Source organism: Collinsella sp. AM43-1 (genome assembly GCF_003467925.1).
Lineage (GTDB): Bacteria > Actinomycetota > Coriobacteriia > Coriobacteriales > Coriobacteriaceae > Collinsella.
This window is the reverse complement of sequence record NZ_QSFR01000008.1, coordinates 1,804-59,474: the sequence shown is the minus strand read 5'-3', so window position 1 is coordinate 59,474 and position 57,671 is coordinate 1,804. Positions and strand designations below refer to the sequence as shown.

45 protein-coding genes (1 of these 45 running past the window's edge) are annotated in these 57,671 nt (G+C 57.8%); 30 read left to right on the top strand and 15 right to left on the bottom strand.

Going from position 1 to position 57,671, the window contains the following annotated elements:
* A protein-coding gene (locus tag DW925_RS05165) for a galactokinase family protein (protein WP_117790533.1) crosses the window boundary here: on the bottom strand, positions 1 to 1,187 show its 5' portion. 19 nt of this gene lie to the left of the window's left edge; only the first 1,187 of its 1,206 coding nucleotides appear in the window; it begins with the start codon at positions 1,185 to 1,187; the stop codon falls past the left edge of the window.
* Positions 1,188 to 1,570: 383 nt separating this feature from the next.
* On the opposite strand from DW925_RS05165, the gene DW925_RS05160 reads away from it, so the two are divergent.
* Positions 1,571 to 2,557 (top strand): LacI family DNA-binding transcriptional regulator, encoded by a 987-nt coding sequence (locus DW925_RS05160; protein WP_117790532.1) that lies wholly within the window; start codon positions 1,571 to 1,573, stop codon positions 2,555 to 2,557.
* Positions 2,558 to 2,686: 129 nt separating this feature from the next.
* On the top strand, positions 2,687 to 3,847 hold the full coding sequence (locus tag DW925_RS05155) for an FprA family A-type flavoprotein (protein ID WP_233540236.1): 1,161 nt from the start codon (positions 2,687 to 2,689) through the stop codon (positions 3,845 to 3,847).
* A gap of 66 nt (positions 3,848 to 3,913) precedes the next feature.
* Here DW925_RS05155 and DW925_RS05150 read toward each other — a convergent pair whose 3' ends face one another.
* Complete coding sequence (locus tag DW925_RS05150) at positions 3,914 to 4,717, bottom strand: DeoR/GlpR family DNA-binding transcription regulator (protein WP_117790530.1); 804 nt, start codon at positions 4,715 to 4,717, stop codon at positions 3,914 to 3,916.
* 335 nt (positions 4,718 to 5,052) lie between these two features.
* Here DW925_RS05150 and DW925_RS05145 point away from each other — a divergent pair, with 335 nt between their 5' ends.
* Complete coding sequence (locus DW925_RS05145; protein ID WP_022095149.1) at positions 5,053 to 5,910, top strand: class II fructose-bisphosphate aldolase; 858 nt, start codon at positions 5,053 to 5,055, stop codon at positions 5,908 to 5,910.
* Positions 5,911 to 6,232: 322 nt separating this feature from the next.
* Here DW925_RS05145 and DW925_RS05140 read toward each other — a convergent pair whose 3' ends face one another.
* From DW925_RS05140 to vsr, 3 genes are all read right to left on the bottom strand, one after another.
* Positions 6,233 to 6,856 (bottom strand): HAD family hydrolase, encoded by a 624-nt coding sequence (locus tag DW925_RS05140; RefSeq protein WP_089572377.1) that lies wholly within the window; start codon positions 6,854 to 6,856, stop codon positions 6,233 to 6,235.
* Between the two features lie 56 nt (positions 6,857 to 6,912).
* A complete protein-coding gene (locus DW925_RS05135) occupies positions 6,913 to 7,842 on the bottom strand; it encodes an AraC family transcriptional regulator (protein WP_158549316.1) in 930 nt (309 codons plus the stop codon).
* 497 nt (positions 7,843 to 8,339) lie between these two features.
* Positions 8,340 to 9,326 carry a DNA mismatch endonuclease Vsr gene (vsr, locus tag DW925_RS10250; RefSeq protein WP_233540235.1) on the bottom strand — a complete coding sequence of 329 codons (987 nt, stop codon included), beginning with the start codon at positions 9,324 to 9,326 and terminating at the stop codon, positions 8,340 to 8,342.
* A gap of 144 nt (positions 9,327 to 9,470) precedes the next feature.
* On the opposite strand from vsr, the gene DW925_RS05120 reads away from it, so the two are divergent.
* The 4 genes from DW925_RS05120 (at position 9,471) to DW925_RS05105 (ending at position 16,681) form a co-directional block, all read left to right on the top strand.
* Positions 9,471 to 10,256: an ABC transporter ATP-binding protein gene (locus tag DW925_RS05120; RefSeq protein WP_089572375.1), complete on the top strand. Its 786-nt coding sequence runs from the start codon at positions 9,471 to 9,473 to the stop codon at positions 10,254 to 10,256.
* Positions 10,246 to 12,447, top strand: coding sequence for an ABC transporter permease (locus DW925_RS05115; protein ID WP_117790529.1), 2,202 nt, complete (start codon positions 10,246 to 10,248; stop codon positions 12,445 to 12,447). Before DW925_RS05120 ends, DW925_RS05115 begins: the two co-directional genes overlap by 11 nt.
* Positions 12,448 to 12,909: 462 nt before the next feature.
* Positions 12,910 to 14,643 carry a LuxR C-terminal-related transcriptional regulator gene (locus DW925_RS05110; RefSeq protein WP_199577042.1) on the top strand — a complete coding sequence of 578 codons (1,734 nt, stop codon included), beginning with the start codon at positions 12,910 to 12,912 and terminating at the stop codon, positions 14,641 to 14,643.
* Between the two features lie 124 nt (positions 14,644 to 14,767).
* Positions 14,768 to 16,681, top strand: a complete 1,914-nt coding sequence (locus tag DW925_RS05105) for an ATP-binding cassette domain-containing protein (RefSeq protein WP_147327732.1) — start codon at positions 14,768 to 14,770, stop codon at positions 16,679 to 16,681.
* Between the two features lie 677 nt (positions 16,682 to 17,358).
* Here the strand turns inward: DW925_RS05105 and DW925_RS05095 are convergent.
* Positions 17,359 to 18,324 carry a response regulator transcription factor gene (locus DW925_RS05095; protein ID WP_117790527.1) on the bottom strand — a complete coding sequence of 322 codons (966 nt, stop codon included), beginning with the start codon at positions 18,322 to 18,324 and terminating at the stop codon, positions 17,359 to 17,361.
* Between the two features lie 330 nt (positions 18,325 to 18,654).
* Here DW925_RS05095 and ptcA point away from each other — a divergent pair, with 330 nt between their 5' ends.
* The 5 genes from ptcA to DW925_RS05065 all read left to right on the top strand — a co-directional run bounded on the left by ptcA (position 18,655) and on the right by DW925_RS05065 (position 24,823).
* Entirely contained in the window at positions 18,655 to 19,728 is a 1,074-nt protein-coding gene (gene ptcA / locus DW925_RS05090; RefSeq protein ID WP_117790526.1) for a putrescine carbamoyltransferase, read from the top strand.
* A gap of 132 nt (positions 19,729 to 19,860) precedes the next feature.
* Positions 19,861 to 21,300 carry an APC family permease gene (locus DW925_RS05085; RefSeq protein ID WP_117790525.1) on the top strand — a complete coding sequence of 480 codons (1,440 nt, stop codon included), beginning with the start codon at positions 19,861 to 19,863 and terminating at the stop codon, positions 21,298 to 21,300.
* A gap of 367 nt (positions 21,301 to 21,667) precedes the next feature.
* Complete coding sequence (locus DW925_RS05075) at positions 21,668 to 22,873, top strand: agmatine deiminase family protein (RefSeq protein ID WP_089572369.1); 1,206 nt, start codon at positions 21,668 to 21,670, stop codon at positions 22,871 to 22,873.
* 368 nt (positions 22,874 to 23,241) lie between these two features.
* Positions 23,242 to 23,424: a hypothetical protein gene (locus tag DW925_RS05070; RefSeq protein WP_117637033.1), complete on the top strand. Its 183-nt coding sequence runs from the start codon at positions 23,242 to 23,244 to the stop codon at positions 23,422 to 23,424.
* Complete coding sequence (locus DW925_RS05065) at positions 23,414 to 24,823, top strand: APC family permease (RefSeq protein WP_117654946.1); 1,410 nt, start codon at positions 23,414 to 23,416, stop codon at positions 24,821 to 24,823. The genes DW925_RS05070 and DW925_RS05065 overlap by 11 nt, the downstream gene beginning before the upstream one ends.
* 36 nt (positions 24,824 to 24,859) lie before the next feature.
* Here DW925_RS05065 and DW925_RS05060 read toward each other — a convergent pair whose 3' ends face one another.
* Entirely contained in the window at positions 24,860 to 25,051 is a 192-nt protein-coding gene (locus DW925_RS05060) for a hypothetical protein (RefSeq protein WP_117640166.1), read from the bottom strand.
* Positions 25,052 to 25,179: 128 nt separating this feature from the next.
* Here DW925_RS05060 and DW925_RS05055 point away from each other — a divergent pair, with 128 nt between their 5' ends.
* The 3 genes from DW925_RS05055 to DW925_RS05045 all read left to right on the top strand — a co-directional run bounded on the left by DW925_RS05055 (position 25,180) and on the right by DW925_RS05045 (position 29,580).
* Positions 25,180 to 26,172 (top strand): helix-turn-helix transcriptional regulator, encoded by a 993-nt coding sequence (locus tag DW925_RS05055; protein ID WP_117654947.1) that lies wholly within the window; start codon positions 25,180 to 25,182, stop codon positions 26,170 to 26,172.
* 315 nt (positions 26,173 to 26,487) lie between these two features.
* Positions 26,488 to 28,116, top strand: a complete 1,629-nt coding sequence (locus DW925_RS05050) for an amidohydrolase (RefSeq protein ID WP_158565745.1) — start codon at positions 26,488 to 26,490, stop codon at positions 28,114 to 28,116.
* Between the two features lie 87 nt (positions 28,117 to 28,203).
* Complete coding sequence (locus tag DW925_RS05045) at positions 28,204 to 29,580, top strand: MATE family efflux transporter (protein WP_117790522.1); 1,377 nt, start codon at positions 28,204 to 28,206, stop codon at positions 29,578 to 29,580.
* Positions 29,581 to 29,956: 376 nt separating this feature from the next.
* Here the strand turns inward: DW925_RS05045 and DW925_RS10340 are convergent, their stop codons facing one another.
* Complete coding sequence (locus tag DW925_RS10340; protein ID WP_304999748.1) at positions 29,957 to 30,751, bottom strand: LuxR family transcriptional regulator; 795 nt, start codon at positions 30,749 to 30,751, stop codon at positions 29,957 to 29,959.
* Between the two features lie 181 nt (positions 30,752 to 30,932).
* Between DW925_RS10340 and aguA the strand changes: the two genes are divergently transcribed.
* Together aguA and DW925_RS05030 are read left to right on the top strand one after the other, a co-directional pair.
* Positions 30,933 to 32,054, top strand: coding sequence for an agmatine deiminase (gene aguA / locus DW925_RS05035; RefSeq protein ID WP_117790520.1), 1,122 nt, complete (start codon positions 30,933 to 30,935; stop codon positions 32,052 to 32,054).
* Positions 32,055 to 32,243: 189 nt separating this feature from the next.
* Positions 32,244 to 33,794, top strand: a complete 1,551-nt coding sequence (locus tag DW925_RS05030) for an RNA-binding domain-containing protein (RefSeq protein WP_158565744.1) — start codon at positions 32,244 to 32,246, stop codon at positions 33,792 to 33,794.
* Between the two features lie 82 nt (positions 33,795 to 33,876).
* Here the strand turns inward: DW925_RS05030 and DW925_RS05025 are convergent, their stop codons facing one another.
* The 5 genes from DW925_RS05025 to DW925_RS05005 form a co-directional block, all read right to left on the bottom strand.
* Complete coding sequence (locus DW925_RS05025; protein ID WP_117766521.1) at positions 33,877 to 34,521, bottom strand: GNAT family N-acetyltransferase; 645 nt, start codon at positions 34,519 to 34,521, stop codon at positions 33,877 to 33,879.
* 481 nt (positions 34,522 to 35,002) lie between these two features.
* Positions 35,003 to 36,034, bottom strand: a complete 1,032-nt coding sequence (locus tag DW925_RS05020) for a 3-deoxy-7-phosphoheptulonate synthase (protein WP_117790519.1) — start codon at positions 36,032 to 36,034, stop codon at positions 35,003 to 35,005.
* Between the two features lie 567 nt (positions 36,035 to 36,601).
* A complete protein-coding gene (locus tag DW925_RS05015) occupies positions 36,602 to 38,458 on the bottom strand; it encodes an ABC transporter ATP-binding protein (protein ID WP_117790518.1) in 1,857 nt (618 codons plus the stop codon).
* A complete protein-coding gene (locus tag DW925_RS05010; RefSeq protein WP_117629916.1) occupies positions 38,458 to 40,824 on the bottom strand; it encodes an ABC transporter ATP-binding protein in 2,367 nt (788 codons plus the stop codon). The genes DW925_RS05015 and DW925_RS05010 overlap by 1 nt, the downstream gene beginning before the upstream one ends.
* Positions 40,821 to 41,270: a MarR family winged helix-turn-helix transcriptional regulator gene (locus tag DW925_RS05005; RefSeq protein ID WP_117790517.1), complete on the bottom strand. Its 450-nt coding sequence runs from the start codon at positions 41,268 to 41,270 to the stop codon at positions 40,821 to 40,823. Before DW925_RS05005 ends, DW925_RS05010 begins: the two co-directional genes overlap by 4 nt.
* A gap of 288 nt (positions 41,271 to 41,558) precedes the next feature.
* On the opposite strand from DW925_RS05005, the gene DW925_RS05000 reads away from it, so the two are divergent.
* From DW925_RS05000 to DW925_RS04955, 11 genes are all read left to right on the top strand, one after another.
* Positions 41,559 to 42,308 (top strand): SDR family NAD(P)-dependent oxidoreductase, encoded by a 750-nt coding sequence (locus DW925_RS05000; protein WP_089572357.1) that lies wholly within the window; start codon positions 41,559 to 41,561, stop codon positions 42,306 to 42,308.
* 108 nt (positions 42,309 to 42,416) lie between these two features.
* On the top strand, positions 42,417 to 43,433 hold the full coding sequence (locus tag DW925_RS04995; protein WP_117790516.1) for a 2-keto-3-deoxygluconate permease: 1,017 nt from the start codon (positions 42,417 to 42,419) through the stop codon (positions 43,431 to 43,433).
* 466 nt (positions 43,434 to 43,899) lie between these two features.
* Positions 43,900 to 45,951 carry a formate C-acetyltransferase gene (gene pflB, locus DW925_RS04990; RefSeq protein WP_117637024.1) on the top strand — a complete coding sequence of 684 codons (2,052 nt, stop codon included), beginning with the start codon at positions 43,900 to 43,902 and terminating at the stop codon, positions 45,949 to 45,951.
* 85 nt (positions 45,952 to 46,036) lie between these two features.
* Positions 46,037 to 46,288, top strand: coding sequence for an autonomous glycyl radical cofactor GrcA3 (gene grcA3, locus DW925_RS04985; RefSeq protein ID WP_055252439.1), 252 nt, complete (start codon positions 46,037 to 46,039; stop codon positions 46,286 to 46,288).
* Between the two features lie 438 nt (positions 46,289 to 46,726).
* Entirely contained in the window at positions 46,727 to 47,581 is an 855-nt protein-coding gene (locus tag DW925_RS04980; RefSeq protein WP_117637022.1) for a DegV family protein, read from the top strand.
* 174 nt (positions 47,582 to 47,755) lie between these two features.
* Positions 47,756 to 48,574 (top strand): pyruvate formate-lyase-activating protein, encoded by an 819-nt coding sequence (pflA, locus tag DW925_RS04975; RefSeq protein WP_117790515.1) that lies wholly within the window; start codon positions 47,756 to 47,758, stop codon positions 48,572 to 48,574.
* Positions 48,575 to 48,817: 243 nt separating this feature from the next.
* Positions 48,818 to 48,952 (top strand): hypothetical protein, encoded by a 135-nt coding sequence (locus DW925_RS10320; RefSeq protein WP_255413541.1) that lies wholly within the window; start codon positions 48,818 to 48,820, stop codon positions 48,950 to 48,952.
* A gap of 78 nt (positions 48,953 to 49,030) precedes the next feature.
* The gene (gene mtnN / locus DW925_RS04970) at positions 49,031 to 49,771 is read left to right on the top strand and encodes a 5'-methylthioadenosine/S-adenosylhomocysteine nucleosidase (RefSeq protein WP_117790514.1); all 741 of its coding nucleotides are present in this window, start codon (positions 49,031 to 49,033) and stop codon (positions 49,769 to 49,771) included.
* 38 nt (positions 49,772 to 49,809) lie between these two features.
* Entirely contained in the window at positions 49,810 to 50,400 is a 591-nt protein-coding gene (yihA, locus tag DW925_RS04965; RefSeq protein ID WP_006234871.1) for a ribosome biogenesis GTP-binding protein YihA/YsxC, read from the top strand.
* 94 nt (positions 50,401 to 50,494) lie between these two features.
* Positions 50,495 to 51,178: a DUF3990 domain-containing protein gene (locus DW925_RS04960; protein WP_117790513.1), complete on the top strand. Its 684-nt coding sequence runs from the start codon at positions 50,495 to 50,497 to the stop codon at positions 51,176 to 51,178.
* Between the two features lie 31 nt (positions 51,179 to 51,209).
* Complete coding sequence (locus tag DW925_RS04955) at positions 51,210 to 51,842, top strand: helix-turn-helix transcriptional regulator (RefSeq protein ID WP_117790512.1); 633 nt, start codon at positions 51,210 to 51,212, stop codon at positions 51,840 to 51,842.
* Between the two features lie 288 nt (positions 51,843 to 52,130).
* Here the strand turns inward: DW925_RS04955 and thrB are convergent, their stop codons facing one another.
* Together thrB and thrC are read right to left on the bottom strand one after the other, a co-directional pair.
* Positions 52,131 to 53,012, bottom strand: coding sequence for a homoserine kinase (gene thrB / locus DW925_RS04950; protein WP_006234874.1), 882 nt, complete (start codon positions 53,010 to 53,012; stop codon positions 52,131 to 52,133).
* Positions 53,013 to 53,215: 203 nt separating this feature from the next.
* On the bottom strand, positions 53,216 to 54,733 hold the full coding sequence (thrC, locus tag DW925_RS04945) for a threonine synthase (protein ID WP_117790511.1): 1,518 nt from the start codon (positions 54,731 to 54,733) through the stop codon (positions 53,216 to 53,218).
* A gap of 104 nt (positions 54,734 to 54,837) precedes the next feature.
* On the opposite strand from thrC, the gene DW925_RS04940 reads away from it, so the two are divergent.
* A complete protein-coding gene (locus DW925_RS04940) occupies positions 54,838 to 56,226 on the top strand; it encodes an aspartate kinase (protein WP_117790510.1) in 1,389 nt (462 codons plus the stop codon).
* A 172-nt stretch (positions 56,227 to 56,398) separates the two neighbouring features.
* Positions 56,399 to 57,424, top strand: a complete 1,026-nt coding sequence (locus DW925_RS04935; RefSeq protein WP_117790509.1) for an aspartate-semialdehyde dehydrogenase — start codon at positions 56,399 to 56,401, stop codon at positions 57,422 to 57,424.
* The last annotated feature ends 247 nt before the right edge of the window (positions 57,425 to 57,671 follow it).

Genomic DNA, 57,671 nt, shown 5'->3' with positions numbered 1-57,671 from the left:
GCCCCCTTGTCAGAGATGGCGTAGTGACGGGCAGAGCCCTCGCCCAGCCAGCCGTTCATCTTGGCAATGAAGGTGTCGACCAGATCGAGCGGCACGAAGGCCTGGATGGTGCCACCAAAGCCGCCACCGTGGATACGGACGGCGCCGCGGCCGTCGAGCACGTGCTCGGCCAGCGCCAGGGCATACATGGAAGGCTGCTCGGAACCCAGCTTGGCAACAACATTCTGCAGGTACATGGCAGAGCTGGCGCCGGACTCGCGCGTCAGGACCAGGAACTGGTCAATGTCGCCAGCGTTCAGGGCTGCCCAGCGCTTGTCGACCAGGCCGTTCTCGTACCAGTAGTGAACGGCACGCAGGCAAGCGCGGTCGCCCAGCTTGGCGCGCAGCTCGGGGAGCTTGGCGTCAAAGTCCGCCACGTTTACCTCGCACAGGCGTGCCTTGCCAAACTCGGCGGCGACGTCCTGCATCTCGCGCGGAACAGCGGCGTAGTCGTCGGTGGCTGCCACATGGTCGGCGCCGACCTTGACGAGCACGAGCGCATAGCCGTGATCCTCAAAGTTGAGCTCGAGCTTCTGGGTCTTAGGCTGAGCCTGGTCCTCAAAGTCCATGTAGGCGAGGCCGCCCAGGCACACGGCAGCTTGGTCCATCAGACCGCAGGGCTTGCCGTAGTAGTTGTTCTCGGTGCGCTGGCTCATCTGGGCGAGTGCGACGGGTTCAATGGCGGGCGCGCCCCAGAGCGTCTCCATGGCGCGGCCGTAAGCCGCCTCGACAGCGGCGGAGCTAGAAAGGCCGCCACCCGAGGGGACGGAGCAGGTAAAGGCAAAGTCGAAGCCCTGGGGCTCAACGCCGAGACCTGCGACCTCGTGGGCCATACCGCGCACGAGGCTTGCGGACGTGCCCTTCTCGGACTCCTGAACGTCTAGCGTGTCGAGCGCGATCTCAAACGTGGGGTAGCCCTCGTCGGCAACGCGGACCTTGTTGGAATCGGTTGCCACGGCGATGCCGTCAACAGCGACATCGAGCGAGCCGGCGATAACGTGGCCACCCTCGTGGTCGGTGTGGTTGCCGCTGATCTCGGAGCGGCCGGGCGCGTGCACATAGAGCACCTGGCGGTCGCCGATGGGGCCAAACTCCTCCTCAAACAGCTTGGTGAGCGTGGCGAGCGTCTTTTCGTCGGGGGTGGTCATGGGAGTCCTTTCCTTGGCGCGCACGGGTGAGTTTTGCGTCGTTATGAGTACGTTAACAACTTGAAGCGGCATGAACCAAGTGTCCACGATACCGCACGTTACGGGCTATGTTAACGTACTCATAACACATCGCTTGTCACTTTTTGAGAATCTGGTAATCGGTAGAAATACAGCCGTGAACGGTACTGTCGTATGGACTTATAAAGCAGAAAAGATGCAGATAGAAAAAGTAGAGTACGTTAACATGCGTCCGACGATAGCGGGCCTCGGTGCAGGGCGTGTTTCTGCCCAGGCCGGCATTCACGCTATTCAGATCTCGCAAGGGTGAAGGTGATCCTGTGGCAAGGCGCCCGTCCAACGATACAGGTACGCGTCCGGTCTCCATGGCCGACGTCGCCCGCGCTGCTGGCGTTTCGCAGCAGACGGTTTCGCGCGTCGCCAACGGTTTGCCTAACGTCAACGAGCAGACGCGCCAGCGCGTGCAAGCCGCTATGCAAGAGCTCGGCTTCCGTCCGAGCTATGCCGGCCGTTCGTTGCGTGACGGCCGTTACCATTCGGTCGGCCTGTGCGTCAACGATGTCACCAAGTTTGGCAACCTCTCAATGATCGACGGCATCGCCAGCGCTGCTCGCGAGCATAATTGCGCCATCACACTGGTCGAGATGTCCAAGACCGAGGAATTCTCTCTTGCCGAGGCAACACGTCGTATGGCCGCGCTGCCCGTGGACGGCATCATTATCGGCATGAGCCGTATGGCTCCCGATTTTGAGACGTTCGATCCGTTGCCGGGTATTGGCACGGTCATCGTTACCATGTATGCGCACCCGCGGGTGACTACGGTTGACTCCGATCATTACGGCTGCTCGCTGTTGCTCATGGATCATCTGTTTGAGCTGGGACACGAGCAGATTCGTTATATCGGCGGCCCGTCCTTTTCGGTCGACGAGCAGTTCCGTCGCGCCGGTTGGCAGGATGCGCTCGAGCGTAAGCACATCGAGCCGGTAGAGCCGCTTGAGGGCGACTGGTCTGCCAACAGCGGTTACGAGGCCGGTAGGTACCTGGCCGAGCACGATCGCACCATGACGGCGATCTATGCGGCAAACGATCAGATGGCAAATGGCGCCATTGCAGCGCTGCGCGATAGCGGCTTGCGCGTGCCCGAGGACGTGAGCGTGGTGGGCGTCGACGATTCGCTCGATGATTTTGTCGCACACAACGAGCTCACGACCGTTCGATTTGATTTGCATCAGCGTGGACGCGAGGTGTTCGAGCACGCGGTTCCCAAGGCGGGGGCAACGGACAAAACCGTCGCCATTCGCATCCCCGGTCAGCTCATCGTTCGACATAGCACGGCAGAGCCTCGCGCATAGTTTTTGCAGGTCAAAAGCGGTATATTCCGCATCAATAACAATCGATAAGGATGCTGACAGATAGCCGTGGCTATAAAGGCGAGTGCTATGATAGACGGGTTATTTTGTCTATCTAGGAGGCTTTGCCTGATGGAGATCACCAAGGATATCCGCTACGTTGGCGTCGACGATCACGACATTGACCTGTTCGAGGGCCAGTACGATGTGTCCGAGAACGGTATGGCATACAACAGCTACGTTATCTTGGGCGACAAGATCGCTGTCGCCGATTCGGTCGACGGTGGTTTTGTCGACGAGTGGCTCGGCAACCTCGAGGCCGTGCTCGATGGCCGTACGCCCGACTATCTGGTTGTCCATCACATGGAGCCTGATCACTCCGCCGGTATCGCCGCCTTTATGGAGCGCTATCCCCAGGCACAGATTGTGGCAAGCATGGGCGCCTTCCGCATGATGGTCAACTACTTTGGCACCGACTACCCCGAGCGCAAGATGGTTGTCAAAGAGGGCGACGTGCTCGACCTGGGCGGCCACAGCCTGACCTTCGTTGGCGCCCCCAACGTTCACTGGCCCGAGGTGCTGTTCTCCTACGAGGCCACCGACAAGGTGCTCTTTAGTGCCGACGGCTTTGGCAAGTTTGGCGCCAACGACATCGAGGATCCGGAAGGGTGGGCCTGCGAGGCGCGCCGTTACTACTTTGGCATCGTGGGCAAGTTCGGCAAGTTTGTACAGGCCGTGCTCAAGAAGGCCGCCGATTTGGACATCCAGGTCATCTGCCCGCTCCATGGTCCCGTTCTTACCGAGAACCTGGGCTATTACCTCGACACCTACAACACCTGGTCGAGCTATCAGCCCGAGGACGAGGGCATCACGATTGCCTACGCGAGCGTCTACGGCCACCTGAAGGCCGCCGTCGAGGAGCTCGCCGCAGCGCTCGAGGCTCGCGGCCAGAAGGTCTCCGTTTTTGACTTGGCTCGCGACGACATGGCCGAGGCCGTTGAGGACGCGTTCCGCTACGACCGCCTGGTGCTCGCCTCCATCACCTATCAGGGCGAGATCTTCCCGTTCATGAGCACCTTCATCCACACGCTCGCCGAGCATGCCTATCAGAACCGTACCGTGGCGCTTGTCGAGGCCGGTTCCTGGGCGCCTGCAGCTGCCAAGGTTATGACCAAGGAGCTCGAGGGTATGAAGGACATCACCCTGGCGCAGAACAAGGTGACCGTCCTGGGTTCGCTCAACGACGCCTCGCGCGCTCAGATCGAGGCCCTCGCCGACGAGCTTTCCAAGTAGCGACACGTTCACTTTTAACGCTCAAACCACCACAAAGGGGACAGGCACCTTTGTGGTGGTTTTCTTTTAGCTGGTGGCGATGATGAGGGCTGGACGTGCGTTGTCGACGATCTCGGCGATTGAGGTGGCGACGGCGTGATCGGGGTCACGGTCCATCACGATGGCGTTGACGTCGGTCAGCTCGGCAAAGCGGTACATGCCGCGTCCGTTGACCTTACTGGCGTCCATGAGGGCGACACTTTGACGAGCAGCACCGACCATAGCCGCTTTGGTCTCGGCCATCTGCGGAAAGTCGGTCGTAAAGCCGCAGCCGGGAACAAAAGCGCCAGGGCACATGACGGCAAGGTCGGCATGGACCATTTGGAGCGCCTGCATGATAAGTGGGCCGTACAGATAGCGATGGCCTTTGCGCAGCGCCCCGCCCAGCATGACGACATCGACCGAGGGCATGCTCTCGTCGATGTAATCGGCAATGGTAATGTCGGCCGTGATGACGGTGATGCCGTCGCGCTGGTCGAGGAGCCGAACGAACTCGAGTGCCGTGGTGCCGGAGTCGACAAGCACCGTGTCGCCGTCGTTAACAAGCCTGATAGCGCTTTGGGCAATGGCTTGCTTGGCGGCAACGTTGACGTTGATGCGGCGATCCTGCGTGGAGACGGTTAGGCGTTTGTGGAGCGACACGGCGCCGCCGTGCGTGCGGCGCAACTTGCCGGACTCGGCTAGCGCGTCCAGGTCGGCGCGGGCGGTGACGGAGGATACGCCAAAGGTCTGGGCGATTTCTGCCACCTGCACAGAGGCGTTATGTTCAAGCATCTCCATGATGGCGGCGCGTCGCTCATCGGCGAAAGCTCGGGTTGTTGCGTGGGCCATAGCTGCTCCATCCTCAACCTAAATTTGCAGGAATTGTGTTGAGTCTATTTTCGTTCATTTTCTTTTTGAGCAAGTAAACGCCTTTCGATTACTTATCTTCTCTATAAAAGAAAGATGATTCGCTTGAAAACGGTAATGTCGGATAGGGGAATTTAGCCTGAATCCCTTCCGTTTGCTTTTCAAAAACGAGCGTCTTGACCTGTGTGCCGGTGATATCTCATACGTGCGACACCGTCGATTTTCATACAATGGGCGCAGCAAAACGCAAGGTAAAACGCCTTGCGGACACGTACGCCCGATGTCCAGATGCGGGCGAGGGAGAGGAGCAAACGCTCATGGCACTTGTTACCACCGAAAAGATGCTCAAGGACGCTCAGGCCGGCCACTACGCCGTCGGTGCGTTCAACGTCGAGAACCTCGAGTTTGTTATGGCCGTTCTGGCTGCTGCCGAGGAGACCAAGTCCCCCGTCATCATGCAGACCACCCCGGGCACCATCAAGACCGCTGGTCTGGACTACTTCTACGGCATGGTCAAGGCTGCCGCCGAGCGCGCCTCTGTGCCCGTCGCCCTGCACCTCGATCACGGCGATGGCTATGACCGCTGCATGCAGGCTTTCCGCACGGGCTACACCTCCGTCATGATCGACGGTTCGCACGAGTCCTTCGAGGACAACATTGCCCTGACCAAGTCCGTCGCCGACGCTGGACGCGCCATGGGCGTGCCCGTCGAGGCCGAGCTCGGCAAGGTCGGCGGTAAGGAGGACGACGGTCCCGCGGTTGAGGGCGAGAGCCCCTACACCGATCCTGCCGAGGCCAAGGAGTTTGTTGAGCGCACCGGCTGCACCTCGCTGGCCATTGGCGTTGGCACCAGCCACGGCGTGTACACGAGCGATCCTCACATCGAGCAGTCCGTGGTCAAGGCCATTCGCGACGCCGTCGACGTGCCGCTGGTCCTGCACGGCACCTCCGGTGTGCCCGATGAGCAGGTTGCCGAGGCTGTGAAGAACGGCATCTGCAAGGTCAACTACGCCACCGAGCTGCGTCAGGCCTACACCAAGGGCTTCATGGCCTACATGGCCGAGAACCCTGCCTGCTTCGACCCCAAGAAGCCGGCCAAGGAGGGCATGCGTGAGATCACCGAGCTGGTTAAGATCCGCATGACCAACCTCAACTCCGTGGGCAAGGCAGAGTAACAGCAAGGGTACTCCGACTCAAAATAGATCCCCGGGAGGGATGAGGGCTTAGTTCACCAATCGTCCTCGGGCATGCAAAAAGCCTCGCTGCGCACTTCGTGCGGCGAGGCTTTTTGCCCCCTGCGGAAAGATTGGGGAACTAAGCCCTCATCCCTCCCAAGTTGACCTACTCGAGGTCGTCGCCCTTGTGGCGTTAGGTCTGAAAATAATAAGAAGCCTTCGCGCTGCGGAATGATTTTGGAAACTAAGTACGGGGACCCGCCCAAGCCGTCCTGCTCAATCGCCCTTGTGGCGTTGGGACTGAAAGGGTGGGACGCGTGGGTTATTTGGTTGTTAGGGTTAGTAGGTCGTTGGGGGTTTTGAGGTTGTAGGTGGCGTTTGGGATATCTTGGTGTGATCCCCATGCTGCTCGGGCAAAACTGACCCCTGCTGAAGTTGCGCATTGTTCGTCGTAGACGGTGTCGCCAACGTAGACGACGTTGCCAGGATTCGCGCCCGCACGTCGGAGATATTCGAGCATGGGTGCGGGTGCGGGTTTATGTTCGGTTGTGTCTTCGACAAGGATGATGTGCTCAAAATACTTATCGAAACCAAGGGGTGCAATTTCTTTTGCGTATTCGTCGCGCGCACGTGAGGAGACGATGCCAAGTTTGCAGCCGCTATCGGCGAGTGTTGCGATGACTTCAAGCAAACCTGGAAACACACTGATGGTGCTTTTAAAGCTGGCGGCAACTTGGCACCAGCGATCCAACGTTGCCTGCGAGTAGATCCCAAGTTTCTCAAGGGCATCCTTGCCGGGTATGCCGAGGGCAAAGTCAAGCTCGTGTCGGGGAAGCGTTTTGCTGGTCTCTTCTTGGACAATCTGGACAAGCGATGACAGAACGCTTTCTTCTGTATCTGCCAATGTCCCATCAACGTCAAATACGATATGGTCAAAGTGCTTCATATGATTGCTCCTCTCTGTTGTTTGCCTGCAAGTTTGATGCAGTGACAGAAGAAGGGTTAGCGGGATTTCTGCCTGGTGCTATCGAGATTCTGCCTCGCTGCTCGATAGCTCGAAGGAGTGCACCCCATTTGTTCTTTAAATACCTGGCCAAGATGGCTTGCTGTTATAAATCCGCATTGGCGCGCGACTGTCTGTACCGTTCGCGTGGTGTGTGCCAAAAGTTCGCAAGCACGGTTTATGCGGTATGCGCGTAGATATGCCGCCGGGGTCGTTCCTGCACAAGTTTCGATAATGCGGTAACACTCTCTTTCGCTTACGCCGGCTGCAGATGCCATCTGGGGCACATCTATAGCGGCTGCATAGTTTGCGCGGATAAAGTCCAGGATTGCCTTGAACTGTACGTCGCGGCTGGTCATCCAAGAGGCGCCGTCGGAAGAAAAGAGCGGTTCGGCCTTGGCGTTAATCTGAATCCAGAGCTCTGACAAACTATTTCGAAGCGCCATCTCGTTCTGCGGCCGTTGAAGGTCGTGGCTAAAGGAGCTCTTCAGCAAATCGATAAAGGGCATATCGTCGGGATTGGTGGGCGACCATTTGAGCACATCGACGCCTCGACATTGAAGCAATGGGTTGATGTAGCGCTTTTGGAGACGTCCCGCGGGATCGCCGAGCATCGACGGCTGAAAGATATGCAGCATTTGAATGGCTGGCGCCGAATTGGGTGATTGCAGCGTGCTGTGCAAAACGCCGCCGTTGATAAAGCCGGCGGACCCTTCCTCAAAGCGTACGTGCTCATGAGCCGCGTGCGTTCGATAGTCAATCGCTCCCTGCTCCATGTAGAAAAGCTCAACTTCGGAATGCCAGTGCCAGGGGACGGAATTGCCCGGATAGCGAGCGAATTCTGCGCGTTCGGCAATATAGGGCCAGTCTTCGGCGGTCTCGGGAAACGCTTCCTCGCGTCCTCCGCGGTGCAATTCTATGTGATCCATGTTTCGCATGGCATCAGTATAAAGCGCAATGGGCTTAGATTGCTCTTGCCTGTTCGGGGAACGCCTTGTCTAGGGATGCTTGGAGCTTTTCGAAGGATGCTCGTAAGTTGAGGCTCTGATCGGCTGAGCGCTTGGTTTTTGTGGTGGGGGAGTCGAGGAGGCCGTTTCTCTGTGTCGGGGGGAAGGAGAAAAGGTTTGCATGTTTTAGGGATGGCTGCTGTGCTGCGTCATTGGAAGAATGCATGCTTTTGCGGCCTCCTCGATATCCACCAAAAGGATGCGCTCGGGGTTTGCTGCTAGGTCCCGTGCGCTGGCTACATTATGCCGCGGCTGCCGCAAAGAAGCGCTAAAGAAAGGCTTAACCTGGTTTAGTGTTACGATGAAACTGCAGGTCAGAGGTATCGAGTAACACTCTTGAAAGGTTTTGAGCTTAAGGGCTTTCTAAGGTTTGTGACGTGGATGTGGCGCGGACGTGCGGAGCGTGTGAATGCTCGCTGTTAGCGCTGCGGCTCTGTGGCGCGCACCTGCTCGATGACCTTTTCCATCGTGGCGTCGATGCGGTCTTTTTTGAGTTCGCATTCCCAGATGGTTATGGGCGTCCAGCCCATTTGAGTGAGCGCTGCCACAGCAGCACGGTCGCGCTCGACGTTGCGACGGAACTTTGCCTCCCAAAACTCAACGTTGCGCTTGGGCTGGCTTGGGTTGCACTTGGGGCAGCGGTGCCAAAAGCAACCGTTGACGAAGATGGCGATCTTGCGGCCGGGGAAGGCGATGTCGGGCTTGCCGGGTACCTTCCATTCCAAACGATAGCCCGTAAGGCCCGCGGCCCGTAGGCGCTGACGTACGAGCAGCTCGGGCTTGGTGTTGGCGCGCTTGTTGCCCTTCATGGACTTTTTGATGGCGGCGCGACGGCGGACCAGTTCGCGCTCGTCAGCGGAGAGGTCCGAGGTATCGATGCCGTCGAGCAGACCGGGCTTGGGACGCTTTTTGCTGCGGCGTTTAGGTGCGCGCTTGGGTTTGGTGGCGGGTTTGTCGGTTGTGTTGGGCGCGGCGTCATCGGCGGAGCTTGCCTCAAGCCGATCTTCCTTTAACTCAATCAGAGCATCAATGAGCCCCTTGTCGGCGGGCATCCATTCCACCGTGGCAAGCGAGGTGCGTGGAATCCAGCGGATATCAAGCTGACGGTCGTGCTTCTGGGGCTCGCCGGACTCTTTAGCCAGCGAGCAGTAATAGCACTCCATTGAGAGATGAAAATCGGGGTAGTCATACTCAACGGTGTAAAAATCACGCAGGTTGGTAACGTTTACCTGCAGCTCTTCCATAAGCTCGCGGCGCACGGCGTCTTCGGGTGTCTCGCCGCGCATGAGCTTGCCGCCTGGGAACTCCCATAGTCCCTGCATGTCGCCGTAGCCGCGCTGCACGGCAAGCAGCTCGTCAGATCCATCCTTGCGAATGATCCCAGCGGCAACATGAACAGTCTTCAACAGGAGCCCTCTCTCAACATCAACACATGGCAGACTACGCTTACCTTACGCAACGGTAAGGCAAGCGTAAGCCATATCGATGGTAGCCGACTCGGCTCCTTGCGACTATAGATGCCGTAGACTAATCGCAAGAAAGGACTCGGTATGCAAACCACGCAAACGGCGACCCCGGTACTGGAGGTCGCGCATCTCGAAAAGGTATATGGAGCACTGGGCAACGTGACCCGCGCGCTCAACGATGTCAGCTTTACCGTCAATCGCGGTGAATTCGTTGGCATCATGGGCGCTTCGGGCTCGGGCAAGTCGACGTTGCTCAACTGCGTGTCGACCATCGATAGCGCCACAAGTGGCACAATCCGCATCAACGGGCAGGACGTGACGCGCATGAAGCAGGCTAAGCTTTCGCAGTTCCGCCGCGAGGAGCTCGGCTTTATCTTCCAGGACTCCAACCTGCTCGATACGCTCACGGCGCGCGAGAACATCGCCCTGCCGCTCACCATCGCCCGCACAAACTCGGCAGAGATCTCGACCCGCGTGCAGGATGTGGCAGCGCGCCTGTCCATCAGTCAGGTGCTCGACAAGTATCCCTACCAGATGTCCGGCGGTCAGCAGCAGCGCGTTGCCGCGGCTCGCGCGCTCGTCACCGACCCCACCATGATCATGGCCGACGAGCCCACCGGCGCCCTCGATTCCAAGAGCGCCCGCCTGCTGCTCGAGAGCTTGGAGGCCCTGAATCGCCGCCTGCGCGCGACCGTGCTCATGGTTACGCACGACAGTTTTGCCGCCAGCTACACGAGCCGTGTGCTGTTTATTCGTGACGGCAAGATCTTCACCGAGCTGCGCCGCGGCGACACCGACCGCCGAGAGTTCTTCGACCGCATTATGGAGGTCGTTGCCATGATGGGCGGTGAGGGCTCCGATGCTCTGTAAACTCGCTTGGGGCAACGTCCGCCGCGCCGGCCGCGACTACCTCGTCTACCTTTTGACGCTCACCCTGGGCGTCACGGTCTTCTATGCCTTTAACACCATCTCGATGCAGGTCGACATTGCCGGCATCGATGAAGAGGGCTTGGCGCAGGTTATGGGCAGCATGCTCGGCTACCTGACGTACTTTTTGGCCGGTGTCATGGCCTTTTTGATGGTGTATGCCAATAACTTCATCATGAAACGCCGCAAAAAGGAGTTTGGCCTGTACCAGGTGCTCGGCATGGGGCGCGGGCGCGTCGCCACGATCATGGCGCTCGAGACGGTGATCGTCTCGGTCGGCGCTTTTGTCGCCGGCATTGTGCTGGGTGTGGGACTCTCCCAGCTCATGACATTCTTTACGGCCTCGCTCTTTAAGACACAGATCGCCAATTTTCATTTCTTCTTCTCGGTGCATGCGTTCAACCTGACCCTTGCCTGCATGCTCGTGATGTTCGTACTCACGTTACTGCTGAACCTGCGCGCCGTGCGTCGTACCAAACTCATCGAGCTTATGGGTGCCGAGCGCCGCAACGAGAGCATCAAGACACGTAATCCCTGGATTGCGATTGCCATCTTTACCGCGGGCGTGCTACTTGTGGGCGTGGCCTATTACCGTCTGCTGCGCGACGGGTTCCCGCTCACCGCGTCGGGCGATAAGCTGCAGGGGGCCATGAATCAGTTCGGCATCACTACCGCTATGGTCACGGTGGGCACCTTTGCCCTGTTCTGGGGGCTTTCGGGCATGCTTATCAAGCTGCTGCAGAGCCTGCGCGGCGTGTACTGGCGCGGTCTCAATATGTTTACCGTGCGCCAGCTTGCGGCCAAGGTCAACACGGTGTGCTTTTCGATGGGCGTCATCGCGATGATTCTGTTTTTGGCCATTACCTCGGTGACCTGCGGTATGTCGATTGCCAACGTGATGAACGAAAACCTGGAGCGCTATAACCCTGTTGACGTGTCTCAGACGTATGTCTATTACACGCCCGAAACGCTCGACTACTACAAGGAGTATGTCAATCCGTCTGAGGCCGATCGCATGGTGCTGGCCGATGCAACGGTCGATTTGTACGCTGCATGGCATGGCGAGCGCAAGTCGGCGGACAACAACGATGAGACAGGCAAGAAGGTCAATATCGCCGATGTTGCCGGTGAGCATGTGCAGATCGATTCGTATCTGAGTTACCCGCTTGGCGGCTCGGGCCCCTCGGTGGTGGCGGGTGAGATGTGCAAGGCCATGGAAGAAAAGCTTCCCAAGGCGCTCGAGGGAAGCAACGCCGATGCGATGGGTTTGTATGTGACGCCGGCGAGCCAGTACAACAAACTGCGCCAGATGATGGGCGAGGAGCCGGTGCACATCGGTCACGACCAGTATCTGCTCACGTGCGATATGGGCGGTGAGCTGGGCGACCTGTACACCAAATATATGGCCGGCGGCCATACCCTCACCTTGGGCGGGCATGAGCTCAAGCCCGCAACCGATAAGTCGGATGAGGACACGGCGGCCATCGCCAACTCGGCGATGGGCAGCAATCCCGGCACTGTGGTCGTAGCCGATGAGCTGCTGTCCCAGCTTAATCTGCAGCCGTATGCCAGCAACCTGCTCGTTAATTACAAACAGGGTATGGATACGACCGAGGCAGACGAGAGCATTAAATACACCATGCTCGACAATCTGCTCGTTGACGGCAAGGAGCCGGGGGGATGGGGAGTCTTCATCACGCGTTCCGAGATGTATACGCAGGCGGCGCAGATGAACGGCATGATTAGCTATCTAGCCATCTACATTGGCTTTGTGCTGGTCGTTGCATGTGCGGCGATTCTGTCGATCCAGCAGCTCTCCAATGTGGCCGACGGCAGCCGCAGCTATCGTGTGCTGGCACAGATCGGCTGTGACGACCGTCAGATCCGGCATTCGGTGATGGCGCAGCAAGCGGTGTTCTTCCTGTTCCCGCTGGCAGTGGGCCTGGCGCACTCCTTTGTGGCACTTAAGGTGATCATCGAGATGGTGAGCATATTCGGAGATATGAGCATCGGCGGCACCGTGGGCCTCACCTGTGCAATCTTCCTGGCAGCCTACGGTGGCTACTTCCTGGTAACGTACCTCATGAGCGCCGGCATGGTACAAGCTGCCATCGCCACCCGCTACAGTGAGTAACAGACGGGCAAAACCGTCGCAAAATCAGAGCGAATAACCGCCGCGAAGGGAGTCCAGCTCCCTTCGCCGCGGTATTTTGCGTATCTAGAGCATCTCAGATGCAAGTGAGTAGGCTTTTTTGGATCTGCCGAGCACATCGCGGCAAGTGCTCAATAAAATCGCAGGTCAGGGCTGTGGCGTTTTGAGGTGTGCTCGGCATCCCGCCAAAAGCCTACTCACTTGGTTTTTACCGCTAGAAGACCGCCGCGAGGGAAAGCAGCTCCCTCGCGGCGGTTGGCGTTTGCCCAGATAAAACCTGCCAAAACAAACCTGTCCCTTTTTAGCAGGTTATCGCTTCCAAAAGTGGAGGATCAGCGTGGTGCCTTTTGGTGGAGGGGGGATATTGATTAATTCGGGTAACATTTTTTTAACGCCGGGAACGATGTTAAAATACCCAAAATGCTATCTAGGAGCTTTGATTTTATGGCAACCGAGGCAGCTACCCTGCAAAACGTGACGCGCTCGTTCCTCTGGCATTCAATTATGTTGTTTATAGGGGCGGCTGGTCTGTATTGTGTGGCGCCAAGTATTTATACGGGCCTTTCTGGCACCGTTCTTATCGGTCTGCATCTGTTTTCGGGCTTCTGTGTGGGCCTCATCTCTCGCCCTGTGAGACCGGGTATTTCCAAAAGGCTTTTTGGACTTATGCTCGTAGACATTGCACTTCTTGTGATGTACACGATATCTCTTAATGTCTTTCATCAATTTCATGTTGTGGTTTCGGCGCTCGCGTTCATTTTGTTGTTACTAGCCCCCTTGCTTGTCGCTTGCTGTTCTTGGGTGCTTGGCGGTGAATTCGCAAACATACGTGCGGGATTAAAGGGGAAACATGTGGCCGATGGCTCTGCTCTCCACGGGTATCCTGAGCTCGCACTTTACAGCCCCGTTGTGCTCTTGATTGCTTTGCTTGTTGGCCTTCAGTTTCTTCTCGTCCCGTTGATGGACTCCATCGGTTCTTTCCTTTCCGTTAACGCCGAGATGGGGGTTGCTGCCTCGCTCGTCGAACCTCTTGCGTTTGGTAATGCCGCCGTTATTCTCGATACGGATTGTTTGTTTTCGCGCAATATAAACATCGGGGCTGTGCTCCTGAGCTTTGGTGGGCATCAAGAGATCGTATTGCTTCTGGTTACCGTTTTGGGCAGTATCCTTGCCAGGGCCATAACGCGATTTTTCCCCGACTTAACGAGCGCTTTTTCTGCGGCCGCCAAATTAGGAGGAAAACACTCTGCAGTTGCCGATATCCTTACGGCTTCGGGTTTTTCTCAAAGGGAGTCCGCGGTTTTCTCTATGAGGATAGAGGGAAAAACGTACGAGGAGATTGCTTCTGCCTTGGACATTTCCCCGTCTACTGCCCGTACCTATTTGTCGCGGGCCTTGACTAAAACCGGATATAAAAACATTTCAGAGGCGACGGCTGGACTTCTCTTGTCAAAGGATGCGTGGCATCTTGACGCAACAAAAGGCCATGATCACCGTTCAGAATCGCTGGGGTCCTCATCGTTCAATCAGAACTGCAGGATAGTCTTCGTCTGCTTCCTGTTTATGTATGCGTCTGGAATGGGCATCGAGGAAATCCTCGTATGCTTCGGCTTTGAGCATGATGCGATAATCCTATCGATAGCTATAGTGCTTGTGGCCCTGTGTTGCCGTGCGGCTATACGGTGGATGTCTGAAATGCACTTGTGCCTTTCGCCTGAACTCACCCTTTCTTCGGTGTCTGTGGGTGCTGGAGCAGCGTTCTGGGTTCACGATGTGGTAAGTCGACTGTACATTTTCTTTGAGTCCGTTGGGAGCGGTGAGGCCGTTGGCGGCCTTATGCTTGCCTTACGCGTGACTGCGTTCCTTGTCGTACTTATCCTTATGGCTAATTCGCTGCTATTCTTGCGTTCGAAAGATACGGTTCGGGTGGGTGATCGACGCGATACCGTGCGTGAGGCCTTCTTGAGGCTTGGTTTCACGCCGCTTTATGCCGATATCATGACATGCGTTTTTGATGGCAATAGAACCACCGAGATTTGCGCACATCTTAACGTTGCTCGGGGAACCGTCAAAGAGGCCAAGAGCAAGAGCTATGCCTTGCTTGGAGTTCACTCGGAGCGTGAACTTAGAGATAGGGTTTTTAGTCTTATGGCAGATGTTATAGAAAATAGCAGGTAGAAGCCTGTAGACAAATAAGATTGTAAATCCATCCTACACGTCTACAGACAGTTCTGACGATGAAGGCGATACTTCCGGACAACGGGTCCGACGACTCGTGTATTGCGAACCGGAGGTGCTTGCTGTGAAGACCTGTGATTGCCTCACATATGTACGGCTTAATTTAGAAGTTCTTGCGCGCAACCGGGGAATTATGTTGCTGACGGCGCTGCTCGCGCTCGTATTCTGCATCCCGGTATTTCTATCCGTTCCAACGGGAGCAGATTATCTATATGGTAGAGCTTCCATCGAAGACCAGAGAGCCCTTTTGGTCTCTCAAGTCTCTGACGGCGTTTATGACACTGCCCCACAGGAGCTCAACAGCATCATTGCCGACGAAAGGGCGTGCCTTGATCGGGCGCTTGAAAGCAAGGCGGACTCCAGAGAGTATTACGATGCGATTGCCGATTACGACAATCTATTGCTCAAGGAATACCGACTCGGTTATTTGAATGGTGTTGATTCGGAGTTATCGCTTGAAGCCCAAGAACGTCTTCCCCGAGCCATATCGATGCTGGCCCATCCGGAATCGTACGACTCAACAACAAAAATGCCCGGGATGATCCTTCTCGCATATTATTGCGGCGCTGTTCCTGCAATAGCGTGGCTTTTGGTCCCGGTCCTCGTCCTCTATATGTCGCTTGAGGGGGATGGAAAGCGGTTCTACGATCGAGCGTTGTTGTCAAAGTTAGAGATGAATGCATGCCGCGTTCTCGTCTCTGGTATTGCATCGATGCTGGTTTTGGTTCTGGCGTTGGCTCCCTGTTTTGTATTGGCAACGGTGTTTAACGGTGTAGGTCAGACAGAGTACCCAGTCGTATTCATTCAGTATGGTGACGTAGTCGAAAGAACTGTGTTAGTTCAGCTAGGGCTATTTGCCGTCTTTGAAGCTGTGCTGTCGATGATGTTTGCTTGCTTGGGCGTGTGCGTGTACGCCGGAAGCAGAAACAGGGCCATTTCGTCCATGGTGATCGCTCTTGTGGGGGGCATAAGCCAGCTTCCGTTTTATGCGAGCAAAGATGCTCCATGGCATGCGTTGCTGCCGTATATGGTGTCGAGCTATTCTGCCTCTTCGTTTGCGCTCGGCGGCGCATCTTACGCCAATGGAGCGGAGGTATCTCTCGTTCCTGAAGCCAGTGCATCGCACTGCCTCTTTGCCGTGATGGGCGCGTTTGCTGTTTGCGCGTTGGGGGTCATTTCGTTTTCGCGTCTAAAAAGCAAGAATCGCTGGGCCTGGAACCATATTCGCCCGGATAGTTTGGGCGAGAAAAGCTTGCTCTCTCTGTCGCTGGATGCGTTGACGGTTGGAAAAAACCAGCTGGTAAAGGGATTGCAGTTTGATATGCCCGCTGGCCAGATATGGGGTCTTGTCGCGCCAAATGGACATGGCAAGACTACGCTACTGAATACTCTTTGGGGAGATGCTGGGCCATCAGTGCGCGTGTCAGGTTCTCTCTGTTTTCATGCAAAAGTATGCGTCGACCGTGAGGAAATGAGAAAGGTATTCTTTTTGGTTCCGAATAGGCCGTCGCTATTGATTCCATACATGACCGTCGCTTTTCATCTCGACCGATGCAGGAGAATTTGGCATTCACCTCGCACTTTGGACCAAGTGCTTGATCGCTTTGACTTGACTGGGTTGAAGAATACGCCCGTATCTAGGCTGTCTGATGGAAATAGACAATTACTTAATGTCGCGATGGCGTATATGTCCTATTGCGAAGTCGTCCTTTTGGATGAGCCCATGAATGCACTTGATGTGAGACACGTTGCGATTGTTTCGAATGCTCTTAGAGATGAAGCGGGTAGAGGAGCACATGTCATTATCTCTTCTCATCTTATCGGAAACCTCGAATCGCTCTGCGATGCCTCCGTATTGCTCACAGGGGATGACTCGCGTGTCGTTACCAGAGAAATGGGAGGTGATTCGAAGTGGATCGGTAATGTATACGCGCAGCTTTTCAAGACGAACGACAGTAAAACTAGGAAAGGAAGATAACCATGAAACGCCATGTAACGAAGAACTTTGTGAAGGCAATGTTCGCATGTTTTATGCTTACCCTGTCGATGGTCACAATTCCCGTTTGTGCGACGGCGAAACCAGATGCAGGTTCTGTCGCGCCTTGTCGTCTTGTGACAGCGGACGTCTTGGACACTTACAAGTCGTTCTCCACTGCGAACCACCCGAGCGAGAATGTTGATTGTTTCGACCAGACATACAAGAGGCTGTCTTTCAAAACTTCGTATTCTCGTACGGGGCAAACGATTCTCTATACGGGTGCCGCGTTAAGCCCACGCGGCAACGGGATGCCCGGGTTTGAGACAAAATATCAGTGCACATATCGTACCTGGTAGACAACTCTAGGATCGGATCTCTCCGAATAACTTTGTGGCGGACTTGTTTAACGCTACCGCTCCTTCGTTTATCTCAATCTGTAACATCTGACTGGCAAAAACGCTTCTACCTGTTACAGATTGAGATTATTCGACGCGCGTTCTGTAACTCGTCTCGATCTGTAACAGTAAGACGGCGATTTGGTCTCCATATGTTACAGATTGAGACGAAAGAAAGCGTGAGCTAGAAAACCGCCGCGAGGGAAAGTAGCTCCCTCGCGGCGGTTTTTGGCGTTTACCCAGATAAAACCTGCCAAAATAAACCTGTCCCTTTTTGGCAGGTTATCGCTTCCAAAAGTGGAGGATGAGCGTCGTGCGGTTTTGCTGTTCGGTTTTGACCAGGATGTTGTGGATGTGGGTCTTGACGGTGCCCACGGCAAGGAATAGCTCGTCAGCGATCTCTTGGTTCGATTTGCCCAGTACGACCAGACGCATGACTTCGGTCTCGCGGTTGGAGAGCTTGTAGGCGTTGCGATAGAAGGGCATCTGCTCTTCGATGTGTCGATCAAGATCGCTGACGTTCTTTTCCTCGGGCGCCTCCTGCATGCGGATTGAAAGCACGTGGTAGGCGTAGATAATCAGCAGAATCGCAAAGTAGCACGCAAAGACGTTCTCGCTAAAGTTGCGCTCGGATAGATAAAGCTGTAGCCAAGAGGGTGCCAGACTCATGGGGACGACAAGGATGTTGTAGAAATCCTCGGCAACGATGCAACCGACCAGAATAGCGCCGAAAATCAGGTGCTTTCGTTGGTTGTTAACGCGTGCCTTCAGCTCGACTTGTGTGCTCTTGCGTGCCGTCCAAAAGATATATAGCCCCACGAAAACAAGGAATACCTGACGCATCGTGTAGTAGAGCCATTGATGAATGGGGCCGTAGGGGACAGCGACGATAATCAGCAGCTCGCTCAGCAAGAACGTTGCGACGGGAATGACAAACTGCTTTTTTGAATGCTTGTCGAGCAAATCCATGGCAATGAGCCAAATAAAAGCCTGCGAAGCGGTCGCCACAAAGGTCCGCAACACAGGCATGGTAATTGAGTAATAGTCGCTGGCTGGAAAACTCTGGTTTTGCAGCGTGTATTCAAAAAAGACAATCTCGGTCATCTCGATGGCATAGCAGATAAATACGCCGCTGCCATAGATAAAGAAGCGTCGACGGGACGAGGCATAGGCGGCAAGCGAAAGCACCGCCGTCACAATACAGATCACGAGTATCGCTAGGGTATAGAAGAACATCAGGGTGTTCATCTGTCACCGTCCCATCTCATTTATTCTATGGCCGAGCTCTGTATACCTTGTGGGATATAGACGTCTCAACCCTTCGTTTCATTGCGGATTAGGCGCCGAGATACAGCATAGCCGTATACCGTTCGCGGTTCTAGATGGTAAACCCCCTGTAAACTCTTGACCTGCGGGTTTATATTGGATTAGAGAGGGTGTAACTCCGTGAACGGTCTTTAATCCCGAATAAACTAGGTAAAAATTGCATACGGGTGAATGATGGTCTTGTCAACACGAGGCGTGATGTTCGAGCGCCTCATAGTAATAGTCGGCAAGACCGGCGGAAAGGAAATCGACATGGCACTGCCTAAGGATTTCATCGACACCAACGACTTCACCAAAGAGCAGATCCTGGCTATCGAGGATCTTGGCCTGGCAATGAAGAAGGCCATCAAGGTTGACGGTTATTATCCGCACCTGCTCCGCAACAAGAGCCTTGGCATGATCTTCCAGCAGGTCTCCACCCGCACCCGTCTTTCCTTCGAGACCGCTATGACCGACCTCGGCGGCCATGCTCAGTTCTATGGCCCTGGCACCATCCAGCTCGGCGGTCACGAGTCCCTGGGCGACACCGCTCGCGTTATGGGCTCGCTGCTCGACATCATGATGGCTCGCGTTGACCGTCACAAGGACGTCGTCGGTCTCGCCGAGGGCTCCGCTGTTCCCGTCATCAATGGCATGTCCGAGTTCAACCATCCCACGCAGGAGATGGGCGACCTCATGACCATACTCGAGAACCTCCCCGAGGGCAAGAAGATCGAGGACTGCACCCTGGCCTTCATCGGCGACGCCACCCAGGTCTGCGTCTCCCTCATGTTCATCGCCTCCAAGGTCGGCATGAAGTTTGTCCAGTTTGGACCTAAGGGCCACCAGATCCCCGACGGCGGCCTGCACGTTGGCACCGTTGAGGAGCGCGCCGAGTTCGGCAAGCAGATGATGGCCATCGCCGAGGAGAACTGCAAGGTCTCCGGCGGCTCCGTCGTCATCTCCGACGACATCGAGTGCATCAAGGGCGCCGACTTCATCTACACCGACGTGTGGTATGGCCTGTACGACGAGGAGGTCTCGGGCGAGAACTACATGGACGTGTTCTACCCCAAGTATCAGGTCACCATGGACATGATGAACTTCGCCGGCCCCAACTCCAAGTTCATGCACTGCCTGCCGGCCACCCGCAATGAGGAGGTCGTCGACGAGGTCATGGACGATCCCGAGCGCTCCCTGTGCTGGGTCGAGGCCGAGAACCGCAAGCACTCCATCCGTGCTCTCCTTGCCGCCCTGGGCAAGCGCACTCCGCTCAACGACGAGGGTGTCGAGTACTCCGCCAAGGCTGAGCTCCACGCCGCTCTCGAGGCTCTCGAGCAGCTCTAAGCCTCAAAGCTTCTAAAAGCACGTTTGCGGGCGGCGGATGCTCGTCTCCTGTCGCCCGCTCACCGAGGCTCAAGCAATTGCCTTAGTACCTTGGGCCTCGGATCTGTCCAAGACTGAGCGAAGGAGCTCATCATGAGCGACGGAAAGAAAAAGCTTTCCTTCTTGACGGTCATTTCGACCATCATCTGCGTCGTCTTCGTTTGCGAGGCCGCCGCTCCTGCTGCTGCCATTGGCAACCAGCAGTTCTTCTGGTGGATCTTCCTGATCCTGACCTTCCTGCTTCCCTACGGCATGGTCGTCGCCGAGCTCGGCACCACCTATGACGGCGAGGGCGGCATTTACGACTGGGTACGCGATGGCCTGGGCGACAAATGGGGCGCCCGCATCTCGTACTACTACTGGGTCAACTACCCGCTGTGGATTGCCTCGCTGGCTACCATGTTCCCCGACATTTTGGGCATGGTCTTTGGCGTCGAGTTCAACTTGATCGCCAAGATGGGTATCGATCTTGCCTTTGTGTGGATCGTCTACCTCATGGGCCGCTCCAAGGCGGCCGACTCCGAGTGGGTTCTTAACGGTGGCGCCATCATCAAGGTCGCCGTCGCCGTTATCGTCGGCGCTCTGGGCATCTGGTATGCCATGGAGAATGGCTTTGCGAACGACATGTCCGCCGCCACGTTCCTGCCCGAGCTGACCAACACCAACGCCCTCGGCTACCTGTCGATCATCATCTTTAACTTTATGGGCTTCGAGGTCATCTGTACCATGACCGACGACATGGCGGACCCCGCTCACGATATCCCCAAGGCTATCATCGTCGGTGGCCTGTCCATCGCCGTGATCTACCTGTTCGCTGGTTTTGGTATCGGCGCTGCTGTGCCGGCCGATTCCATCGACCCCGACTACGGCATGATCGTTGCAGTTCAGACCATGGTGGGCGACTCCATGATCTTTAAGGTCATCTGCATCGCCTTCCTGATCACCCTGTTCGCCAACATGGCTGCTTGGTCCTTCGGCGTTAACTCCGTTGCTCGCTATGCTGCTGAGCACGGCAACATGCCCAAGGTCTTTGCTTCGATGATCTCTGATGACGACATGCCCAACGGTGCCAACCTGGTCAACGCCATCGTTGCCTCTCTGGTGCTGTGCCTGCAGCTGGTTCCTATCGACGCCATCTCCAACGGCGTTTTCTGGATGCTCTTCGGCACCTCCGTCGTCTTCCTGCTGCTCACCTATATCCCCATGTTCCCGGCGTTCCTCAACCTTCGTAAGAACGACCCGAACCGTGAGCGCATCTTCACGTTCCCGTTTAAGGGCGCCATGATGAAGGTCATGCTGGCCATCCCTTGCATCGAGCTGATCCTGGCCATCGTTGCAACGCTGGTGCCGCTCTCTGCCGCTGAAATTGGCGACAAGCTCCCGATGATCGTTATCTTCATCGTGCTTGTGCTCATTGGCGAGGTCGTCCGCGTCGTCAGCGCTAAGGGTCGCGAGACCGAGTATATGGGTCTCACCCCCGAGCTGGCTGCTCAGCGTCTCGCTGAGGAGGCCGCCGAGGCCGAAGAGGACTAGAGCACCCGAATTCGGGGCTCCAACCCTCCTCGCGTACCAACGTGCGCTTCGTCGGGCTTGTCGCTCCCGACTCCGGGCACTCTAGCCTCTTCGGAGGCGTGCCCAAGCGACAGGTTTGCTAACCATTCCCCGGGGTGGGTGTGAGCGATAGCTCCGGTAACCACCGCCCACCCCAATCTCTCTTCCGTATCCTTCGTGCGTTTTGTCTCCGCGCACTTGGTTACGTCGTCGCTTGCCGGTGCGACTCCGTGAAAACCGGCGCCGGGCGCCCCGACCTTTGCCGGGGAACGGGCGCCTACCATCTCTTGGTTTTAGGCTGCGGGTAACCCGCCCGCAGCAAGCGATCGTTCGATTTGGAGGAAATCTTATGCGTACGATCACCGAGTCCGAGTCCACCCCCAAGGCCGACGGCTTCTTTATGCCCGCTGAGTTCGCCCCGCAGGATCGCGTGTGGATGGGTTGGCCCCACCGCACCGATACCTGGGCCCACGGTGCCAAGCCGGCTCAGAAGCAGTATGCCGCCATCGCCCGCGCCATCGCCGAGTTCACCCCGGTTACCATGTGCGCCAACCAGGTTGACTATGCCAACTGCAAGGCCGTCTTCGAGGAGGACGAGAACGTCACCGTTATCGAGATGACCACCGACGACGCTTGGTTCCGCGACACTGCCGCCACCTACGTCATCAACGGCAAGGGCGAGAAGCGTGCCAACCACTGGCACTTCAACGCCTATGGCGGTCTCGTCGATGGCCTCTATTTCCCGTGGGACAAGGACGAGCAGATCGCCCTTAAGATGGCTGAGCTCTCCGGCTGCCGTCGCTATCGTCCCGATGACATGATTCTCGAGGGCGGCTCCATCACCGTCGACGGCGAGGGCACCCTTGTCGTGACCGACCAGTGCCTGCTTTCCCCGGGCCGCACCTGCTCTGCGGTTCTGGAGGAGGAAGAGGATCCCGAGTCCATCTGGCCCAAGTTCCACAAGAAGTTTGAGCCCTGGAGCGAGGAGCTTCGCGCCTATATGGACGAGCACCTCAAGGATTACCTGGGCGTCGAGAAGGTCATCTGGGTCAAGGAGGGCATCGACCCCGAGGAGACCAACGGTCATATCGACGACGTTGCCACGTTCATCGCTCCGGGCGTCATGGCCTGCATCTGGACCGACGATCCCGAGTATCCGTTCTACGAGCAGTGCCACGCTGCCTACGAGACCCTCTCCAACGCCGTTGACGCCAAGGGCCGCAAGATGAAGGTCTACAAGCTCTGCATGCCCGTGAACCCGCTGTTCATGGACCAGGCTTCCTGCGACACCATCGACGCCGACGAGAACGCCGAGCCGCGCGTTCCCGACGAGCCGCTGATCGCCTCCTACATGAACTACCTGGTCACCAACCACGGCGTTATCGTCCCGCAGTACGGCGACGAGAACGACCAGCTGGCCGTTGACACGCTCCAGAAGATCTATGACGAGGTCTGGGGCGAGGGCGTCTACAAGTGCGTCGGCGTTCAGTCCGAGCAGGTCGTCTTCGGCGGCGGCAATATCCACTGCATCACTCAGCAGGAGCCGTCCGCTTAATCGTCTGACTTTCCGAGGCACCCCATCTCGCCGCTCAAACCGTCGCTCGCGTACCAAAGTACGCTTCGCTCCTCTTTCGCGGCGACCTGGGGCACCTCGAAAACCCAGCCGATCAATCGGACAATCGGCGAATCGAACCATCTTGGGGCATTGATGGTCGGCTTGCCCGATGTCTTGGTCGGTTGGGTTTTTCTTTGGGCACTCCGTTGCCTCCACTTCGGAGTGCCCTTTTCTTTGATTGAGTACGCGTCTGGCCTGGGATTTTTTGCGGGTTAGGCCAATTGTTCGCTTGAATTTCCCAGGTCAGACGCGTCTTCAATTGCCGAAAGTTATCGGTCGTGAACGCGGCCGTTTTGATCGGAGTATCTATGTACCAGCGTATCGTTATCTACACGCGCCTGTTCCGCGAGCGTTGGTCCAACAAATGCATCCTCTCCTCTCTCTGGGATGGCACCTGCACCGGTGACGCGGCCTGCAACCCTACCTTGGGCTGCGCCTTCGGTACAGATGCCATCCTTTTTGCTGTAGGGGGCGCGCGCCATGGCAGGTAAAAAGTTCTCCCTGATCGAGGTCATCCTTTCGGTTATCTGCGTCGTGTTTACCATCGAGGCGGCGGCTCCGGCATCTGCCATGGGTAACGTACAGTTCTTCTGGTGGATTTTCCTTATCATTACGTTTTTGCTTCCCTATGGTCTGGTGGTGGCCGAGCTGGGTACGGCGTTTGATTCCGAGGGCGGCCTGTACGATTGGGTTCGCTTGGGCCTGGGCGACCGTTGGGGCGCCCGTTGCTCTTGGTGCTACTGGGTTAACTTTCCGCTGTGGGTGGCAAGTATCGCCTGCATGTTCCCCAGTGTCATTAATGCGGTGTGGGGTATCGAGTTTTCACTCGGGATCCGAATCGCCATCGAGATTGTCTTTGTGTGGGGCGTCACGGTCATGGCAATGCAGCCGGTGGCCGAGGCAGATTGGGTCATGGACGGCGGCGCCGTCATCAAGGTGCTCATTACCGCTGTGGTGGGAATCGTCGGCATTTGGTTTGCCTGCAATAACGGCTTTGCCAACGATATGTCGTTTAAGACCTTCATTCCAGATCTGGGCGACACCAATTCGTTGACGTACCTATCGATTATCCTGTTCAACTTTATGGGCTTCGAAGTGGTCGCGACCTTTGCCAGCACGATGAAGAACCCGTCGCGTGATATCCCCAAGGCGGTTATTGCCGGTGGCGTGGCCATTGCGGCGATCTACATCATCTGTGGCATTGGCATTGGAGCCGCGGTTCCCACCGAGCAGCTTTCACTCGATTCGGGCATTGTGGACGCAGTCGCCGCTATGGTGGGGCGCACCCACCCGCTGACGATGGTCGTGGGCGTGGCCTTTTTGGTGACGTTGTTCGCCAATATGATCTGCTGGAGCTTTGGCGTCAACAACGTAGCGAGCTATGCCGCGCGCCATGGCAACATGCCGCGTCCCTTTGCGTTGGTGTCCAAAAAGACCGGCATGCCCAACGGCTCGGCGCTCATTAACGGCTGTTTTGCCAGCCTGGTGCTGCTGCTCCAGATTCCGCTGGGTGAGGGTTCCGACGTCTTTTGGGTCTTCTTCTCGATGAACGTCGTCTTTCTGCTCATGAGCTATATCCCCATGTTCCCAGCGTTTTGGCGTCTGCGCAAGCACGATAATCGCTCGCGTGTGTTCCGTGCGCCTTTCGAGGGCAAGGTGCTCGCGGTGGCGCTTGCGATTCCCGTGGTGGAGCTCGTGCTTTCGATTGTTGCTACGATTGTGCCGCTCAACAGCTCACCTGCCGAGATGGCAAAGTTGCCGATTCTCGCGGGCGTAGTGATTGGCCTGTTATTGGGCGAGGTTTCGCGCCTCATATCGCGCCGCGGCCGAAGCGTCGACAATCCCGGCGTTGGTGCACGGGGGTCAGGTTACTTTGCACCAAAACAGTAAGCGCCGCGAGTTGCGCAGCGCTTGGTGCATCTTGGATTACTGTTCGCGGTGCTCGGGATCGGAAACGAGCTTAGGCGCAAAGAAGGGGACGTGGCCCAGATAGGGGCAGCTGTCCGAACGCTCTTCGACGACACAGGGGACGTCATTGTAGGTAAGTGAGTCGCACAGGTGGACGATGGCCTTGGCGGCAGGGGCAACGAGTATTTTGAGCGGTGCGATAGGCGCCATGGCATCTCCTTTCATCGGTGAGACACAGCTTGTTTATCTAAACGATACAGTACGTTTAATCGGTGAGTCTAATCTTGCGGCAAAGAATCTGTCAACATCCTCACGGCATCTAGACAGGGGAGGCGGGCATGAGTTTCGCGTTCTATATCTACACCACGATTATCATGGGTGTGGCTCTGGTGACCAGTGCCGTGGCATTGGTGGTTTGGCTCATGACGCACCGTCGCGACAGCCTAGTGGCCGCGGCGGGCTTTTTGCTCTACATGCTCGATATGTCGGTCATCTTTTTTGACGAGTACACTCGGCTCAAATATGACTACGCCGTTACCTTTAGCGAGCCGCTGCAGCACCCCTTGCTGCGCTGCGTGCTCGGTATTGCCATCTATGCTTGCATTGTGCTGTGGATGTTTGCACGCTTGCGCAAAAGGCCGACGTCGCGCATGCTCGGGCTCGCTATCGTGCCGTTTTCAATCTTGCAATTGCTGCTGGTGCCTCGCAGCGGCGCTGCCGGAGAGATGCAGCAGTATCTCTTTTGGCTCACGCGTGACCTGGGCAATGTAGGATGTCTTGCCTATGCCGCCTGGCATTACCGGTGCAGAGCCACTCGTGTTGAGAAGCTGGACCTCGACCGCTCAAAGCTCTTTTGGAAGGTGGCACTCGTTCTTGCGTTTTGCGTAATCGCCGAGGACACCTACATGATCTTGTTCTGCCACCCCGACTTTCAAAACCCCGTCATCAGCCTCTTTTTGTGGTATCTGTCCGAGCGCAATATCTCCGAAAACGTGCTGCTCGTGGTATGCGCGGCTCAGCTTTTTTGCCAGTTTAGCCATATCCTGCGTGTGTATGCCCGTCATCCGCGTGCCGATGAGGACGTGGCGGCCGAGAGCGCAAGCTCTGAGGACGACCTCGCATCGCGTGTGGTGATTTATGCCGACGCCCATAAGCTGTCACGGCGCGAGCAGGAAGTGCTCACACTGGTGCTGAAGGGCAACGACGCCCAAAACATCGCCAGCGAGTTGGTCATCAGCCCTGGCACGGTCAAGGCACACTTGCATCGCATCTACGTTAAAAGCGGTGTCTCCAACCGAGATGACCTCATAGATACCTTTTGGCGTTCCTAGCCCTATTCTTCCTTGCATGCGGGTCTTGCCGTGTGGGCGGGCACGCCGTTGGGCGTAATGACGCGGTAATAATCTCAGACAATAAACCTGCAGGTAAAGCGTGTAAACCTGCTTAAACTGACCGTTTGCGGTCCCTGGCCTTGGCATGGATTTGCCCCTGTGTATCAATGGGTGTAGCGCGAAGCCGCGGACGTGGGACAGACGTCCGAGCACGGCTTGTAGGCACGCGCCGATGCGGGAGCGCTACGCTCCCAACCGAGTGCCCACGCGGGCGGTGCGTCCGCGTTGCAACCAAAGATGCCTGAGGAGGCTCACATGGACAAGGCTGATGTAGTTATCAAGAGCAACGCCGTTTTTACCGGCGATGGGCTCGAGCCGTTTAAGGGCGGCGTTGCCGTGCGGGGCGATAAAATCGTTGCCTGCGGTGACGATGCCCACCTGGCACCGTTTATCGGTCCCGATACCGAGGTGCGCGACTTTGGCGACCAGCTCGTCATGCCCGGCCTGATTGACTCGCACACGCATTTTGCCCAGGGCGCGTTCATGACCGACCCCGATTTTGCCGTCAACCTCATCGACTGCACCAGTTTTGAGATGGCGATGGAACGTGTCGTGGCGTTTGCGGCCGACCATCCCGATAACGAGTGGATCCTGGGCTGCCAGATTATCCAGTTCCAGTGGGATGTCCCCGAGATGCCCACAGCCGCGATGATCGATGAGTACATCTCGGATCGCCCGGTCTTTCTGCAGCAGGTTGACCTGCATACCTTTAGTGCCAATACCTGCGCCATCAACAAGGTGGGAGTAACTTCGCAGACGCCCGATCCCGCAGGCGGCAAGATCCTTAAGGATGCCGAGGGCAATCTGACGGGCGTGTTTTCCAACAACGCCGGCGTCTTCTTTATGGACGAGGTCTACGACCCAGCGCCCGAGGTTGTTGACGCGTCGTTTGCAAAAACCGCCCGGCGCGCCAATGCCCTGGGAATCACTACGGTCGGCATGGTCAATCCTACGTTTGTGAGCATGGAAAACCCGTATGCGGTGTTGGCAGGTCTTAATGCCAAGGGCGACTTGCCACTGCGCGTGTTCCTGTACACCGATCTGTTCGAAAACGAGTCCTTAACGCTCGAGCAGATCAAGGAGAAATACGCCTTCTCGGGTACGCAGGTCGAGTGGCACGGCTTTAAGCAGTTTCTTGATGGCGTGTGCTCCGACCACACCGCTTGGATGCTTGAACCCTATTCCAACGCGCCCGATACCTGCGGTGAGCCCGCGGAGGATCCAGAGCGCATCCGTGCCGCCATTGTCAGGGCGCAGGAATGGGGCGTTGACACGCGCGTCCATGCAATCGGCGATCGCTCGGTGCGTTTTGTGCTCGATTGCTTTGAGGAGGGCGAGCGCTTGCATGGCAAGCGGGATTGTCGCCACTCCATGGAGCACAACGAGACGGTTCAACCCGAGGATATGCCGCGTTATGCCGAGCTCGGCGTCTGCCCCGGCATGCAGCCGTGGCACATGCTGCTCGATATGGCTGACCTTGCCAAGGACGAAGCCGTGGGTCCCGAGCGTGCCGCGCTTTCGTGGCCCCTGCATAGCCTGCTTGCCAGCGGAGCCGTGGTGCACCTGGGCAGTGACTTCCCCGTTGTGGGCTTGGAGCCCATGGAGGAGGTGTACGGCGCGGTCTTCCGCATGCTCGAGGACGGTTCCAACCCTGAGGGCTGGTTCCCCCAGGAGCGCATTACCATGGCCGAGGCTCTGCGCGCCTACACCTATGGCAGCGCCTACGCCATGCATGCCGAGGACCGCATCGGCACGCTCGCGTGCGGCAAACAGGCAGATATCTGCGTGCTCGACCGCAATCTCTTTGATTGCGAGCCGGCCGAGGTGCTCGAGGCTACCGCAGCCCTCACGATGATCGCCGGCAAGGTGGTCTTTGAGGCATAGCGCCATCGTTTGATTGGGCGGCTTGGTGCCAGTTGTCAGTCGCCTGACATCCATTCAGCACTACTCTCTCAAGGAAAGGGGAGAACAATGGCAGAAGAAGTAACCGCTGCCGTGGAGGAGGAGCGCGAGCTCGCCTCCCAACCGATTCCCGGTCTGGTGCGTAAGTACACCATCGTCACCGGCCAGGGCATGCTCGCCCAGATCATCATGGTGGTCCTTGAGGGCCTCGTGATGGGTTGGGGCCTAGGTGCCCACGGCCTGGCCTGTGTCTCGATCATTATGTCGGTCGAGTACATCAACCTGGCCTTTGGCAACCTGTTTGGCACCGGCGTGCCCGCCGTGGTGGGCAACCTTTTGGGTGCCGGCGACATCAAGGGCGCAAGCAAGGCTTTTAGCCAGGGCTTTTGGCTTACCACGATCGTGAGTGTGCTGCTTGCTGTGGTGATGGCAGTGTTTACCGAGCCCATCTGCGCATTCTTTGGCGCCACGCCCGACATCATGGCCGATACCGTTGCCGGCGTGCGCACCTTCGCCGTGCTACTGCCGCTCACGGTCATTGGCCAGATGATCACCGCTGTGATGCGTGTGGACGAGAAGGTTCAGATCCAGGCCAACCTCATGACCGTTTCGGCCATCGTCGCCATCTGTTGGCTCGCGCTTTCCACGTTTGTGCTCAAGTTTGGCGTTATGGGCGCCGGCGTGTACTACGGGCTTTCCATCGGTATCTGGGCCATCGGTATCTTCTGGTTCATCGGGGGCAAAAAGTCCCAGCTCCAGATTAGCCTGGCCGACCTTAAGCTCGACCTCGCCATCTGCGGCCAGATCTTCAAGATCGGCTTCCCGTTCTTCCTGGTCCAGGGTGCGACCTTTATCTTTAATACCGTTGCCAACTCGCTTTTGGGTTCGCTCGGCGGCGACATGGGCTCGCTCTACATCGCAGCCTTTGGCGTGATCAACGGCTACATCCTCTACATTACCATGATGGTTGCCCAGTGCTTCTCCTACGGTCTGCAGCCCATCGCTGCCTTCAACGCCGGCGCAAAGGCTTGGGCACGCCTTAAGGAGACGCTCTCCTGCACGCTTAAGTACCAGGTTGTGACGCTGGCTGCGGTGTCTGCTGTGCTATGGGTGGCCGCAACGCCGGTCTGCGCCTTTTTTGCTGGTAGCGACCCGGAGCTCGTCGAGGTTGCCGCCACCGCCACGCGTATCGTTATCCTGGCCGTGGCCCTGGGCTATCTTGCCATGACCATGTCGATGTACTTCCAGGCGGTTGAGAAGGTGGGTATCGCCACGTTCACCGGTCTGCTTCGCTACGTGATCTGCTCCGTGCCGCTTATGTACCTGCTTGGCAACATGATGGGCGTTCAGGGTGTCTGGTTTGCCTTGGTGGCGGCTGACGCCATCACTGGTCTTATCTCCATCGCCCTCGCCGTCCGCGAATCTAAGCGACTTGCCACGCTCTAGACTCGGACACGGCCGGCGCGCGATAGTCGAATAAGTCAACTCGTCTGCAAGCCACCACAATGGGGACAGTTCCCATTGTGGTGGTTATTGTTATTTAGGGTCCGAGATTTCGGTTCTATAAATAACGCTTCTGAACTGGGCTACTATAAGATTGTGGAAAACACTACTACAAGATTATGGTAATTACCGAGGACCTTTTATTAGATTTCATCCCTTTAGGGCCTCAGGTTTTTCTGCAAACAAAGGCTGCATGTTGATATCCGCTTGGCCGATAACAGTTGGTCAACATCATCTGTTATCGGCCAAGTCATTTACAACTGGCTCGTCCGCCGTTTGTAAACCAAAGTGGATCCATGCCGTCCCGAGGGGGAGTGCACTACGGCTGCAGCAGCGCCATGAGACCCATGCGGTTTTTGACGCCGAGTTTGCGGTAGATGGCGTTGACGTGCTTTTTGACGGTCGACTCGGAGATATAGAGCTCAACAGCTATCTCGTGGTTGGTCTTGCCGGTGAGCATGAACTTGAGGACCTCGCCTTCGCGGGGGAGCAGAGCGGCCTTGATGGCAAGCACGCTGGCGGGGCTTTCATCTGCGCCCTCGGCATACCCGTGTGGGAGTAGCTGATGCAGGCGCACGCTCAGGTGCCGGGCAATCTGGCGGAGGATCTCGAGCTCCGAATCGGTAAAGTCGCCGTCTTGCTCGGCGCGGAACAGCGTAATCGAGCCGAGCGGCGTGGCCTTGTGCGCCAGTGTGGCCGTGCAGCCATAATAAATTCCCAGGGGCTGCATCCATTCCAGGTAGATGGGCGTGCCATTGCGGCGCTCGACATCCACCAGGTCCAGATCGCGATATACATCGACCACCCGCTTGTCAAAGCTCCAAATGGTGTAGTCATACGCGGCGTAGCGTTCGTAATAATCATCAAGCGCCTGTGCGGACATTCCGTATGCGACGGGGCGAACAAATTGCGTTTGTCCGTGAGCCCCCGTCTGGGCGATATCGAACATCGAGACACGGTGCGCAATCACGTCTGCGATGCGTTTGAGTAGGCCTTCCTGCAGTGCGCTGAGCGACCCCTGCTCATGTGTCCACAGCGCGCATTCGTTGAGAGCGGTCCAATCTTGAGCAAAGAGCTCAACGTTCTGGTTATCTGCGTTGTTCGCATGTGTCATGGGGAGTCCTTTCGTGCCATCTAGCCAGTATGGCATGCGTGCCGGTCCACTAGAACTTTAGGTCAGTGAACGGTCGACTTTTGGCTGCCGAATGGGTACCCAAGGTCCATTGAGACGCCGTTGTCGCCGCAGCACAATGGGGGTGTCATCAAACAGGTTCGACCCAAAGTGAGGAGCCAACATGAAGACCATTTACGAGAGCGAATCAACGCCCAAAAAAGACGGTTTCTATATGCCCGGCGAGTATGAGGAGCAGGAGCGTACCTGGATTCTGTGGCCGCACCGCTCCGACGTGTGGCGCTGCGGCGCCAAGCCGGCGCAGAAGGTCTTCGCTGAGATCATCAAGACCGTTGCACGTTTTCAGCCCATCACTGTGGGCGTCAACACCGAAGACTTCCCCGCGGTGTGTGAGATCTTCGACGGCGTTGAGAACGTGCGCGTTATCCACATGGAGTACAACGACAGCTGGATTCGCGACCCCGGCCCGGCGTTCCTCGTTAATGACAATGGTGAGGTTGCTCTTTCGCACTTCCACTTTAATGCTTACGGCGGTTTCACTGACGGCCTGTATTTCCCGTGGGACGAGGACGCTTCCATTGGCCTGCAGGTGGCACAGCTCGAGCAGGTTAACCGCTATCGTCCCGAGGATTATATCCTCGAGGGCGGCTCGTTCAACTGTGATGGTCAAGGCACCGTCGTGACCACCGAGATGTGTCTGCTCAACGAGGACCGCAACCCGCAGTACACCAAGGAGCAGATTGAGGAGAAGCTCTCTGAGTATCTCGGTATCGAGAAGGTTATCTGGATCAAGGACGGTATCGATCCGTACGAAACGAACGGCCACGTGGACGACGTCGCATGCTTTAGTGCGCCCGGCGAGGTCTGCTGCATGTGGACCGACGATCCCAACCATAAGTTCTACAAGGAGTGCCAAGAGGCGTATAAGACGCTTTCCGAGACGACGGATGCTCGTGGCCGCAAGCTCAAGATCCACAAGGTGATTATGCCTGCGACCTCGGTATATATGACCGAGGAGGAGGCATCGACCATCGATCCGGTCGAGGGTGTGCTGCCGCGTACTCCCGAGGACGCCTTTGAGCCCAGCTACCTCAACTTCTTGCCCATCAACGGGGCGGTGCTGGTGCCACAGTTTGGCGACCCCAACGATGCCCAGGCACTCAAGGATATCCAAGCCGCCTATCCGGATCGCGAGGTCATCGGCATCATGACGCGCGAGGTCATCTATGGTGGCGGCAACATCCACTGCATCACCCAACAGCAGCCCAAGGCGCGCTGCAAGTAGAGGCGGTTGCAGGCACACGGGGTAGTGTCGATATGACTTGGGGCCCGCTGGCGCACACGCTGGCGGGCCCTTTTGCGTGCGGCGGGCAGCGTTGCACGCGGGCACTCGGGTCTAAGCGAGGGTACCAGGGGCCTTGCTTATCGTCGATAGTTGGTCTAGAATCGTCGATAGTCGATGATAGGGGGTTGCATGCAGCTTGTTGAAAGTGAGACTGTGGAGTTCAAGTGCACATTTACCCCTAAGCTGCTCAAAGCTGTGGTGGCGTTTGCCAATTCGAATGGTGGTACCTTGTATATCGGAATCGACGATTTTGGCAGTATCATCGGCGTGGACGATATCGATGCCACCATGCTTCAATGCTCTAATGCAATAACCGATGGCGTGTATCCCGACGTTTCTGAAATCACGACGGTCTCCGCATTGGACATCGATGGCGCAGCGTTGGTGAAAATCGAGGTGGAAGCGGGTCCTCACAAGCCGTACTGCCTGTGCTCGAAGGGATTTGTTCCCGCCGGGGTATATCGGCGCCTAGGTCCTGCCAACGTGCCCATCGAGATGGCCCAGATCCGCTCGATGATCAAGCGCACCGACGGCGATTATTTTGAGACCGCACGCTCTCATGAACAGAGCTTGACGTTTTTTGAAGCCGAGCGGGTCTTTAGGCGCGCGGAGATTACGTTCGACCAAACCTCTCAAAAGAATCTCGGCCTTATCGATGAACTGGGCTTTTACACCAATTTGGCACTGCTGGTCTCTGACCAAAACCCCTTTGCAGTCCGCGCTGGCCTCTTCAACGACGATGCGTATACCGAGTTTATCGACCGTCAGGATGGCGAGGGCTCGATCTTCAGGCAGATAGAGGATATCGAACGGTTCCTCAATATATCGAACGCAACGCGTATGTACTTTGTGCCGGGAAGGCTCGATCGCATAGATAAGGACGACTATCCCCGCGAGGCTGTTCGAGAGGGAATTCTGAACCTGTTTATCCATCGCGACTACGAATCTTCGGTGGCGTCTCTTATCAAGATGAGCCGTACGGCGCTTGAATTTACCAATGCGGGAGGGCCGCAGCACATCAGCGTCGAGGAGGCGCTTGCGGGCGGCTCGGACGCTCGGAATCCAAAGCTGCAACTGCTCTTTTTGCGTCTGGGGATGGTTGAGGCGTTTGGAACGGGCCTCAAGGGGATCCGTGCGCTCTATGAGGCGGAAGGGTTGGAACCCGAGGTCTGCGCCTACCCTGCAATGTTTAGGTTGTCGCTGCCCAACGTCAACGCCGTGCGCAATTCCTATCTGACGCCTCGTGGCAATAGCGGTCCCAACTTGCGTGGGGATTACAGCGATTATGAGCAGCTCGAGCGGGAAGGGGCACTGCCGCCCGATGTTTCGCAGGCGTTTGCATCCGTGCAAGCGCAGCGAGAGGGGCACGTGTCGATGAATGGCGACTGCGGCCACGAGGTGCGTGCCAAGCTCGTGGAGGAGCTTGGCTTTGATGTTGCGTGCAAGGCGTCCGCGATGCTACAGGATGTCTCGGACGAGCGACGTGGTGGATACGCTCGCACCTTGATTCGCTTTGCCCTTGAGCGGCCCCGCGGTTTTACGCGCCAGGATGCTTCGGACGCGCTGGGAACTGGGCGCGACGTGACGCTGCGGGTTATCAACGGTTTGCTTGAGGAAGGCGCACTCGTTAAAGAGGGGCGCGCTCGGGCGACGAGATATCGCGCTGTCGGGCAGGTTTAGGGACGGGCGGTCCGGCCCCCTGGGTTATTCCTGGGCAGAGGCCAAGGGCCGGGTGCCCGGCGCACCTTGATTGAAGGGGTACTTAGAGCGTGCCTCCGTACATATAGACGATAAATCCGTCACCGGTGTCTTGGCTGTGGTCCTCTAGGATGCGCTTCATGTTGAGGTGCTCGTAAAACTGCCAGTCGGAGTTGCAGTCGCTCATCAGGAAGAATTTGGTGCAGCCTGCCTTGGCGAGCTCGGCGCGCGCAAGGTCGATGAGCGCGCGGCCGAGCCCCTTGCCCTGCCACTCGGGCACGATGATGATGAGGTTGAGCTGGCCCTGGGCATACTCATTGCCCGTGGCGGCAAAGCGGTCGGCCGTGGCCTTCTCGCGGCTGTCGCCAAAGAGCGAGCCCTCGAGCTTGGCGTCGGCGGTCTTCGCCATCTCGGTTGCCTGGGCGAACATCTCGTCGTAGCAGGGTACCCACGTGGGGCTGGTACGCGGCTTGCCGTCTTCGAAGATGCCGATGCAGCAGGCGGCGATAATGCGGCCCTCGGCTTCGGCGACAAGCGCGATGGGGGAGCGCTGCAGCTGCATGGCAATGTTAAAGCGCGCGCAGAAATCGGCGGCTTCGACGTCGCCGCGGTTGCGCAGCGTATTGCACCACAGCCGGTTGTAGATGGCGGCGATGCCGGCAAGGTCATCGAGCGTGGCGGCGCGCAGGGTTACGTTGTCAAGGCTCATGGAGGCTCCTTCCAAGTTGGGTCAGGCCACCTCTGAGTGTGACATGGCCGCAGAGCGCCCGCATCAATCATTCGACAGACGAGCCACGATACCTCGGGGACGGAGGGCCCTAAGAAGGAATGAGGGCGGATTTTCGGACACTTGCTCGATGAGAGTGGATAATCTCCCACTTTTAGCGCTGGTATAGGCCAAAAACGGGAGATTATCCACTCTCATCCTATGTAGTCATTGGGGATGTTCTTAAACGACCAGTCATTAAAGAACGTCCCCAACGACTACCCCAAAAGGAGCGTCCCCAAGTGCCAGCTTTGGTAACGATGCTGGTATAAAAACGTCAGCGAAAACCCGTCAGAGCGAGCAAGGTGCCTTGAAGCGAGGCGGCATTGACCTTTTGGTCATGCCGTCGAAGCTGAAAGGCAGATTGCCGCTCTGGCGGGTTTGCAGCGTCGGCCGGTTACGGCGTTTGGTAAAACGCCGTAACCTACACCCGCTCCGCGATCTCGTGGATGAGGTAGTCGGTCTTTTCCCAGCCCAGGCATGGGTCGGTGATCGACTTGCCAAAGACGCCGCCGTCAACCGGCTGGTTGCCGTCCTCAAGGTAGGACTCGATCATAAAGCCCTTGACCAGCTTGGAGATGGACTCGTTGCGGCGGCAGCTGTCGAGCACCTCCTTGCAAATGCGATACTGCTCCAGCGGTCGCTTGCCCGAGTTGTCGTGGTTGCAGTCGATGACCGCCGCTGGGTTGGCGTAGCCGGCGTGCTCGGTGTAGCGCTCAGCCAGGCGCTCGAGGTGCTCGTAGTGGTAGTTGGGGTAGGTGCGCCCATCGAGGCCGATGTAGCCGCGCATGACGGCGTGCGCGAGCGGGTTGCCATCGCACTCGACCTCCCAGTTGCGGAAGATGAAGCTCTGGTGCGCCTGCGCGGCGTAAATAGAGTTGAGCATGACGGTGGTGGAACCGGCGGTGGGGTTCTTCATGCCCACGGGCACCGAAATGCCGCTCGACACCAGGCGATGCTCCTGGTTTTCGACCGAGCGCGCGCCCACGGCAACATAGCTCAACAGGTCAACGAGGTACTGGTAGTTGGACGGATAGAGCATCTCGTCGGCGGTGAAGAAGCCCGTTTCCTCAATAACACGCAGATGCATATGGCGGATGGCCTTGACGCCCTCGAGCAGGTCGTCGGGAGCCTCGGGGTTGGGGTTGTGCAGAAGGCCCTTGTAACCGGTGCCCTTGGTACGCGGCTTATTGGTGTAGACGCGCGGAATGATGATGAGCCTGTCCTTGACCTCTTCAGCGACCTTGGCCAGTCGGTTCATGTACTCAAGCACCGAGTCCTCGCGGTCGGCAGAGCACGGGCCAATGATGAGCACCTTGCGAGCGTCCTCGCCGGTAAAGACCTTGGCGACCTCGGCGTCGAATGCCTGCTTTTTGGCAGTAAGCTCGGCGGAAAGCGGCATTTCCTCGCGGATCTCCATAGGGATCGGCAGCCTGCGTTTGAATTCCATGGCCATAGGGGCCTCCTCAATCTATAGAAAGAGCAATAAGCGTATTGTCGAATGCCCGGCATTATCCGCTGTCGCACGCTAAAGTGCAAGCGAAACCTGCCGAAAAGGGACAGGTTTATTTTGGTCGGTTTTATCTGGGGAAATGTCGGCACTCGCCGGAAGGGGGGACCGGCGTACGACATGCTGGAGCAAGTTGTATCTTCTGCGGCATATCCCGTGGGCAAAAAATGGCAAATATGAGTACTGTTGCTAGCCTAGTATCATATCGATCTTATAAGATATTAGACACAACAGTAAATATGTTCATTAACGTTGGCACGCAGAAGCATGCTACCGGGCGTTTTGATCAATTTGAAGGCATATCTAGGCCGCAAAGACGTCGTTTGGGGCAGTTTTGGCTGTTACTAAAAAGGTGACAGTACTCATATTTGCCATTTTTTGTCCACGGGGTCTGGATGGCGCCGTCAATCAGGTCTCAGGGGAGGCGTTTCGAGGCCCAAAGGACACAAAACGGGGACGCAGGTTCATTCTGCGCCCCCGTTTTTTGGGTATTGCGGTTGTTTGCGGCCGGTTTTACGCCGCCTCGTCAAACTGCGAGTTGTACAGGTCGGCATAGAAGCCGCCTTGGGCGAGCAGTTCGTCGTGCGTGCCCTTCTCGACGATGTCGCCGTCGCGGATCACCAGGATGACGTCGGCGTTGCGGATCGTGGACAGGCGATGCGCGATGACAAAGCTCGTGCGGCCCTGCATCAGCGCATCCATGGCGCGCTGGATGAGCTCCTCGGTACGGGTGTCCACGTTGGAGGTCGCCTCGTCCAGAATCAGCGCCGGGCGATCGGCCAAAATGGCGCGGGCAATGGTCACGAGCTGGCGTTGGCCCTGCGAAAGGTTGGTGCCTTCCTCGTTGATCATAAAGTCGTAGCCGCCGGCGAGCGTATGGATAAAGTGATCGCAGCGTGCGGCGCGTGCAGCGGCCTCGACCTCGGCATCGCTCGCATCGGGTCGTCCGTAGCGGATGTTCTCGCGGATCGTGCCGTTAAACAGCCAGGTATCTTGCAGCACCATGGCAAACTCGCCGCGCAGTGCCGCGCGGTCCCAATCGCGCACGTCGACGCCCTCGACACGCAGCGAACCGCCGTCCACATCGTAGAAGCGCTGCAGCAGCTTGATGAGCGTGGTCTTGCCGGCGCCGGTGGGACCGACGATGGCGATGGTCTGGCCGGGCTCGGCCTCGCAGCTAAAGTCGTGGATGATGGTCTTGTCGGGCGTGTAGCCAAACTTGACATGGTCAAACTCCACGTGGCCGGGGCGCTTCTCGGGGATCTGTGCGTCGGCCTTCTGCTCCTCCTCGGGCGCGGCCAAGAACTCAAAGACACGCTCGGTGGCGGCGGCCATCGACTGCATCGTGTTGCTCACATTGCCCAGCTGCTGCACGGGTTGCGTAAAGTTGCGCACATACTGGATAAAGCTCTGGATGTCGCCGGGTGTGGCATTGCCGGTCAGCGCGAGCTGCGCGCCCACCACGACGACGCCCACGTAGCCCATGTTGCCCACCAGACTCATAAGCGGCATCATCAGGCCCGACAGGAACTGAGAGCGCCAACCGCTCATAAAGAGGCGGTCGTTCTCTTTGTCGAACTCCTCGATCGAGGCCACGGCGCGGTCGAACACCTGAATGACGTTCTGGCCGGCAAAGTCCTCCTCGATGATGCCGTTGACGGCGCCCAGGACCTGCTGCTGCTCGCGGAAGTACGGCTGCGAGAAGTGAATCATCACGGTCAGGATAATCGCGGCTGCCGGCAGCGTGAGCACGGTGACGCCGGTGAGCGGCAGACTGATCGACAGCATCATGACGAGCACGCCGATAATCTGCGTCACCGATGTGATGAGTTGCGTCACGCTCTGGTTGAGTGACTGACCCAGCGTGTCGACATCGTTGGTGATGCGGCTGAGCACGTCGCCCTTGCTGTGGCCGTTGAAGTAGCTCATCGGCACGACAGCGATCTTGGCGGCGATCTCCTTGCGCATGCGATAACAAATCTTTTGCGTGACGCCGGTCATGAGCCAGCCTTGGATCAGGCTGCAGGCAGAGCTCGCCAGATACAGACAGAGCAAAAAGCCGAGCGTCTTGGCGATCCAGGCAAAGTCGACATCGCCGGTGCCGTTGACCTTGGCAACCAAGCCCTCGAACAGCTTAGTCGTAACCTGGCCAAGCACCTTGGGCCCCACAATGTTAAAGATGACCGAGCACACGGCAAAGGCGACGGCGGCAAACACGGCAATCTTGTGCTGGCCGATATAGCCGAGCAGCTGCCTCATGGTGCCCTTAAAGTCCTTGGCCTTTTCGCCGCGACGCATGCCGCCCATGCGGCCCATGGGTCCACGCTGGCGGGTGGGCTTGGGAATCTGAGTCTTGGTTTCGTCTGCCATTAGCGCTCGCCTCCTTCCATAACGGCTTCAATCTCTTCTTGGGTAAGCCCCAGCTCCTCGGCGGAAAGCTGTGACTGTGCGATCTCCAGGTACGCCGGGCAGCTGTGCAGCAGCTCCTCGTGCGTACCGGTGCCCACCACGTGGCCGTCGTCGAGCACGATGATCTGGTCGGCGTGCATGATGGTCGCGATGCGCTGGGCCACGACCACGAGTGCGGCGTCGGTAACGTTTTTGGCCAGCTCCTCGCGCAGGCGAGCGTCGGTCTTGTAGTCGAGTGCGCTAAACGAGTCATCGAACACCACGACCTCGGGCTTTTTGGCCAACGCGCGGGCGATGGCCAGACGCTGGCGCTGACCGCCCGAGACATTGGAGCCGCCCTGGCTGATGGGGGAGTCGTAGCCGCCCTCGCGCTCGGCGATAAAGTCCTCGGCTTGGGCGATGCGTGCCGCCCGGTGCATGTCATCATCGCTCACCATGTCGCCGGCAAATTTAAGGTTGCTCTCGACGGTGCCCGAGAACAGGCGCCCCTGCTGCGGGATGTAACCGATGCGCCGGCGCAGCTCGGAAAGGGTCATGTCACGCACGTCGATGCCGTCAAGCGAAATGCTGCCGCCCGTGACATCGTACAGGCGCGGAATCAGCTGCACGAGCGTGGATTTGCCCGAGCCCGTGGAGCCAATGATGCCGAGCATCTGACCGGCGTGCGTGGTGAAGTTCACGCCGCTGATGACATCGGCGCGGGCATCGGGATACTGGAAGCTCACGTCGCGGAAAGTGAGCTCACCGTGCGGCGCGCTGGCCGCGGGCAGTTTGGGCGAGGCGGGGTCGTTGATGCTCGTGGGGCAAGTGATGACCTCTTCCACGCGCTCGGCTGCGACCTCGGCACGGGGTAGGATAACCGAAACCATGGTGAGGATCATAAACGCCATGACGATCTGCATGGTATAGGAGATAAACGCCATCATGTTGCCGACCTGCATCACGCCGTCGGACACACCCTGCGCGCCAAACCAGACGATAAGCACGGTGATGCAGTTCATGACGAGCATCATGAGCGGCATCATAAAGCTCATAGCTCGGTTGGTGTAGAGCTGCGTGGTCATCAGATCGAGCGATGCCTTGTCAAAACGCTCGAGCTCGTGCTCCTCGCGGTTGAACGAGCGGATGGGCATAAGACCGTCGAGCAGCTCGCGCGCGGTAAGGTTCACGCGGTCCACAAAGCTCTGCATCTTTTTGAACTTGGGCATGGTGAGGCCCATGAGCACGCCGACGACGGCCGAGACCGCGACGATGGCCACGGCGATGGTCCACTCCAGGCCGGTGTGGTTGGCCAGGACGCGCATGACCGCGACGATACCCATGACAGGCGCCATGAGGCACATGCGAATGAACAGAGTCGCTGCCATCTGGATCTGCTGAATGTCGTTGGTGCAGCGGGTGATGAGCGAGGCCTGGCTAAACTTGCCCACCTCGGCCGGCGAGAAGTGCATGACCTTGTTGAAGGTCTCGCGGCGCAGGTCGCGGGCGATGGAGCAGGCGGTGCGCGACGCCACGGCGCCGGTCAGGATGGTGGCGACCAGCGACACCAGGCACAGGCCAAACATCGTGGTCGCCATGCGGCCCAGGTAGGCGTTCTGCACGTCGGCGGGGTCGATGCCCTGCGCTTTGTACTCGTCCTGCACGTAGGTCACGGCGCGCTGCGTGACGATAGAGCCCGACATGGAGCCCATTTTGTCCGCCATATCGTTGGCGCCCTCGACGAGCTTGCCCTGGTCGATGAGGCCGCCTTCAACGCCTAGGCGCAGGCTCTTCATGGTGATCTTGCCGCCGTCGGCATCAATCTGCTTTTGCATGTTCTGCGCCGCTGCGGCCTTCTGCTGCATCTCGGCGAGCTGCTCGGGCGTCATCGCTGCCATCTGCTCGGGGGAGGGCATGGCCTGGGCGGCGCTGCTGTCTTGGTCGCTGGACGTGCCCATCATATCGCCCATGGAGCTGGCGTCGATGCCCTGGTTGAGAGAAAGGACGACGGTCTCGGGCAGGCTCATAATGTCGGCAATCTTGCCGCCATCGGCACGCCCTTCCTCGGTGCCCTTGTACGTTCGAATGCCGTTTTTGTCAGCCTTGCTAAACACGGCCTCCACAGCTTTGGCGTCCTTGGTGTTCATAAAGAGTTCGAGGTCGTCGAGCGATTCGGCACGAATGGTGTCGGGTACGGGCGAGGCGATGCCGCCTTGCTGCACGCCCACGTCGACGATGTCGCTCATATACGTAGGTAGCGCGAGGTCGGCATTGCAGCTGATCACGATGAGCACGATAGCTGTAAGCAGTGCCAGGATATGCTTTTTAAAGAGCTTGAGAATCCTCACTCGGCATCTCTCCTTTCTTGATTGCGATCGATAATTTCGTTGGCACGCCTTAGGAGGCGCACCATCTCTTGGGTATCTGTTTCGCCGAGCTGCTCGAGGAAGGCCGCGGTGCGTTTCTCGAATTCCCGACGTTTGATTTCGAGATCTTGTCGGCCTTTGTCGGTCACCGTGACGTGTACGCGACGACGGTCGGTCTTTGAGTGCTCGCGCTCGATCCAGCCCTTGGTTTCGAGGGCGCGCAGGATGTTGGCGATGCGGGCGCTCGAGACCCAGGCGCGATCAGCGAGTTCGCTCGGCGTGAGCGAACCGCCAGCGAGCATGAGAGCGCGCATGACAGCCATCTCGCCGCCGAGAGCTTTGTCCGCAAAGCGCGAAATGCGCTGATGCATGCTGCCAAACTCAGTTAAGAGCTGACGCCCAAGCTCATGGAAATCGGTATCTTCCACCGAAAACCCCTAACACTAGAAACTATTTTCAGTGAAAGATGATACCCATGTACGCGCACCCTAACCGGCAGATTTTGAGGCATGTCCCAAAAATCTACGTGGCTGCCAGTCAATATAAAGAGCGTATAAAGACTTAAAATCATTCAATAATTGTAGCGTTTCAAAGAACTACTATGCCCGCGGTTAGGCGAGGGGTTGTCACCACCATGACGACTGGGACTCATTTATCGCCACGTGCGATGCTCCAACTTCCCGCAAGGAGACACCTGAATCAAGGGGGTTGGAGTCATGGCATTTGACTTCACGGGCAAAACCGCGATCGTTACCGGCGGCACTCAGGGCATTGGCCTCGAGATCGCCAAGGGCATCGTCGCGGGCGGCGGACACGTCGCGCTCATCGCAAGGAACGCTGCCAAGGGCGAGGCCGCTGTGGTCGAGCTTGGCGAGGGCAACAAGTTCTATCAGCTCGATGTTGCCGATGCGCCCAAGGCGCGTGAGACCGTCGAGCAGATTTTTACGGACCTGCCGCAAACCAACATCCTGATCAACTGTGCTGGCGTCATCAGCACCAAGAAGTTCGACGAGATCGATGACACCGAGTGGCGTCGTACCATCGACATCAACCTCAACGGTACCTTCACTATGATGAATGCTGTGTACCCGCACTTTAAGGCGGCCCATGCCGGCACTATCGTCAACGTGAGTTCCGTTGCGGGCAAGATCGGTGGCGGCCTGCTCGGCACCGCGGCTTACGCGAGCTCCAAGGCCGGTGTTAACGGTCTAACCAAGGCAGTCGCCAAGGAAGGCGGCAAGTTTGGCGTCCGCTGCAACGCCGTGTGCCCGTCGCTCACCCTTACCGATATGACCTCGATTCTCTCTGACGAGAACTCTCAGCGCATCATCAACGGTATTCCTCTGGGCCGTGCCGCCCAGGCAAGCGAGCCCGCGCAGATGGTGCTCTTCTTTGCCTCCGACCTTGCCAGCTTCGTGAACGGCGAGATCGGTGACTGCGACGGTGGCATCGTTCTGGACGGGTAATACCCCGCGACGTTAATTCGGCGACGGCTCCTGCGACTCGGGACCGTCGCCTTCTTTCTGGCACAGGAGCGTGTGACCGCGTGTCGCACGCATCAAAAGGAGATATAAATGAGTGAATCGACTGCGGTGGAGGCGCCGGCGGCAAAGGAGCCGTTCTTTAAGATGTCCTCCATCCCGGGTGCCAATATTTTGGTGCCGCTTTTGTTGGGCTGCCTGCTCAACACGCTGTTCCCCGACCTGTTCAAAACGCTCGGCAGCTTTACGCTCGGCATGACCCAGCAGGGCGCAGGCCCGCTTGTTGGCGCTTTTTTGCTCATCGTCGGTACGACGATTTCGTTTAAGAGCGCTCCTGCCGCCGCTGCCCGCGGCGCCATCATCATCGCCGTCAAGCAGATCGTGGTCGTTGCCGTGTCGCTGCTCATCCTTTATGTGTTCAACGACAACCTGTTTGGTATCTCGGCCATGGTGATGCTGGCCGCTTGCACGGGTGCGAACAACGCTATGTACGCTGGACTGATGGGCACCATGGGCAATGAGGCCGAGCGTGGCGCCGTCGCCATCACCACGCTGGTTGTCGGCCCTCCGGTCACGATGATCGTGCTCGGCGCTGCCGGTCAGGCTCCGATCGGCTGGTCGCTCGTGGGCGCCATCCTGCCGATCGTCGTCGGCATTATTCTGGGTAACCTCTTCCCCAGCTTTAAGAAGATGATGGCACCGGCACTTTCCGCCATCATCGTGCTCGTCTTCTTTGCCATGGGCTCGACCATGACCTTTGGCCAGCTCATTAATGGTGGTCTTCCCGGTATTCTGCTCGGCGTGATCTGCTCGGTGGTCTTTGCAATTCCCGTTATCGCGGTAGATAAGCTCACAGGCGGTACGGGTGTCGCAGGTGCGGCCATTTCGAGCTGCGCCGGAGCCAATGTGGCCACGCCTGCTGCCATGGCAAGCGTCAACGAGGCCTTGTACGGCGGTGTGGTGCTCGCGACGGCCACGGCACAGGTTGCTGCCTGTGCAATCGTGACTGCTATTTTGACCCCGCTGGTCACCAGCTGGTGCTACAAGCATTTTGAGGGCCAGCAGAGCAACAGCAAGGCAACGACCGACAAGGCCGCCTCAGCCGCCTAATGCCAAGCGGCAATCAAAGCTAAAAACTAGTCACGCCACAGGGCGGCCACGGGGGATCCCGTGGCCGCCCTGCAGTTTCTGTAGGGTCACTGGAACACTTTACCCTGCTAAAGCTGGCATAACAGCTAGAGTGAACGTCGTACAAAGGCAAGGAAAAATACCAAACAAATCGGTGAACGGTAGTTGTTCGCGCTCGCATTTCCTGCGGGTTTGTAAAAAACGCCTTTATGATATAAAAAAAGAAACATATAACAGCCCAGATGGAGAGGGTCGCTATGTTATCCTTCTCAAACGGGTGAAATCTTGGGTTTTGGGTTGTAGTTCCAAGGTGGACAAACGTTTTCCCTGCACCAACGTGTGGTGAAGAACGGAAGAAGCCGGTAGTGCAAGCCGAACATTCAAGAATTCAATAAGCAGCGGTGTGAGAGAGCGCCGCATTACACGTAACTAGGAGCGTGGTTACACAATGCAGGAGGCATGGGAAGGCTTCAAGGAAGGCATCTGGACGGGAGAAGTTGACGTCCGAGACTTCATCCAGAAGAACTACACCCCCTACGAGGGCGACGAGTCGTTCCTCGCCGGCCCAACCGAGCGTACCAAGGAGCTGTGGGGCGAGGTTCTCGACCTGCTGCTTAAGGAGCGCGAGCAGGGCGGTGTCCTCGATATGGACACCAAGACCGTTACGGGTATCGTGAGCCACCCCGCTGGCTACATCGATAACGCCCACCGCGAGAAGGAGACCATCGTCGGTCTCCAGACTGACAAGCCGCTCAAGCGCGCGCTGCACGTCAACGGTGGCATCCGCATCGCTTGCCAGGCTGCCAGCCAGCACGGCTATAAGGTCGACGAGAACGTTGTCGAGCGCTACACCTTCGAGCGCAAGACCCACAACGCTGGCGTCTTCGATGTTTACACCCCCGAGATGCGCGCCTGCCGCTCGGCCCACATCATCACCGGTCTGCCCGATGGCTATGGCCGCGGCCGCATCATCGGCGACTACCGTCGTGTTGCCCTGTACGGCGTCGACTACCTGATCAAGGACAAGGAGGCCCAGAAGGCTTCCACCCCGACGGTCATGACCGCCGACAACATCCGCGATCGTGAGGAGCTGCAGGAGCAGATCCGCGCCCTCGGCGAGCTCAAGATGATGGCCGAGACCTATGGTTTCGACATTTCCAACCCTGCTACCAACACGCAGGAGGCCATCCAGTGGATGTACTTCGCCTACCTCGCTTCCGTCAAGGAGCAGAACGGCGCCGCTATGTCCATCGGCCGTACCTCTACGTTCATCGACATCTACGCTGAGCGCGACCTTGCCAACGGTACCTTCACCGAGGAGCAGATCCAGGAGTTCGTGGATCACTTCATCATGAAGCTCCGCATGGTCAAGTTTGCCCGTACCCCCGAGTACCAGGCCCTGTTCACCGGCGATCCGCAGTGGGTCACCGAGTCCATCGGCGGCATGGGTGTTGACGGCCGTACGCTCGTTACCAAGATGAGCTACCGCTACCTGCACACGCTCGAGAACATGGGCACCAGCCCCGAGCCCAACATGACCGTTCTGTGGTCGACCCGTCTGCCCGAGAACTTCAAGAAGTTCTGCGCCAAGACTTCTGTCGCCAGCTCCTCGATCCAGTACGAGAACGACGACCTCATGCGCGTTTACCACGGCGACGACTACGGCATCGCCTGCTGCGTGTCCTCCATGCGCATCGGCAAGGAGATGCAGTTCTTCGGCGCTCGCGCCAACCTGGCCAAGTGCCTGCTGTACGCACTCAACGGCGGTGTTGACGAGGTCTCCAAGAAGCAGGTCGGCCCCAAGTACCGCGCCGTCGAGGGCGATACGCTCGATTACGACGACGTTGTGGCAAAGTACAACGACATGATGAAGTGGCTCGCTGGCGTGTACGTCAACTCGCTGAACATCATCCACTACATGCACGACAAGTATTGCTACGAGCGCATTCAGATGGCTCTGCACGACAAGCACGTGCACCGCTGGTTCGCTACGGGCATTGCTGGCCTTTCCGTCGTGGCTGACTCCCTGTCCGCCATCAAGTACGCCAAGGTCCACCCCGTCCGCGACGAGAACGGCATCATTGTCGACTTCGAGACCGAGGGCGAGTTCCCCAAGTACGGTAACGACGACGACCGCGTCGACCAGATCGCTCACGACGTTGTGCACCAGTTCATGGAGTACATCCGCATGAACGACACCTACCGCAACTCCGTGCCCACGACCTCGGTTCTGACCATCACCTCCAACGTCGTGTACGGCAAGAAGACCGGTTCTACGCCTGATGGCCGCAAGGCTGGCCAGCCCTTCGCCCCGGGTGCTAACCCCATGCACAAGCGCGATAGCCACGGCGCCATCGCTTCGCTGTCTTCGGTTTCCAAGCTCCCGTTCCGCGATGCTCAGGACGGCATCTCCAACACCTTCTCCATCATCCCGGGTGCGCTCGGCAAGGAGGACCAGGTGTTCTTTGGCGATATCGACCTTGATCAGCTGGGCGAGTAACTATTGTTAGTGCTATACTAACAATAACGATTACTGATTAGTGCGCCGGTTTCGGCCGGCGCCTATCGATCGAAGGAGACACATTATGAAGGTTTCTGAAGTTTCCGAGACTCAGGCCGATAACCTGGTCCACATGCTCGACGCTTACGCCGAGAAGGGTGGCCACCACCTGAACATCAACGTCTTCAACCGTGAGACGCTGCTCGACGCTCAGGCTCACCCCGAGAAGTACCCGCAGCTGACCATTCGCGTTTCCGGCTACGCCGTGAACTTCCACACGCTCACCAAGGAGCAGCAGGACGAGGTCATTTCGCGTACCTTCCACAACAAGTTCTAAAGGGGTTTAACTCCCGCAGGATCGCCGGGGCTGTTTGGGCTACCTCCCAAAACGTCCTCGGACATGCAAGAAGCCCTCGCTGCGCACTTCGTGCGGCGAGGGCTTCTTGCGTCCTGCGGAATATTTTGGGAGGTAGCCCAAACAGCCCCGGCGGGGTCCTGTGTAGTTACCCTTTAGGCGGAACTCTCCTAATGGGTTGAGCGTTCTGGATTCTTGCTTGCTACCGTTTATCGCGTATAGCTACCGTTTGCGGAATAAGTAACACTCCTTAATAAACCGTGTAGAATCTCAGATAAGCACGGAGTTTTCCAGGGAGACGCTGTCCTTTGTTGTGTGCAAGGGGCGGCGTCTCTTTGGCGCTTGGAGGCCGTTCTGCAGCAGGACGGCGGACGTGCGTCACATATTCAAAAGCCAACGTCGAGATGGGTTGTGATGATAATGGGCAAGTACGTAATCGTGGTTGAGTCTGGTTCGGATGTGACGCCGGAGCTCTGCGAGCGCTATGGCATCGTGCGCGTGCCCATGCATGTCACGATTGGTGACGAGACCGTCGAAGACGGATCGATCGACCCGCTTGAGATTTACTCGCGCTGCAACGAGTTTGGTGTGATGCCCAAGACCAGCGGTTGCTCGCCGGCGGATTTTGCGCATGTGTACGACCGCATCCACGCCGAGCGGCCCGATGCGACCATTTTGCATCTTGCGTATTCCGAGGTTACGACCTGCTCGCATCAGTCGTCGAAGATTGCGGCAAAGGGCCGCGATTACGTCTTCTCCATGGATACGCGCTTTGTGTCGGTGGGCCAGTCGCTTGTCGCCGTTGAGACCGCCAAGTATATCGAAGCCCATCCGGATGCCACCGTCGACGAGATTTTCGCCTTTACCAATTCGGTGATGGACCGCGTGCTGCTGGGCTTTGTTCCTACGGACCTTGCCTTCCTTAAGGCGGGTGGTCGCTTGTCCAACGTCGCGTTTCTTGGCGCCCATCTGCTCAAGATTAAGCCCTGCATTGAGGTAACGGGTGGCAAATTCGTGGCGACCAAGAAGCTCCGCGGCTCTATGCTCAAATGTGCCCGTGCCTTTATTGACCACATGGTTGCGAAGGGCGATATTGATTACTCGCACATTGGTTTGGCGTATTCAGTGGGCCTTTCCGAGGAGCTGCGCGACGATATGGAAGTCTATGCGCACGACCTGGGCTTTAAGGACGTTACCTGGACTCAGGTCGGCGGCGTCATCTCGAGCCACTGCGGCCCGACCGCCTTTGGCGCGGTGCTTACGCTTAAGGCGTAAAGGCCGCAGGCGAGCGTTCTCCAGCCTGACATCTCGACGTAGCCCCCAGCCTTGGTGATGGGGGATAGATTAAAACGTGCCGTTCTAGTCCGAGGCGTTTAAACGCAAACGCATGGGCTAGAATGACTCTGGCATTTTAATTGGTTACATCCAAGGAGAGGCAAGGTAGCGCGAATGGCAGAAATGACGCTTGAGGGTGTGGACGCTCGTCCCGAGGACTCTGCGTTTGCCCTTGGCCGCGTGCATTCGATCGAGACGATGGGAACGGTCGACGGACCCGGCATCCGCTTTGTGGTGTTTGTTCAGGGCTGTCCCATGCGCTGCGCGTATTGCCACAATCCCGATACCTGGTCGGTCAACGGCGGCACCATGGTGACCGTCGAGCACCTGATGGATGAGTTCCAGAGTAACCACGAGTTCTATCGCAGCGGTGGCATTACGGTGTCCGGTGGCGAGCCGCTCCTGCAGCCCGAGTTTTTGGCCGACCTGTTCCGTGCAATGCACAACAACCCCGATGGCCGTGTACATACCTGCCTAGATAGCTGTGGCTATGCATTTGACCCCAAGCATCCGGAGAAGTTCGATGCTGTTCTCAACGAGACCGATATGGTGCTGCTCGACATCAAGCATGCCGATCCGGTTGAGCATAAAAAGCTGACCGGCTGCGATCCTGCGCGCATCCTGGCGTTTGGCGATGAGCTTGCCCGTCGCAAGATTAAGGTTGTTATTCGCCACGTGGTGGTGCCGGGCATTACCGACACGGTGGAGGAGTGCGAGAAGCTCGGTCGCCTGATCGCTCCATGGCACAACGTGGTGGGCTTGGAAATGCTGCCGTATCACACGATGGGTGTCGTCAAGTATGAGCAGCTGGGGATTCCCTATAAGCTTGAGGGCGTGCCCCAGATGGATACCGCGCGCATGCCCGAGCTGCGCAACGCAGTCATGACGGGCATGAAAAAGCGCCGTGCGGAACTCAAAAACGCCATCGGCTAGCAGGGCACTCATTGGGGACAGACTTAAATGAGTGCCCCCCGGGCACCTAGTTGATTGCTAAGGAGCCCCGTCAAGTTGCGGTGGAATAGTTCTTGTTTTTCGGCTTATGCCGCCCAAACAGGAACTATTTCACCGCAACTGCGTTTTGGGCAAAGATGCGCAACGGAATCGGTGTTTTTGCATAGAAACGCCTGCTTATTGTTTAGAGACACCTTAAACGCGACTGAATATCTTTGGAAAGAAATGCCTGCTATCGACATCGATGGCCGTACCTATGTCATGAGCGCCATGACATCGATGCCGTGGAGCGACCACTCGAGCGAGGTTACGGCCGCGATTGCAAAGGCGCTGTTTGATACGCGAGCTGCACTGGCTTAGCGTGTTCGTTTGGCGAGGTCAAACAAAATGCTGGTACCATACCGTGGTTGAGAATTTCGTATAGGTTTGGGGAATGGTATGGCTACCATCGCGATTATCGGTGCGCTCGAAAAAGAGATCATGCAGATTAAGGAAGAGCTGAGCGACGTTTGCGAGGCGCGGGAAGCAGGCTTGACCGTTGTGAGCGGTGAGCTCGACGGTCTGACAGTTGTCGCCACAACGGCGGGCATGGGCACGGTGAACGCCGCCGCTGCAACACAGCACCTCATTAGCAAGTATGCTCCGCAGGCTGTTGTGTTTTCGGGTATCGCGGGCGGTTTGAACCCCAAGCTCCATATCGACGACGTGGTCATTGGCAAACGCCTGCGCTATCTGGATACCGATACCGCGCTTATCGCCGAGTCCGCACCGGGGCTCGAGGAGTTTGGCTCGACGCCTGCGCTGGTCGATATTGCTGCCGATGTGCTTGCTGAGCGTGGGTTCGTTGACGCTTCAACAAATGCAGTCGCTTCGAACGAGGGCACTAAGCAGTTCCTGGTCGGCACGATTGCCACGGGTAACCGCTTTGTGACGGGCGCCGCCATGCGCAGCGACGCTATCGAGGCGACGCATGCCGATTGTGTCGGCATGGAGGGCGCGGCAATTGCCCATGTCGCAACCAAAAATGGTGTCGATTGCCTGGTGTTGCGTGCTATCAGCGATAATTGTGACGAGGCGTACGATGCAATTTGCGAGCGCGAGTTCGATCTGTTCGAGTACGCGCGTGTCGCAAGTGACATCACGCTCGATATCGTCCGCCGCATTGCCGCTGCGCAATAGCGCGTCTATTTGTAAGAACCTACGACCAAGGAGTGTCCATGGCCGATTCCATTAACTACCAGCTTGCCAAGTTCGTCGCCAGCTACGGCAAAGTTTCGCAGATCCCCGAGTCCACCTGTCCCGAGGTGAGCTTCGTCGGCCGCTCAAATGTGGGCAAGTCGTCGATTATGAACAAGCTCTTTGGCCGCAAGAACCTGGTCAAGGTTTCGAGTACGCCAGGCAAGACGAGCAACATCAACTTCTTCGAGGCCGACGATGTACACTTTGTGGACCTGCCGGGCTACGGTTTCGCTCGCCGTTCTAAGGCCGAGCGCGATCGCTGGGCCGAGCTCATCGGTGACTTCTTCGACTCCGAGCGCAGCTTTAACTTGGTCGTCTCGCTGGTGGACATTCGTCACGACCCCAGCAAGCTCGACCACGACATGATCGACTACCTGCAGGGCAACGAGTTCAACTTTATCGTCTGCCTCACCAAGGCCGACAAGCTCAGCCGCACCCAGCAGGCCCGTCAGGCAGCGGCCATCAAGAAGCAGCTCAACGTCCCGGCCGAGAACGTGATCATCACAAGCTCCCAAACCGGCACCGGCATCGACGAACTAAAAAAGCGCATCGCCGAGGCCTGCCTCTAATCGGGCTGCAGCCCCTCAAAAGCTCTCATCTATATCACCCCAGTGATAGTTATTGGTAAACTATCACTGGGGTGATATTTTTTAGGAGGTCGATATGGAGCTTTGGCACGGGTCGGAGGTTGTTGTCGAGCATCCATCGTTGGATAAATGCAGGCAATTCAATGACTATGGGCGCGGGTTTTATTGCACACCGCATGAGGAAATGGCAATGGAGTGGGCATGTCGGACCGAGTCTGATGGCATTGCCAATCGATATGAGCTTGATTTAGATGGCCTTGCGATTTTGGATTTGGAATCAGGTGAGTTCTCGATTCTCAATTGGCTTGCAATTCTGGCGAATAACAGAGAGTTCAATGTTTCAACGCCAGTAGCACGCGAGGGGCTTCGTTATCTGCTGGATAACTGCCTGATTGATATTTCTCCCTATGACGTTATTCGAGGCTATCGCGCTGACGATTCCTACTTTTCGTTTGCAAGACAGTTTGTCAACGGCATGATCTCGCTCAGGCAATTGCAGCGCATTATGTTTTTGGGGGATTTGGGCATTCAATATGCGCTCATGAGTGAGCGTGCGTTCTCGGCGATTAAGTTCCGCGATTGGAAGCAGGCCTCGGGAGCTGAGTTTTATCCCAAACGATTTGAGCGAGAACAGAACGCTCGACGAAAGTACCTGGATACGGTAAACGGATTTGACTCTGATGGTGCCGACATTAGGGATTTGATGGCAGGGAGGGTTGATTTAAATGATCCAAGAGTTAACGGATTGTGGGCCGAGTAGGACATACCCCGTCTACTACCTTGAGGATGCAATGAACAACCTCGGCGACTGCTTTGACTATGCCGTTAACGATTATGGGGCAGAAGGATCGGAAGTTGCTGAACTCTTTTGCCTGAGCGGCGTAGCCCGCGAGTTCGAACGCGGCAACGCATGGGTAGTGTCGGGAAAATCGGGCGTTGAGCTGTTCGCGCTCATTGCCGAAAGGTCCGGCTATCAATCAAGGCCGATGCCAAATCGAACCTACCGATTCGAAAAGACACCGGAATATTGGACAGGCTGGATATTGGCATACCTTCAGTGGCGCCTAGGAGAGTCTTTCGAAGATTTGCTGCATGTCGTTCCATTCGATGCGCTACGCAGTCTGTACTACCCCTGGCACGAAGCCTCGGAGGAACGCGTGGCTCGCCTCGTCTGCGATATGGCGAAAAAAGCGTCCAGGCAAACCAAACTTGCGTTAGCAAGAAAGAGGCTCAAGAAAACCCAACAAGATCTGGCATACGAATCGGGCGTATCACTCCGCTCAATTCAAATGTACGAACAACGCCAAAGAAACATCAACGAAGCTTCGGTAACAAGCGTAAGGGATATGGCGAAAGTTCTACACTGCAACATCGAAGACCTCCTAGAACCAGTCTTCGAATACAAAGAAACCAGCGCCGCCTAAACCAAGCACACAGCCGATGCTCGCCTCTAGGAAGTGCTCCAGCCTAGCAAGAGCCCCTACCAATAAAAAGCCAAACTATCAGCCCGGCGCCCTTTCAAAGCGTGGGTCCCTGTAGACATCCTCAGTAAGGTAGGCGCAGGGACGGTCGGGATGTTCCCTCAAAATCATTCCGCAGCGCGAAGGCCCCTTGTCCGTCGCTCCGCAGGAGCAGGACAAGGGGCCTTCATGCGCGAGGACGATTTTGAGGGAACATCCCGACCGTCCCGGACAGGTATATGAGGAGGATGTCTACAGGTACTCGATTTGAGCGCCCTCGGTGTCGCACGTGAGGATATGCGTGTCACACTTGGGGAACTGCTCGCGCAGCTTGACCTGCAGGAACTTTGCCACGATGGTGTCGTCGGTCACGGCCATGAGGGTCGAGCCCGAGCCGCTGATCCAGATGGTCTTAGCGCCGCCGTTAAGGCAGGTGTCGCGCACGGCATTGTAATCGGGAATCAGACGACGGCGATAGGGCTCCTGAATACGGTCGTCATTGGCGGCGGCAATCAGGTCCAGATCGCCGGTCTCGAGACCGCGCGTCATGCCGGCGATGCGGCCCATCTGCCATACGGCGGTGGAAAGCGGAATCTCCTGCGGCACGACCTTGCGCGCCTCACTCGTGTGTACCTCGTAGGGCGGAATCACGGTAATAAAACGCAGGCGATCGCTCACCTCGTAGCGCAGGCACTGGGGGAGCGAATCGGTCGGCGTAAAGGAGCAGACGGCACCGCCCAGGATAGCGGGGGCGACGTTATCGGGATGACCCTCGACCTCGGTGGCAATGCGGACGAGCTCGGCACGGTCGACGGTGTGGCCCGTCAGCGCGGCGGCCGCCATAATGCCGGCGACGACGCAGGTGGAGCTGGAACCCAGGCCGCGGGCGACGGGCACGTCGGTCTGAATGTCGATAGCGACGGGGAAGGCCGGCTCGCCCCAGGCGGCCAGAGCATCGACAAAGCTCACATAGACCAGGTTATTCTCGTTTTGGAACTCCTCGGGGCAGCCCGTGATGGTGAGCTTGTCGGCGCGCTCGAAGGTGAAGTGCGAGTAGAGGCTGACGGCCATGCCGAGGGTGTCGTAGCCGATGCCCAAGTTGGCGCTCGTTGCTGGGACGGTGATTTTGATCATGTGGGTCCTCCTGGCGTGCCTGGCTGTTTAGTTCGCTGCTCGGACAGTCCTGCGCAAGACGGAAAGCACATTAAGTGCTTTCCTTTGCGTGCGGAACTCGCGACGAACTAAACAGCCAGGCACGCTGTGCGCGTTCGTCATCATCCCGGGGGTTATCTGATGAAAGAAGGTGCGCCGGCTTTCGCCGGCGCTTAATAAGGGGTTTAGTTGGTAGCCATCTTTTTTGCTGCAGACTCTACGTAGTTGGCCATGTCGGCTACGTCGCAGACGTCTTCGAAGCGGACGGGCTTGGACTCGAGCTCGGCGAGTTGGATCGGGGCAACCGTGTTGGTTGCCTGCTCGAGCACGCGCATGGCCTCAAAGTCGTCTTCGGGAACGTCGAGCCCCAGGGCGTCGCAGCAGGCGCGCGGGAACTTGTAGGGGCTGGCGGTCGAAAGTAGCACGCGGGCCTTGGCGCCCTCGGCGGGAGCGACCTTTTCAAAGACGTGATAGCCGCAAGCGGTGTGCGGGTCGATTACGTAGCCGTTCGCATCCCAGCAGCTCTTGATGGCAGCGCGGACCTCGTCTTCGCTGGCCCAACCGCAGCCAAAGACGCTCTGGATCTTGGCCAGCAGCTCGGCGGGCACCTCGTAGCGGCCGGTCTGGGCAAGCTGCTCCATAAGGCCGGCAACGAGCTCACAGTCGCCATCGGACAGGAAGTACAGCATGCGCTCCAGGTTGGAGCTGATGAGGATGTCCATCGACGGCGAGATGGTCGTGAAGAACGGACGGTTGCGGTCGTAGACGCCGGTGGTCAGGAAGTCGGCGAGCACGTTGTTCTTGTCGCTGGCCACGACGAGTTTGGCGACGGGCAGACCCATGCGCTTGGCATAGTAGCCGGCCAGGATGTCGCCAAAGTTGCCGGTCGGTACGCAGAACTCCACGGCGTCGCCGGCCTCGATGGCGCCGGCGCGCAACAGCTGCGCATAGGCGGCAAAGTAGTAGACGACCTGCGGCACCAGACGGCCGACGTTGATGGAGTTGGCGCTCGAAAGCACTGTGCCGGCGGCCTCAAGACGCTCGGCAAGCTCCTTATCGGCAAAGATGCGCTTGACGGCACTCTGGGCGTCGTCAAAGTTGCCGCGAATGCCGCAGACGGCGACGTTATCGCCCTCCTGGGTGGACATCTGCAGATTCTGCACGCGGCTGACTTTGCCCTCGGGATAAAAGACGGTGATGCCCGTGCCCGGGGCGTCGGCAAAGCCGGCGAGTGCTGCCTTGCCCGTGTCGCCCGACGTGGCGGTGACGATCATGATGCGCTCGGCGCCGCCGTCCTTGGCGGAAGTGCGGGCCGTCAGACGGGGGAGCATCTGCAGGGCGACGTCCTTGAAGGCGCTTGTGGGGCCGCCAAAGAGCTCCATCACATAGGTCTGAGGGACGTCAGCGCCCGGTGCGGCGTCGAGTTTGACGAGCGGCGTGACCTCTTCGCTCGCGAACGTGCCGCGGTATGCCTCATTCACACAGGCCGATATTTCTTCGGTCGTGTAATCATTCAGTAACATTCCCAACACATCTTGAGCGATTTCAAAGTACGATTTATCTGCAAGCGAGCTGATATCGACCTGCTGGGTGCCGAGCTCGTCCGAGACAAACAAACCCCCGTCGGGAGCGATGCCGGTACGGATTGCCACCTTACTTGAGCACGATAAAGTGCGTCCTCGTGTACTATGATAAGTTCCCATATAACACTGCTCCTCGGATGCCTTGGTCCCAATCGGTGAAACCATGGTATCAGAGCGCGCAAAATAGGTTCGCAGAGGCTTTTTAGAAAGGTAACCTCCAGCCCATGATTAAGATTGCCAAGTTTGGCGGCTCGTCGGTCGCCGACGCCGAACACTTTAAGAAGATCAAGGCCATTGTCGATGCCGACCCGGCCCGCCGTTTTGTGGTGGTTTCTGCCTGCGGTCGCCGTTTTAAGGGCGACACCAAGGTGACCGATCTGCTCTACTTGGTCAACGCGCACGTCAAGTACCACGTGTCGTGCGAGGAGCTGCTCGAGGACATCGGCCAGCGCTATTTTGATATCGCTGACGAGCTGGGGCTCACCTATCCCATCCGCGAAGAGTTTGCGGCCTTTGCCGAGCGTGCTCGCTCCGGTGGCTACTCTACTGAGGAGCTCGTAAGCCGCGGCGAGTACTTTACCGCTCGCCTGATGGCCGAGTACCTGGGCCTGCCGTTCCTGGATGCCGCGACGGTCGTGGCGTTCCATCACGACGGTACGCTCAGCATGAATCGCACCTCCGAGCTGGTGCAGGAGTACGGTCAGCAGGGCGGCTTTGTTATGCCCGGTTTCTACGGCGCGACGCGTGAGGGCCAGATCAAGCTGCTCGATCGTGGCGGCGGCGATATCTCGGGCTCGATTCTGGCCAAGTGCCTGGGCGCCGACCTGTACGAGAACTGGACCGACGTCTCGGGCTTCTATTCTGCCGACCCGCGTATTGTTCCCGAGGCTCAGCCCATTGCGCGCGTTACTTACGAGGAGCTGCGCGAGCTTTCGTACATGGGCGCAAGCGTCCTGCACGAGGAGGCCGTGTTCCCCGTGCGCGAGGCGGGCATTCCGCTGGTCATCAAGAACACCAATGCGCCGCAGGACCCCGGCACCATCATTAGCGAGACGGCTGATGAAGGCGAGGCAGAGCCCATCATTACCGGCGTGACCGGCAAGCGCGGTTTTGTCGCCATCAACGTGGCCCGCGACCGCACCAAGCCCCGCGTTGGCTTTATGCGCCGTGCGCTTTCGGTCTTCGAGCGCTATGACGTTTCCGTCGAGCATATGCCCACCGGCGTCGACCGCTTTGGCGCCGTGGTGCAGGAGCAGGATGTGCACGATTCGCTGTACTCACTCGTGGGCGACATCCAGCAGGAGGTCGAGCCGCTCGAGATCGAGGTCGTTGAGGGTCTGGCGCTTATCGCGACCGTCGGTCGTAACCTGCGCGGCCGTGCAGGTATCTCGGGCCATCTGTTTGGCATGCTCGGCCAGGCTGGCGTGAGCGTGCGTATGATTTCGCAGAGCTGCGACGAGATCAACATCATTATCGGTGTCGAGGAGAAGGACTTTGACCTGGCGATTCGGACCATTTACCGTGCCTTCTCCGACGAAAATGGCATTGTGAAGGTCTCCGACCTGGAGGCTTCCGCGCCGGTTGATCCCGCTCTGGCCGCGCTCAAAAAGTAGCGACTGCTCGGTAGATTTTTGGGTCATGTCAAAAAATCTACGGCGGGGCGTTTCGTTTCGGTTTCGTTTCGACGGGGCGGGTTTCGTGCCTGCCCCGTTCTTGTATACACTGGCAACAATAATCGGCCTGCTTGGCGTGCGGGCGATAGCCACAACCTTTAAAGGGGGAAGCATGAAACAGTACACGGTTGCTATTTTGGGCGCGACGGGAGCCGTGGGCACCCAGATGCTCGAGTGCCTGAACGAGCAGGAGTTCCCGGTCGGCAAGCTCAAGCTGCTGGCGAGCGCACGCTCTGCGGGCAAGACCGTCGAGTTCCGCGGCGAGCAGGCTGTGATTGAGGAGGCTTGCCCCGAGGCTTTTGAGGGCTGCGACATCGTGCTCGGCGCTGCCGGCGACGATATCGCCAAGGAGCTGCTGCCCGAGGCCGTCAAGCGCGGCGCCGTCGTGGTCGACAACAGCCATGCCTTCCGTATGGATCCCGAGGTACCGCTGGTCGTGCCCGAGATTAATGCCGACGACATCAAGTGGCATCACGGTCTTATCGCCAATCCCAACTGCGCGACCATTATCGGCCTGGTTCCCACGTGGCCGCTGCATCAGCTCGCTGGCGTGAAGCGCATGATCGTCTCGACGTACCAGGCGGCTTCGGGCGCTGGTGCCCCCGGCATGGCCGAGCTTGAGGCCCAGCTGGCCGCCCTGGGCCGTGGCGAAGAGATTCCCGAGCCGCGCGCGTTTGCCGCCCAGCTGGCGAGCAACCTGATTCCGCAGATTGGCGGCGTCAAGGAAGAGGGCTTTACCTCCGAGGAGATGAAGCTGCAAAACGAGGGCCGCAAGATCATGCACCTGCCCGAGCTGCGCGTGAACTGCACCTGCGTGCGCGTGCCCGTGCTGCGCTCGCACTCCGAGAGCATTACGCTCGAGTTTGAGCGCGACATCACGGTGGAAGAGGCCCGTGCTGCGCTGGCTGCCGCTCCGGGCGTCAAGCTGGTTGACGACATGAGTGCCGAGGATGCGCACGATCGCTTCCCCATGCCGATGGACACCTCCGACCAGGACCTGATTTGGGTCGGTCGCGTACGCCGCGACATCTCGAACCCCGAGGCCGCACGTGGCATTACCTTCTGGTGCTGCGGCGACCAAATCCGTAAGGGCGCGGCAACCAACGCCGTCCAGATCGCTAAGCTGCTCTGCGAGTAGCGGTGGACCTGTCCGGCGGGGGCCGGGCTTGGTTTTCAGAGCGTCCTCGACCATGTGTGGCGCCTTGTCCTGCTCCTTCGGAGCTGCGGACAAGGCGCCACACTGGTCTGCGGAATGTTCTGAAAACCAAGCCCGGCCCCCGCCTGCGGTGACTCGGCTGCGAGCGGCCTGCGATGGGGCCGTTGCTGGTTGGGGCCGCTGGGCTGATGTGGGGGCACGTGGTTGTTGCGGGCCCTAGTCCCGGCGG

What these genes read in the sequence shown, in the direction of transcription:
- DW925_RS04960 (WP_117790513.1), top strand. Translation starts at nt 50,495, where the DNA reads ATGGAGCTTTGGCACGGGTCGGAGGTTGTTGTCGAGCATCCATCGTTG.
- yihA (WP_006234871.1), top strand. Translation starts at nt 49,810, where the DNA reads ATGGCCGATTCCATTAACTACCAGCTTGCCAAGTTCGTCGCCAGCTAC.
- thrB (WP_006234874.1), bottom strand. Translation starts at nt 53,012, where the DNA reads ATGATCAAAATCACCGTCCCAGCAACGAGCGCCAACTTGGGCATCGGC.
- DW925_RS05055 (WP_117654947.1), top strand. Translation starts at nt 25,180, where the DNA reads ATGAGTTTCGCGTTCTATATCTACACCACGATTATCATGGGTGTGGCT.
- DW925_RS05060 (WP_117640166.1), bottom strand. Translation starts at nt 25,051, where the DNA reads ATGGCGCCTATCGCACCGCTCAAAATACTCGTTGCCCCTGCCGCCAAG.
- thrC (WP_117790511.1), bottom strand. Translation starts at nt 54,733, where the DNA reads ATGGGAACTTATCATAGTACACGAGGACGCACTTTATCGTGCTCAAGT.
- DW925_RS05030 (WP_158565744.1), top strand. Translation starts at nt 32,244, where the DNA reads ATGCAGCTTGTTGAAAGTGAGACTGTGGAGTTCAAGTGCACATTTACC.
- DW925_RS05085 (WP_117790525.1), top strand. Translation starts at nt 19,861, where the DNA reads ATGAGCGACGGAAAGAAAAAGCTTTCCTTCTTGACGGTCATTTCGACC.
- DW925_RS04980 (WP_117637022.1), top strand. Translation starts at nt 46,727, where the DNA reads ATGGGCAAGTACGTAATCGTGGTTGAGTCTGGTTCGGATGTGACGCCG.
- DW925_RS05020 (WP_117790519.1), bottom strand. Translation starts at nt 36,034, where the DNA reads ATGGCCATGGAATTCAAACGCAGGCTGCCGATCCCTATGGAGATCCGC.
- DW925_RS04955 (WP_117790512.1), top strand. Translation starts at nt 51,210, where the DNA reads ATGAACAACCTCGGCGACTGCTTTGACTATGCCGTTAACGATTATGGG.
- DW925_RS05025 (WP_117766521.1), bottom strand. Translation starts at nt 34,521, where the DNA reads ATGAGCCTTGACAACGTAACCCTGCGCGCCGCCACGCTCGATGACCTT.
- DW925_RS05115 (WP_117790529.1), top strand. Translation starts at nt 10,246, where the DNA reads ATGCTCTGTAAACTCGCTTGGGGCAACGTCCGCCGCGCCGGCCGCGAC.
- DW925_RS05065 (WP_117654946.1), top strand. Translation starts at nt 23,414, where the DNA reads ATGGCAGGTAAAAAGTTCTCCCTGATCGAGGTCATCCTTTCGGTTATC.
- grcA3 (WP_055252439.1), top strand. Translation starts at nt 46,037, where the DNA reads ATGAAGGTTTCTGAAGTTTCCGAGACTCAGGCCGATAACCTGGTCCAC.
- pflA (WP_117790515.1), top strand. Translation starts at nt 47,756, where the DNA reads ATGGCAGAAATGACGCTTGAGGGTGTGGACGCTCGTCCCGAGGACTCT.
- aguA (WP_117790520.1), top strand. Translation starts at nt 30,933, where the DNA reads ATGAAGACCATTTACGAGAGCGAATCAACGCCCAAAAAAGACGGTTTC.
- DW925_RS05075 (WP_089572369.1), top strand. Translation starts at nt 21,668, where the DNA reads ATGCGTACGATCACCGAGTCCGAGTCCACCCCCAAGGCCGACGGCTTC.
- DW925_RS05140 (WP_089572377.1), bottom strand. Translation starts at nt 6,856, where the DNA reads ATGAAGCACTTTGACCATATCGTATTTGACGTTGATGGGACATTGGCA.
- DW925_RS05045 (WP_117790522.1), top strand. Translation starts at nt 28,204, where the DNA reads ATGGCAGAAGAAGTAACCGCTGCCGTGGAGGAGGAGCGCGAGCTCGCC.
- DW925_RS05000 (WP_089572357.1), top strand. Translation starts at nt 41,559, where the DNA reads ATGGCATTTGACTTCACGGGCAAAACCGCGATCGTTACCGGCGGCACT.
- DW925_RS05095 (WP_117790527.1), bottom strand. Translation starts at nt 18,324, where the DNA reads ATGAACACCCTGATGTTCTTCTATACCCTAGCGATACTCGTGATCTGT.
- DW925_RS05155 (WP_233540236.1), top strand. Translation starts at nt 2,687, where the DNA reads ATGGAGATCACCAAGGATATCCGCTACGTTGGCGTCGACGATCACGAC.
- DW925_RS05015 (WP_117790518.1), bottom strand. Translation starts at nt 38,458, where the DNA reads ATGGCAGACGAAACCAAGACTCAGATTCCCAAGCCCACCCGCCAGCGT.
- DW925_RS05070 (WP_117637033.1), top strand. Translation starts at nt 23,242, where the DNA reads ATGTACCAGCGTATCGTTATCTACACGCGCCTGTTCCGCGAGCGTTGG.
- DW925_RS05160 (WP_117790532.1), top strand. Translation starts at nt 1,571, where the DNA reads ATGGCCGACGTCGCCCGCGCTGCTGGCGTTTCGCAGCAGACGGTTTCG.
- DW925_RS04995 (WP_117790516.1), top strand. Translation starts at nt 42,417, where the DNA reads ATGAGTGAATCGACTGCGGTGGAGGCGCCGGCGGCAAAGGAGCCGTTC.
- DW925_RS05145 (WP_022095149.1), top strand. Translation starts at nt 5,053, where the DNA reads ATGGCACTTGTTACCACCGAAAAGATGCTCAAGGACGCTCAGGCCGGC.
- DW925_RS04935 (WP_117790509.1), top strand. Translation starts at nt 56,399, where the DNA reads ATGAAACAGTACACGGTTGCTATTTTGGGCGCGACGGGAGCCGTGGGC.
- DW925_RS05110 (WP_199577042.1), top strand. Translation starts at nt 12,910, where the DNA reads ATGGCAACCGAGGCAGCTACCCTGCAAAACGTGACGCGCTCGTTCCTC.
- DW925_RS04940 (WP_117790510.1), top strand. Translation starts at nt 54,838, where the DNA reads ATGATTAAGATTGCCAAGTTTGGCGGCTCGTCGGTCGCCGACGCCGAA.
- DW925_RS10320 (WP_255413541.1), top strand. Translation starts at nt 48,818, where the DNA reads ATGCCTGCTATCGACATCGATGGCCGTACCTATGTCATGAGCGCCATG.
- DW925_RS05120 (WP_089572375.1), top strand. Translation starts at nt 9,471, where the DNA reads ATGCAAACCACGCAAACGGCGACCCCGGTACTGGAGGTCGCGCATCTC.
- DW925_RS10340 (WP_304999748.1), bottom strand. Translation starts at nt 30,751, where the DNA reads ATGACACATGCGAACAACGCAGATAACCAGAACGTTGAGCTCTTTGCT.
- pflB (WP_117637024.1), top strand. Translation starts at nt 43,900, where the DNA reads ATGCAGGAGGCATGGGAAGGCTTCAAGGAAGGCATCTGGACGGGAGAA.
- DW925_RS05135 (WP_158549316.1), bottom strand. Translation starts at nt 7,842, where the DNA reads ATGGATCACATAGAATTGCACCGCGGAGGACGCGAGGAAGCGTTTCCC.
- DW925_RS05150 (WP_117790530.1), bottom strand. Translation starts at nt 4,717, where the DNA reads ATGGCCCACGCAACAACCCGAGCTTTCGCCGATGAGCGACGCGCCGCC.
- ptcA (WP_117790526.1), top strand. Translation starts at nt 18,655, where the DNA reads ATGGCACTGCCTAAGGATTTCATCGACACCAACGACTTCACCAAAGAG.
- DW925_RS05050 (WP_158565745.1), top strand. Translation starts at nt 26,488, where the DNA reads ATGGACAAGGCTGATGTAGTTATCAAGAGCAACGCCGTTTTTACCGGC.
- mtnN (WP_117790514.1), top strand. Translation starts at nt 49,031, where the DNA reads ATGGCTACCATCGCGATTATCGGTGCGCTCGAAAAAGAGATCATGCAG.